The sequence below is a fragment of the Streptomyces sp. NPDC002698 genome, from assembly GCF_042888945.1.
GTDB lineage: Bacteria > Actinomycetota > Actinomycetes > Streptomycetales > Streptomycetaceae > Streptomyces.
In genome coordinates, this window is record NZ_JBIAQM010000001.1 from 112,691 (window position 1) to 170,361 (window position 57,671).

Consider the following 57,671-nt stretch of genomic DNA (forward strand, 5'->3'; position numbering starts at 1 on the left):
TGACCTGACCGGCGAACTTGTGTGCCATACGAGAATGAAGCGGAGCGGATCGACCCATGGGACGAGCTGAAGAGAGACGAGCGCGGCAGGCGCAGGGCCGCCGCGCGGCGCCCCAGCGCTCGTCCGGACACGAGTCCGCGGGCGCCACGCCGGGGGCGAAGGCGGGCGGCAAGCCCCGCCGCACCGGCATACGCCGGTTCGTGAACTGGAAGACGATCCTCGGGACGTTCCTCGGCTTCTGCCTGCTCGGCATGGGCGCCTTCATCGTGCTCTACATGGTCGTGTCGGTGCCCGAGGGCAACGCCGCCGCCAAGCGCCAGAGCAACATCTACAAGTACAGCGACGGCTCGATACTCGGGCGCAGCGGCAAGGTCAACCGCGAGATAGTCGACCTGGCCAAGGTGCCCAAGAGCGTCCAGAAGACGTTCGTCGCCGCCGAGAACAAGAGCTTCTACAGCGACTCGGGCATCGACCTCAAGGGCACCGCCCGAGGCCTGATCAACACCCTCTCCGGCAAGGGCAAGCAGGGTGGTTCGACGATCACCCAGCAGTACGTCAAGAACTACTACCTCAGCCAGGACCAGACCGTCACGCGCAAGCTGAAGGAAATGGTCATCTCGCTGAAGGTGGACCGCAAGAAGTCCAAGGACGACATTCTCGCGGGCTACATCAACACCAGCTACTACGGCCGCAACGCGTACGGCATCCAGGCCGCGGCGCAGGCCTACTACCGTGTCGACGCCGAGGACCTCTCGGTCGCGCAGGGCGCCTACCTCGCCTCGCTGCTCCAGGCTCCGAGCCAGTACGACTGGGCGGTCGCCTCGAAGACCGGCAAGAAGCTCGTCGAGGCCCGCTGGAACTACACCCTCGACAACATGGTCGAGCAGCACTGGCTCGACTCGGGCAAGCGCGCGGGCATGAAGTTCCCGGTCCCCGAGGAACCCAAGGGCGCGCCGGGCATGGAGGGCCAGACCGGCTATCTGGTGGAGGCGGCCGACAACGAGCTGGCCAAGCAGCTCGTCGCCCAGGGCACCGCCGAGGACCTGGACGACGCCAAGGCCCTGATCACCGCGGGCGGCTGGACCGTCACGCTCAACGTGGACAAGAAGAAGCAGGCCCTGCTGGAGAAGACGGTCAAGCAGCAGCTCACCAGCAAGCTGGACCCGAAGAAGCGCAAGGTCGACGCCGACATCCAGGCGGGTGCCGCGTCGGTCGACCCCAAGACCGGCAAGGTCCTCGCGATGTACGGCGGCAAGGACTACTTCAAGCACTACTTCAACAACGCGACGCGCCGTGACTACCAGGCCGCCTCGACGTTCAAGCCGCTGATCTTCGCGGCCGCCCTCGCCGAGGAGGCCAAGACGCAGTCCGGCCGGCCGATCACCGCGAACACGGTCTACGACGGCACCAGCCGCCGTCCCGTGGTGGGCAGCGACATCGGTTTCGCACCGCCGAACGAGGACGAGCACAGCTACGGCCCCGTCACCGTGCAGACCGCGATGAACAAGTCCATCAACTCCGTCTTCGCGCAGATGGGCGTCGACGTCGGCATGGACAAGGTGCTGGACGTCGCGGGCAAGCTCGGCATGAACACCAAGGGCATCCAGGCCGTACCCGCCCAGACCCTCGGCTCCATGGGCGCGAGCCCGCTGGAGATGGCCGGCGTGTACGCCACGCTCGACAACCACGGCAAGAAGGTCACCCCGGCGATCGTCGGCAAGGCCGAGCACAAGGACACCCCGGTCACGATGCCGGACCCGATCGGCGACCAGGTCATCAGCGAGGAGGCCGCCGACACGGTCACCTCGGTGCTGACCGGTGTGGTCGACGACGGTACGGCCCGGGTCTCGGTGCGGAACAACCCGGCCCGTGACGGCCAGCAGGTCGCCGGCAAGACCGGTACGTCCGACAACAACAAGTCGGCCTGGTTCACGGGCTACACGCCGAACCTGGTCACCTCGGTCCTGCTGTTCGGCGAGGACGCGAAGCCCCCGCACAAGCAGGTCTCCATGAAGGGCGCCACGGGCCTCGTCCTGGAGGGCGGCCGTGTCAACGGTGGTGGCTACCCGGCGAAGATCTGGGCGGCCTACACCTTCGCGGCGATGGCGGGGAAGGTCACCGAGTTCGACCTGAACACCACGTCGGGCGCGGCGGTGGCGCCGACCGACCTGCCCACCGCCACCCAGACGCCGTCCAGCACGCCGTCGTCGACCCCGACCACCGAGGAGCCCTCGACGGAGCCGCCCACCACGAGCGCTCCGCCGACCCCCACGGACGAGCCGACGACGACCGAGCCGACGACGACGAGCCCGTCCACACCGACGAGTACACCCACCGACGACATCCCGGAGAACCCGTTCGACCAGACCGGCCAGTAGCGGACGACAGCGGACGCGTGACGGAGGGGGCACCCGGAACTCCGGGTGCCCCCTCCGCCGAAGAGGCCGGCCGGTCCCCCACCCGGGGACCGGCCGGCCTTTCGGCGCTTCAGCCGCCGTCGACGTTCCGCGCGATCCGGTCGCCGGTCTCCTTGTCCACGTTGCGCCAGTACTGGAAGGCGCGCTCCTGCACCGGGCGGGTGACACCGGCCTTGAGATGCCCGCTGACGTTGCCCACCAGCCGGTCCCGGGCCGCGTCGTCCAGCACCTCGCGGACCATCGTGCCCGCCTGGCCCCAGTCGTCGTCCTCGCGGTGCGGCTTGTAGGCCTCGCGCACCAGCTCACCGGCGGTCCGCCAGCTCGCGGGGTCACCGAAGCGGCCCTCGTAGTCGGCCGCGGGGCCGCCGTAGGAGTTCGGCGCGTACGGGCGGGACGTCGTCGACGGCTCGTAGCGCATCGGGCCGTCCTTGGCGTACGAGTTCACCGGGGAGCGCGGCCGGTTGGGCGGCAGCTGGCCGTAGTTGGGGCCGATCCGGTAGCGGTGGGTGTCGGGGTACGAGAACAGCCGGCCCAGCAGCATCTTGTCCGGCGAGGGCCCGATGCCGGGCACCATGTTCGAGGGTTCGAAGGCGGCCTGCTCGATGTGGACGAAGTAGTCCTCGGGATTGCGGTCCAGGACCATACGGCCCACGTCGATCAGCGGGTAGTCCCCGTGCGGCCAGACCTTCGTCAGGTCGAACGGGTTGAACCGGTAGTCCGCCGCGTCCTCGAACGGCATGATCTGGACCTTCAGCGTCCAGCTCGGCGCGTCGCCGGACTCGATCGACTCGAACAGGTCACGGCGGTGTTTGTCCCCGTCCGTACCCGCGAGCTCGTCGGCCTCCGCCTGGGTGAGGAATTCGATGCCCTGGTCGGTCTTGAAGTGGTACTTCACCCAGAACCGTTCACCGCCGCCGTTGATCCACATGTAGGTGTGGGAGCTGTAGCCGTTCATGTGGCGGTACGTCCTCGGGATGCCCCGGTCGCCCATCAGCCAGGTCACCTGATGCGCGGACTCGGGCGAGAGGGTCCAGAAGTCCCACTGCATGTCGTTGTCGCGCAGCCCTGTCACCGGGTGGCGCTTCTGCGAGCGGATGAAGTCCTGGAACTTGATCGTGTCACGGACGAAGAAGACCGGGGTGTTGTTGCCCACCATGTCGTAGTTGCCGTGCTCGGTGTAGAACTTCAGCGCGAAGCCGCGGGGGTCGCGCCACGTGTCGGGCGAGCCCTGCTCACCGGCGACGGTCGAGAACCGCGCCAGCATGTCCGTGCGCCTGCCCGGCTGGAACAGATCCGCCCTGGTGAACTGACTGACGTCGTTGGTCACTTCGAAGAATCCGTACGCGCCACTGCCCTTGGCGTGCACCACCCGCTCGGGCACCCGCTCCCGGTTGAACTGCGCCATCTTCTCGATGAGGTAGTGGTCCTGGAGCAGGATCGGGCCGTCGGGGCCGACGGTGAGCGAGTGTTCGTCGCTCTCCACCGGAATCCCTGCGTTGTTCGTGGTGTACGGAGCCTTCCGGGATGCCTGCGTCACGAGCGTCCTCCCGTCGGAGATGAGGTCGTCAGGTCGCTTCGCCCACCCCAGCAGTCAACGCCGCCGACATCATGTCGGCAACACGGGACCGGTACCGGCACCGGTACGTCCGGACCGGCACCCGTCCCGCCCGCACAGGCGCCTTCAGGCACCGGCAAAGACGCCTTCAGGCACCGGCACAGGCGGCACGGTCCGGCACCGGCGCAGGCCCGTCAGGCAGCCGCGCGGCCGCCGTCCGGCACCCGTACCGGCGCGGTCCGGCGCCGGCCCACCGGGGTGAGACCGGACGGGTACCCGGTCAGTTCCGGTTCAACTCGAACCAGACGACCTTTCCCGTACTCAGCCGGGTCGCCCCCCACCGCCGCGCCAGCCGGTTCACCAGGAACAGACCGCGACCGCCCTCGTCCGTGGCCCGCGCCTGCCGCAGCCGCGGCAGCTGGGGCACGTCGTCGCCGACCTCGCAGCGCAGGACGTCCGTCCGCAGCAGCCGCAGCGTCACCGGCCGCGACGCGTACCGCACCGCGTTCGTCACGACCTCGCTGACCAGCAGCTCCACGGAGTCGGTCATGTCCTCCATGCCCCAGCGGGCCAGGGCCCGCCGGGCCAGACGCCGGGCCCGGCCGGGCGCCGCGTCCTCCGGCTCCAGGAACCAGTAGGCGACATCGCTCGGCGCGATCCCGTCGAACCGCGCGGCGAGCAGCGCGATGTCGTCGTCCCGGTCTCCCGGGCCGAGCATGTCGAGCACCTCGTCGCACAGCGCTTCCAGCGGCGGCGGATGATCCGGTCCGGTCAGCGCCGCGACCGCCGCGAGCTTCTCCCGCAGCTGCTCTATCCCGGTCCAGACGTCACGCAGCCGCGACTCGACCAGACCGTCCGTGTACAGCAGCAGCGTCGCCCCGGCCGGCGCGTCCAGCTCCACCGCCTCGAAGTCGACCCCGCCCACACCGATGGGGGCACCCGGCGGCACCCGCAGCACCTCGGCCCGCCCGCCCAGGTGCAGCAGCACCGGCGGCGGATGGCCCGCGTTGGCGATGGTGATCCGGTGCGACACCGGGTCGTAGACGGCGTACAGACAGGTCGCCATGCGGTCGGTGCCGAGCCGCTGCGCCTGCTCGTCCAGGTGGTGCAGCACCTCCTGCGGCGGCAGATCGAGCCCCGCGAGGGTCTGCGCCGTCGTCCGCAACTGGCCCATGATCGCCGCCGACGTCATGGAGTGGCCCATCACGTCACCGACGACCAGCGCGACCCGGCTGCCCGGCAGCGGGATCGCGTCGTACCAGTCGCCGCCCACCCGGGCCGTCTCCGCCGCCGGCAGATACCGGGACGCGAGCCGGACCCCCGTGGGCCGCGGCAGCGTCTCGGGCAGCATCGTGCGCTGGAGCTCGTCGGCGATGTACGCCTCACGGCCGTACAGCACCGCCTTGTCGATACCGAGCGCGCTGTGCGTGGCGAGCTGCGCCGCGACCAGCAGGTCGTCCGCCTCGAAGGCGAGCCGCTCCGGCCGGCGCAGGAACAGCGCCGCCCCGATCACCCGGCGCCGGCCGCGCAGCGGCGCGAGGATCGCGCGCTGCCCGCTCGGCACCGGCAGATCGTCGCCGAGCAGCTCGGGCAGCGCGGCCCGCGCGGCGGGCGCGTCCGCGAACACCGGCCGCACCCCGCGCAGCACCTCGGCGAGGGCGCCGCCGGGGCGCACCTCGCACAGCTCGGCCGTCATCGCCGACAGCTCGTTGGGCTCCGGCCGCAGCGCGGGCAGGAAACCGCTCTCGGTGTCCCGCTCCTCGGGAATCCGGTCCGTGCGCCGCAGCCGCAGCACCAGGGGACCCGTCGGCCGCTCGTCACCGACCGGCAGCGGGTCACGCAGATAGACGAGGATCGCGTCGGAGAAGGTCGGCACGGTCGCCCGGCACAGCCCCATCACGATCTCGTCGAGGTCGATGCCCCGGGCGATCCGCCGGGTCGCGGCGCCCACGAAGCGCAGCCGGTCCCCGTCCCGCCGCATCGGCATCGGCCCGCCCTGCGGCACGCCCTGCCCGGTACGGCGCTCCTTGCCGGCGGACGCCCGCGAGGCCCGTCCCTGCTCGGCGTCCGGCTGGATCGGGATGCCCTCCGGCGCGGGCCGGGGGCGGTGGGTGTCGGGCTCGGTCGCCGAGGGCTGCGAGTGCTCGGAGCCGGGCCCGGAGGAGACCGGTGAGGACGACGGCACGTCGGTGCCCGAGGACGCGGACGCGCCGACGTCGGCGGACACCTGGCCGCCGGCCTTCCCGCGCTTGCCGCGAGACTTGGGCGCACCCGAACCCCTCGGCGCGTCGCCCGTGCGGGCCTGTACCGGTAACGCGCCGGAACCCGGCAGCGGGGACGGCGGCTCGGAGGTACGCAGGAGCGCCCCGCGAGGGTCCGCGGGGGCGGGCGGCCGGCCGGCGCCGCTCTGCCGGCGCTCGTGCGAGGTGGGATGCTCCGTCACGCGTGTCGAGTCCATCCGTCCGGGGCTGCGCGCCGTGCGCACAGTTCTTCCCGCAGCCCCGATACCCGGAATGTGTGCCCCAGGAACGGATTCTGCGTGTCGTCAGGGCCGGGACCGACGGCGCGAACGGCCGTCGCCCGGCACGGTACGGCTCGCCGACGGCCGGAAACGGTCCGTGCCGACAGCGGGGCGACGGCCGAAGCCCCGGCCCGCACGGCCGTCGTGGCGAGCCCGCGCGGTGCGACCGGTCCCTGGCCGGCCACGCCGCCGTACGCCTCGTACCCCTCGCTCACGTCCTGCCGCCCCTCGGTGACATATGGTCAAGCCCGGCTCATCCTGCGGGAGTTGTCTCTGCCGTTTGCCCTTGCGGAAGACGATCCTACGGTTGTACCACGGGGGCGCATCAAGGGTCTCATGAGGACACGTGCGCGGGCGTACGGTCCCAGTCATCCGGCAGAGCGGGAACCGGCCAGCCCGGATCCGGCCTCCAGTGCTGCCATCCGTCCGAGAACGGCGCGCCCCAGGAACGGATCACCTCCACCGCCGACCACCCCGCTTCCCTTACCTGTGCCGCCAGTTGAGCATCCATCAGACCGGCCCGCTGCGCCATGGCGAATTCGTCCTCGTCGAGCCAGCGCCAGCTGCGGTCGGGGTGGACCGAGATGTCGAGGAAGTGATCCACCGAGTCCACCCCGCCCGCCCAGCGGGTCAGCGGGGCCTCCAGGTTCACGTACCAGTTCTTGAAACGCCAGCCCTGTTCCCAGAACAGCCACACCGACCAGGCCTCGCCCGGCCGCGCCAGCTTCAGCACACCGGTCCCGAACCAGCGGTCGCGCCGCACCGCGCGAGGCTTCGTGTAGCGCGATTCCAGCGGTTCTCCATGCACCGGCGAACCGTCGGCGAGCACCGGCTTCACACATTCGGTACCCGGCGCCATCCACACCGCGAGCAGGTCGGCGTCGTCGCGCGCGACCGTCACGGGGCGGCAGATGTGGACGCTGTCGCCGCCGTTCTCCCGGTACCGCCACAGGATCTGGCTCCCGGGCTCCCAGTGGGCCGCCGGCCCGCCCGCTTCCGCTCGTCTCACCGCTCCACCCTCTGCCATGACCAGATATTAGGTGCCCCAGGCATACGACGCTGCGGCAACCGTCACGGTTCACGCCATCGGGAACCCGCTGTTACGGAGCTGTCATCAGGCGTTTCTCCGCGGGCCCGGGCTGTTACGGGTGCGTCATCCGCAGGACATCCAGGGCCTCGTCCAACTGCTCCTCGGTCAGGTCCCCGCGCTCCACGTACCCCGACTCCAGCACCACCCGGCGAATCGTCTTCCGCTCCGCCAGCGCCTTCTTCGCGACCTTGGCCGCTTCCTCGTACCCGATGTACTTGTTCAGCGGCGTCACCACGGACGGCGAGGACTCCGCGTACTCCCGGGCCCGCTCGCGGTGCGCGACGATCCCGTCGACCGTGCGGTCGGCGAGCAGCCGCGAGACGTTCGCGAGCAGCCGGACCGACTCCAGGACGTTCTTCGCGATCACCGGCAGCATCACGTTCAGCTCGAAGTTCCCGGCCGCGCCCGCGACGGCGACGGTCGCGTCGTTCCCCGTCACCTGCGCGGCGACCATCAGCACCGCCTCGGGAATCACCGGGTTCACCTTGCCCGGCATGATCGAGGACCCGGGCTGGAGATCCGGGAGGCTGATCTCGGCCAGTCCGGTGCGCGGCCCGGAGGCCATCCACCGCAGATCGTTCGCGATCTTCGTCAGTCCGACGGCGATGGTCCGCAGCTGACCGCTCGTCTCCACGATCCCGTCGCGCGCCCCCTGCGCCTCGAAGTGGTCGCGGGCCTCCGTCAGCGGCAGCCCGGTCGCCCGTGCCACCTCCGCGATCACCGCGGCGGAGAACCCGGGCGGCGTGTTGATCCCCGTCCCCACGGCCGTGCCGCCGAGCGGCAGTTCGGCCAGCCGCGGCAGCGAGGCCTCCAGCCGCTCGACCCCGTACCGCACCTGGGCCGCGTAGCCCCCGAACTCCTGGCCGAGCGTCACCGGCGTCGCGTCCATGAGATGGGTGCGCCCCGACTTCACCACATCGGCGAACTCCCGCGCCTTGCGCTCCAGCGAGGCGGCGAGATGCTCCAGCGCGGGGACGAGATCGCGGGTGACGGCGGCGGTCGCGGCGATGTGGATGGAGGACGGGAACACGTCGTTGCTCGACTGCGACGCGTTCACGTGGTCATTGGGGTGGACGTCCCGGCCCAGCCGCTCGCCGGCCAGCGTGGCGATGACCTCGTTGGCGTTCATGTTGGAGGAGGTGCCCGAGCCCGTCTGGAAGACGTCGACCGGGAAGTGCGCGTCCCAGCGCCCCTCGGCGACCTCCGCGGCCGCCTCCTGGACCGCCTCCGCGACGTCCTCGGCGATCACGCCCAGCTCGCCGTTCACCTTCGCGGCGGCCCCCTTGATCCGGGCGAGGGCCTCGATGTGCGCGCGCTCGATGCGCTGCCCCGAGACGGGGAAGTTCTCCACGGCGCGCTGCGTCTGCGCCCGCCACTTCGCCTCCGCGGGCACCCGCACCTCGCCCATGGAGTCGTGCTCGATCCGGTACGCGCCCTCGCCCTGGCCGTCTGCCATCTCTCTCCTTGTGTGGGAATCCCGGCTTCCGGACCGGGCGGGAAACGCCTCCTGAGTACCGGAGTCGCAAAAGCGGCGTAGCGCGCTTTGCGTCTGCCTTCGGCAGCGGTCAGGGCTTGGCCGTCATGAAACTCCTTGGAGTCGAGTGAGAAGCCCCCTCGTTCACGAGGGGGAGGAGTCACTGGTGACACCTCCATGGGACATAGCGTCCCGGGACCCACGGGTGTTCCCACCCGGCGCGCGTGAAGCCGTACGTTCATCCGGACGGCCCAGCGCCGGAACGACGAACGGCGGCCGGTCCGGCCGCCGTTTGCCGCATCTTGCGGCGTGTCGGGCGCGGGATCCCGTACGGCATCACCTCGGACGCCGTACGGGCCCGTACTAGGCCAGTCCCGGGCCCCGGACCGGGATCGTGGTGAAGGTCGGGGCGGGGGCGGGGTCCTGGAAGAAGTCGTTGCCCTTGTCGTCCACGACGACGAAGGCCGGGAAGTCCTCGACCTCGATCTTCCAGACGGCCTCCATGCCGAGCTCCTCGTACTCGACGACCTCGACCTTCTTGATGCAGTCCTGGGCGAGCCGGGCGGCCGGGCCGCCGATGGAGCCGAGGTAGAAGCCGCCGTGCGCGCCGCACGCGTCGGTGACCTGCTTGCTGCGGTTGCCCTTGGCGAGCATCACCTTGGAGCCGCCCGCCGCCTGGAACTGCTCGACGTAGGAGTCCATGCGGCCCGCGGTCGTCGGGCCGAAGGAGCCGGACGCGTAGCCCTCGGGGGTCTTGGCCGGGCCCGCGTAGTACACCGGGTGGTCCTTCAGGTACTGCGGCATCTCCTCGCCCGCGTCCAGCCGCTCCTTGATCTTGGCGTGCGCGATGTCGCGCGCCACGACGAGCGGGCCGGAGAGCGAGAGACGGGTCTTGACCGGGTACTTCGTCAGCTCGGCGAGGATGTCGTCCATCGGCTGGTTGAGGTCGATCTTCACGACGTCACCGGCCTCGTCCAGGTGCTCGTCCGTGGTCTCCGGCAGGAAGCGCGCGGGGTCGGTCTCCAGCTGCTCCAGGAAGACGCCCTCGGCGGTGATCTTCGCGACGGCCTGGCGGTCGGCCGAGCAGGACACGGCGATGGCGACCGGGCAGGACGCGCCGTGGCGGGGCAGGCGCACCACGCGCACGTCGTGGCAGAAGTACTTGCCGCCGAACTGCGCGCCGATGCCGATCCTCTGGGTCAGCTCGAAGACCTTCTCCTCCAGCTCCTTGTCCCGGAAGCCGTGGCCGAGCTCGGAGCCCTCCGAGGGGATCTCGTCCAGGTAGTGCGCGGAGGCGTACTTCGCGGTCTTCAGCGCGTACTCGGCGCTCGTGCCGCCGACGACGATCGCCAGGTGGTACGGCGGGCACGCGGCCGTCCCCAGCGAGCGGATCTTCTCCTCCAGGAACTTCATCATGGAGCCCTCGTTGAGGACCGCCTTCGTCTCCTGGTAGAGGAACGACTTGTTGGCGGAGCCGCCGCCCTTGGCCATGAACAGGAACTTGTAGGCGCCGCCGTCGGTGGCGTACAGCTCGATCTGCGCCGGCAGGTTCGAGCCGGTGTTCTTCTCGTCCCACATGGTCAGCGGGGCCATCTGCGAATAGCGCAGGTTCAGGTTCTTGTACGCGTCGTAGATGCCGCGCGAGAGGGCGGCCTCGTCGCCGCCCTCGGTGAGCACGTTCTGGCCGCGCTTGCCCATGACGATCGCCGTGCCGGTGTCCTGGCACATGGGGAGGACGCCTGCCGCCGCGATGTTCGCGTTCTTCAGCAGGTCCAGGGCGACGAACTTGTCGTTCGCCGAGGCTTCCGGGTCGTCGATGATGCGGCGCAGCTGGGCGAGGTGCGCCGGGCGCAGGTAGTGCTGGATGTCGTGGATGGCCTCCGTGGCGAGCTTGCGCAGCGCCTCCGGCTCCACCTTGAGGAACGTGCGTCCGTCGGCCTCGAAGGTGGAGACACCCTCGGAGGTAACCAGCCGGTACGGCGTGGTGTCCTCTCCCTGGGGGAGCAGATCGGTGTACGCAAACTCAGGCATCTCGCCTATTCCTCACTCGACAGTCAGCTTTTTCGGGGCTCGGTCGCCTCGGGCGCACCCCTTCGGCTCACTCGCCCGAGGCCGGCCGTCATCGGCAGCGTCCACCAGCGTAGAACCTGGCACGGGCGCCGAGGCTGTGAGGTAAGGCTCAGTTCGGACATCGGACCGTCGGTCCCGGGGGAGAGCGGGTTTCCCGCGGGTGGCGCGCCAGGGGTAGTCGCGATCTATCGCGTTTGGGTACGCTGTTGCCGTGGACCTTCAAAAGAGCCCCGACGCGAGTGCCGCCACGGCGGCGAAGCCGGCCGAACTGCGTGCTTCCGACGCCGATCGCGACCGGATCACCGACATCCTGCGCGAGGCCCTCGCCGAGGGGCGCCTGACCGCCGAGGAGCATGCCGAGCGGGTCGAGGGCGTACTGGCCACCAAGACGGTCGGCGAGCTCGACCAGTTCGTCCGTGACCTGCCCGCCGCCCACACGGGCCGCGCGGCCTCCGCCTACGTCTCCGCGCCCAACCGCCCCACCCAGGGCGCGATCCCGGCGGAGGCCGACGACAACGTGGTGGCGGTCTTCAGTTCCGCCGTCCGCAAGGGCCGCTGGCGGGCGGGCCGGCGCATCCACGCGTACTCGGTCTTCGGCAACGTCGAGATCGACCTGAGCGAGGCGATCTTCGAGTACCAGCAGGTCGTGATCAAGGCGGTCTCGGTGTTCGGCAACGTCGAGATCCTCGTGCCGGAGAACGTCTCGCTGCGCGGCAGCGGCGGCGGGGTGCTCGGCAACTTCGAGGTGGACACGCTGGACTCGGGCGACCCCGACGCGCCCGTGGTCTACATCGACGGCCTCGCCGTCCTGGGGAACGTCGAGGCGAGGCCCAAGCGCGGCAAGCTCATCGCGGACATCCTCGACCGGGTCACGAGCCGGGTGAACGACCGGGTGGCGGACCGGCTGGACCGGAGTTTGCGCAAACACCTCGGTCATTGACGCTCGTGAATATGCGGGTGGCGGATGCGGTCGCTCCGCCGCGGACGATCGATCACGCGTGAGAACGGCCGGGCTTCGGCACGCAGTGCATAGGCGCGCGTACAGCGGGTAGGGCTTGCTGCATCGTCTCTTGGAGGGCGCTGCGGAACTTCCGCGGTGCCCAGCACGCTCGCGAAGCCGTCGTCAGGAGTAGACCCGTGCTGCAACCGCCGCATCAGTCCCTGCAGGTAGCTGCCGTTCCGGCCCAGCGGGCGCCCGTGCGGGACAGGGATCAGGAAGCGCCATGGCACACGGAGGCGGTGTGCAGGCGTGACGAAGCCGGCCTGTTCTTCGCCCCCTCCAAGGAGCCGACCGCTTCCCGGCTCTCCCGGGAGGAGGCGGCCAAGCGCGTCTGCGCCCGCTGTCCGGTCATGGTCGAGTGCCGCGAACACGCGTTGCTGCAACCCGAGCCGTACGGCGTCTGGGGCGGCCTGACCGCCGCCGAGCGCCGTGTCGTGCTCGCCCGGCGACGCCGCCGCGACCTGGAGCTCAAGAAGGCCGCCCGCGGCACGATAGCCGCGGCCGGCTGACCCACCCCGCACGCGCGAAGCGGTGGGGAGCCGGGCAGGGCCGTCCCGTGCACACGGCAACGGGGTACACGCGGCAGCCGTGCCGCCCGCCGCCTCGAAGCGGTACTCGTGCGTCCGCCCGGGTGCCGGGCCGGAGTCGGTGCGGGAGGGCCGTCGGCCGGTGCGGGCGCCGGAAGGTGTTGTCCGGTGCCGGCGCGGGCGAGCCGTCGGACGGTGGCCGCACGGGACCGCGTCGGCCGGTGCCGGCACCCGGCCCGAAGACGTCATCCGGTGTCGGCGCGGGACTTCGGCCGTGGTCGGCGCGGGTGGGCTTCAGTCCTGGTCCGCGCAGGAGAAAGGGGCGCCCCTCCGCACAAGGGGCGCCCCTTTCGCGCCGTGTCGGCGCCCGGCCCTCCGGGCCGGTGGTCCTACTTGGCGCGGTCGAAGTCGATCGCGCTGTACGCACGCAGCTTGCTCAGCCGGTGCTCCGACCGGATCTGGCGGACCGTGCCCGACTTGGATCGCATCACGATCGACTCGGTCGTCGCGGTCTCGGAGCGGTAGCGCACCCCGCGCAGCAGCTCGCCGTCGGTGATGCCGGTCGCGACGAAGAAGACGTTCTCGCCGGAGACCAGGTCGTTCGTGGTCAGGACGCGGTCGAGGTCGTGCCCGGCGTCTATGGCCCGCTGCCGCTCCTCGTCGTCCTTCGGCCACAGCTTGCCCTGGATGGTGCCGCCGAGGCACTTGACGGCACAGGCCGAGATGATGCCCTCGGGCGTGCCTCCGATGCCGAGCAGCAGGTCGATGCCGGTGCCCTCGCGCAGCGCGAGGATGGAGCCCGCGACGTCGCCGTCGGAGATCAGCTTGATGCGCGCGCCGGTCTCCCGGATCTCCTTGATGATCCCGTCGTGGCGCGGCCGGTCGAGGATGACGACCGTGACGTCCTCGGGCGTGACCCGCTTGGCCTTGGCGACCCGGCGGATGTTCACCGCCACGGACGCGTTGATGTCGACGAAGTCGGCCGCCTCCGGGCCGGTGACCAGCTTGTCCATGTAGAAGACCGCGGACGGGTCGAACATGGTGCCGCGGTCCGCGGCGGCGAGCACGGCGATCGCGTTCGTCATGCCCTTGGCGGTGAGCGTGGTTCCGTCGATCGGGTCGACGGCGATGTCGCACTCGGGGCCGGTCCCGTCGCCCACGCGCTCCCCGTTGAAGAGCATCGGGGCCTCGTCCTTCTCCCCCTCGCCGATGACGACGACGCCGTTCATCGAGACGGTGGAGACGAGGGTGCGCATGGCCCGGACGGCGGCACCGTCGGCACCGTTCTTGTCGCCGCGGCCGACCCAGCGGCCCGCGGCCATCGCGGCGGCCTCGGTGACGCGGACGAGTTCGAGGGCGAGGTTGCGGTCGGGGGCTTCCGACGGGACTTCGAGTTCGGAGGGCAGATGATGCTCGGTCATCGACACGCACCTTTCTGATACGACGACGGCCGGATGAGGGTGTGGCCCCGACTCTATCGTCAGGCTTGCAAAATGAGCAGGGGGGCCCACGGATGAGCAGGCCAGGGCACCTGCGACGATAGGTGCGTGGCAGGTACGAAAGGCAAGCAGTCGGTCCGGGACATGATTCTTTCCCTGGGCCTCATCTCGCTCATGGCGGGCGTCATCTACATCTTCATTCCGCATGACGACTCCGAGCCGGATCTCAAGCGCGTCGACTACAAGGTCGAGCTGCTGACGGCTCGCCGCGCGGCGAGCTATCCCGTGGCGGCGCCCCAAGGGCTGCCCTCGGCGTGGAAGGCGACCTCGGTGCGCTACGACGGCAGCGAGTTCGACGCCTGGCATCTGGGCTTCCAGGCCCCCGACGGTCAGTACGTGGCGGTCGAGCAGTCCACTCAGCGGCCGGCCGTGTTCATCGACGCGGCGAGCCAGGGCGCCCGGCAGACGAAGGCCACCCAGCGCATCGGCGACCGGACCTGGCAGCGCTACGAGGGCGACCACTACGACGCCCTCGTCCTTCAGGACAAGGGCGCCACGACGGTGGTGACCGGCACCGGGTCGTTCGGCACGCTGGTGAAGATGGCGGAGGCCCTGAAGACCTCGTAGTCCCGCCCGTACGGTCCCGTGGAACCCGTAAGGCATGGAGAAGGGCCCCCGGCGGCAGCGCCGGGGGCCCTTCTTGTCTGGTGCGGGTGCGGGAGTGAACGGCGGTGCCGGCCGCTCCCTCGGTGCCGTCGGTCAGACGGTCGTGATGACCTGGTCGGCGTCCAGGCGCGGGCTGCGCGGGAACCAGGCGTCCTCGCCCGGCCTGCCGATGTTCACGATCATCAGCGGGGTGTGGTCGTCGTCCAGGAACTCCTTCTGGACACCGGCGAGGTCGGCGCCGGTCATCGGGCCCGCGGCGAGGCCGGCGGCCCGGACGCCGATGATGAAGTAGGCGGCCTGGAGCGCGGCGTTCATCGCGGCGGCGCTCTCACGGACCGGGCGCTCGGAGAAGAACATGTCCTTGGCGGCGGGGAAGTGGGGGAGGAGCGCCGGCAGTTCCTCGTGGAACTCGTTGTCCGCGGAGAGGATCGCGACCAGCGGGGCGGCGGCGGTCTTCGCCCGGTTGCCCTCGGCGAGGTGCTGCACCAGGCGCTCGCGGGCCTCGGGGGAGCGGACCAGGGTGATGCGCAGCGGCGACTGGTTGAAGGCGGTCGGGCCGTACTTGACCAGGTCGTAGATCGCCTGCACCTGCTCGTCGGTCACCGGCTCGTCGGTGAACGTGTTCGCCGTGCGGGCTTCGCGGAACAGCAGGTCCTGAGCGGTGGGGTCAAGGACGAGAGACATGGAGAACCTTCTCGGTATGTGCGGTGGATCCGGGGGGATCTGTTGGCGAGTACGACAGTACGTCGAGGAGGTTTAAAGTTCAACCAAAAGCGGGGCGTGGTGATCCGCTTCACAGGCGGAAGGATCGAAAAAGGGATCGAAAAAAGGGGGCCCGCCGTGTCGCGGGCCCCGCTGGAGTCACTCGGAGCAGGACATCACCCGGACACGGAGCCGCTCGTCACGCGGAGCCGCTCGTCACCCGGTGCCGGCACCGCTCGTCACTCGGACCCGGAGCCGGCGTCCTCTTCCTGCTCCTGGGACTCCTCGGCCAGGGCGGCGTCCAGACGGGCCCGAGCGCCCTCCAGCCAGCGTCGGCACACCTTGGCCAGCTCCTCGCCGCGCTCCCAGAGCGCCAGGGACTCCTCCAGGGTCGTACCGCCCGCCTCCAGGCGGCGTACGACCTCGATCAGCTCGTCCCGTGCCTGCTCGTACCCGAGCGCCTCGTCCACCTTGCTGGTCATGTGCCCACCCTATGCATCGACTCGAACCGTGAATTCACCCTCGGCGACCCGCGCCCGCAGGGTCTCGTCCGCCGTCACCTCGGCCGGGTCCCGGACCACATGACCGTCGGCCCTCTGCAGCACCGCGTACCCCCGTCGGAGGGTCGCCGCGGGGGAGAGGGCCACCACGCGCGCGTGGGTGTGCGTCAGCTCCGAGTCCGCGCGGTCCAGCAGATGCCCGAGCGTGCGCCGGCCCCGGTCGAGCAGGGCGGAGACCTGGTCCGCCCGCTCGTCGATCATCCGGTACGGATCCTCCATCGAGGGCCGGGCCAGCGCCTGCGCGAGGCCGCGCTCCTCACGGTCGACGAACGACTGGACGCAGCGCCGCGCGCGGTCCCGCAGGAGCCGCACCCGCTCGTACTCCTCCCCGACGTCCGGCACGACCTTCTTGGCGGCGTCGGTCGGGGTGGAGGCCCGCAGGTCGGCCACGAGGTCGAGCAGCGGACTGTCCGGCTCGTGCCCGATCGCCGACACGACCGGGGTGCGGCAGGCCGCGACCGCGCGGACGAGCTGCTCGTCGGAGAACGGCAGCAGGTCCTCCACGCTGCCGCCGCCGCGCGCCACGACGATCACGTCGACCTCGTCGAGCGCGTCCAGCTCCTTCACCGCCTGCACGACCTGCGGCACGGCGTGCACACCCTGCACGGCGACGTTGCGCACCTCGAAGCGGACGGCGGGCCAGCGGCGCCGCGCGTTCTCCAGGACGTCACGCTCGGCCGCCGACGCCCGCCCGCACACCAGCCCGATGAGCTGCGGCAGGAACGGCAGCGCCTTCTTGCGATCGGCCGCGAACAGCCCCTCGGCCGTCAGCGACTTCTTCAGCTGTTCGAGGCGGGCGAGGAGTTCCCCCACGCCCACCGGCTTGATCTCGGCGGCCCGCAGGGAGAGCTGCCCGCGCGGCGCGTACCACTCCGGCTTGGCGTGGACGACCACCCGGGCGCCCTCGCTCACGACGTCGGCGACCGCGTCGAAGACCTGGCGGTAGCAGGTCACGCTCACCGAGATGTCGTACGACGGGTCGCGCAGTGTCAGGAAGACGACGCCCGCGCCGGGGCGCCGCGACAACTGGGTGATCTGCCCCTCGACCCACACCGCGCCGAGCCGGTCGATCCATCCCCCGATGAGCCGTGACACCTCTCCGACGGGCAGCGGAGCGTCCGCGGACGTGTTGAGAGCCATGCGCCGAGCCTAGTGGCCTGCACCGACAACGCCCCCGCGCCCGGTACGGGTCGGGCACCCCGACCCGTACCCCGACCGCCGGGCCCGTCCCGACCGGATCGCGCCGGACGGCAGCCGCGCGGCACGGCGCGTCACCCGGCCGCGGACCCGGCTCGCCCCCGTTGGGCGAACAGCACCACCAAGCCCGCCGCCAGCCATACGAGACCCGCCGCCTGAGCCGTTCCCGACGCCTCGATGATCACCGCGACGGTGATCGCGGCCCCCAGTACGGGCAGGAGGACGTGCCGCCACCACACCACCGGCCCGCCCCGGCGCCGTACGGCGAACCAGCCCACCACCGACGCGTGCAGCAGCGTGAACGCCGTCAGGGCGCCGATGTCGACCACCGAGACCAGCTTGTCGAGGCCGTCGTCGCGGCGCGCCGCCCAGACCGCGGCGACCAGAGTGATCACCGCGGCGCACGACAGGGCCGCCTGCGGCACCCCGGAGCCGGTCCGCGCCAGCACCCGCGGCAGCCTCCGGTCCCGGGCCATCGCGAAGACGATCCGCCCGGCCGCGGCCTGCCCGGCCAGCGCCGCGAACGCCGCGCCGATCGCCTTGCCGGCCGCCACCAGGTTGTGCAGCCACGAGCCGACGGAGGCGTCCACGGCGTCGTAGAAGGCCGGACCCTGGAGGGCGGGGTCGGCGGCGAGCCGCGCGGACGGCAGCGGCTCCAGCAGGGCCGCCAGATACGTCTGCGCGATGAACAGCACACCCGCCAGCGCCAGACAGAACAGCACCGCCCGAGCCACCTTCTGCGAACCGCCCGTGACCTCCTCGGCGAAGGAGGCGATCGCGTCGAAGCCCAGGAAGGACAGGACGGCGACCGAGACGGCGCCGACGACCGCCGACAGCGCGAACGCGCCCTGGGTGCCGTCACCCGACAGCGGGGACAGCCAGTCGCGCCGCGCGCCGTCGCGCGCGAGCACCACGGCCGCCGCCACGACGAAGACGACGAGGACCACGATCTCCATCGCGAGCACCACAAAGCCGGCGCGCGCCGCCGTGCGGACCCCCGGAGGTTGAGGAACGTCGTGACGACGACGGCGAGCGTGGTCCACACCCACCGGGACACCTCCGGGACCAGCGCGTTCATGGCGATCCCGGAGAACAGGTAGGCCACCGCCGGAATGAGCAGATAGTCCAGCATCACCATCCACCCCGCGACGAACCCCGCCTCCGGGCCGAGCCCCGCGCGCGCGTAGGCGAACACCGAACCCGCCTGGGGGACCACCCGGACCATCTGGGCGTAGCTGAAGGCGGTGAACGCCATGGCCGCCGTCGCGACGACGTAGACCAGCGCCACCGCCCCGTGCGACCTCGCGTCCAGCGCTCCGAAGACCCCGACCGGGGCCATCGGGGCGATGAACAGCAGCCCGTAGACGACCAGGTCCCGGAAGCCGAGGCTGCGCCGCAGCCCCTGCCCCGCCGGGTCCGTGCCGGCGGTGGTCCGCGCGTCGGACATCGTGCCTCCCGGGAATCGCCTGGTCCCGCCCCCAGCGGCTGCCCACAGTCTCTCCGAGGAGGCGATCCCTGACCCGCCGGGCGCGGCCTTACGATGGGGGCATGACCGCTTCGCCTGGCCGCCGTGTCCTGCTCGCCGCCCCCCGTGGCTACTGCGCGGGCGTGGACCGCGCCGTGATCGCCGTGGAGAAGGCCCTCGAGCAGTACGGGGCCCCGATCTACGTCCGTCACGAGATCGTCCACAACAAGTACGTCGTGCAGACCCTGGAGAAGAAGGGCGCGATCTTCGTCGAGCAGACGGCGGAGGTCCCCGAGGGGTCCATCGTCATGTTCTCGGCACACGGCGTCTCCCCCGTCGTCCACGACGAGGCCGCCGCCGGCAAGCTCGCCACCATCGACGCGACGTGCCCGCTGGTCACCAAGGTCCACAAGGAAGCCGTCCGCTTCGCGAACGAGGACTTCGACATCCTCCTCATCGGGCACGAGGGCCACGAGGAGGTCATCGGCACCTCCGGGGAGGCGCCCGACCACATCACCCTGGTCGACGGCCCCGACGACGTCGCCAAGGTCGAGGTCCGCGACCCCTCCAAGGTCGTCTGGCTCTCCCAGACCACCCTCTCCGTCGACGAGACCATGGAGACGGTCGACGCCCTGAAGGAGAAGTTCCCCCTCCTCATCTCCCCGCCGAGCGACGACATCTGCTACGCCACGCAGAACCGTCAGCTCGCCGTGAAGCAGATGGGCGCGGAGGCCGAGCTGGTCATCGTGGTCGGGTCGCGCAACTCCTCCAACTCGGTCCGGCTGGTCGAGGTCGCCAAGCTGGCCGGCGCCCGTGCCGCGTACCTGGTGGACTTCGCCGAGGAGATCGACGAGGCCTGGCTGGAGGGTGTGAGCACGGTCGGCGTCACCTCCGGCGCCTCCGTCCCCGAGATCCTCGTCGAGCAGGTCCTGGAGCTCCTGTCCGGGCACGGCTTCGAGGACGTGGAGCTCGTCAAGGCCGCCGAGGAGTCCATCACCTTCTCGCTCCCCAAGGAGCTGCGCCGCGACCTGCGCGCCGAGGCGGCCGCGCTGGTGGAGGCGCGTACGGGTGGTCCGTCCGGGAAGTGACGATCAGCCGTACGTCGTAACGTAGGGCCATGAAGATCTTCGGTGTGGACATTGGCGGATCCGGGATCAAGGGCGCCCCTGTGGACCTTGATCGCGGGGACCTGGCGGAGGAGCGCCACAAGGTGCTCACCCCGCACCCGGCGACGCCCGACGCGGTGGCCGACGGCGTGAAGGACGTCATCGACCACTTCGGCTGGACGGGCCCGGTGGGCATCACCTTCCCCGGTGTGGTGACCGGTGGTTCCACGATCCGTACGGCGGCCAACGTCGACAAGGCCTGGATCGACACCGACGCGGGCGCGTTGCTCGGCGAGCGGCTGGGCGGCCTGCCGGTGACCGTGCTGAACGACGCGGACGCGGCGGGTGTCGCCGAGATGGAGTTCGGCGCGGGGAAGGGCCGCCGGGGCACGGTCATCCTGCTCACCTTCGGCACCGGCATCGGCAGCGCCGTCTTCACCGAAGGCGAGCTGGTCCCGAACACCGAGCTGGGCCACCTCGAACTGAACGGCCACGACGCCGAGAAGCGGGCCTCCACCAAGGCCAAGGACGACCACGAACTGACCTGGGAACACTGGTCGCGCCGCGTCACCAAGTACCTCGCCCATGTCGAGATGCTCTTCTCCCCGGAGCTCTTCATCATCGGCGGAGGCGTCAGCCGCAAGGCCGACAAGTTCCTGCCGCTGATCCAGGACATCAAGGCGGAGATCGTCCCCGCGCAGCTCCAGAACAACGCCGGGATCGTGGGCGCGGCGATGCGGGCGGCGCAGATCGGCCGGTAGCCGCGAGGCCGCCGGGCCCGACGGCGGCCTCGGGCCCGGCGTCATCGGGCCCGGCGGCATCGGGCGGCGACGGCGACGCGGCCCGCGACGGTACGAGGGCCGCGTCGGTACGAGGCCCGCGACCGTGCGGGGTCCGCGACCGTACGAGGTCCGGCGTGCCGGATCGGCGGGTCCGATCGACGGGTCCGGTCAGCGGGCCTGTCTGCCGGGCGGCACGCCGTGTGCCCGGTCCCGCCGCCGGGCGGCCCGGCGGCGGGACATCAGGCCGACCCGGCGGACGGCCACGACGAGGACCGCGGCCAGCGTTCCCCCGTACAGCCAGCCCGCCTGGAGGGCGAGGGCGGTGACCAGGCCCATGAGGCTGCCGCCGAAGCCGCCTCCGCCGTCGTCGGTGATCGGCGGCAGTCCGAAGGCGAAGGCGATCGGTACGACCACGGGGGCGGTCACCAGGTCGCCGGGCCGCACCCACAGCGCGGTCAGCACGCACACCGGCAGGAACAGCACCCCGTACACCGTCGCCGACCCGTCGAACAGCAGGTGGTCGAGGCAGGCGAGCGCGAACATCGTCGCGCCGCAGAACAGGCCGCCGCCGAGCCCGGTCAGCCGCGGGCGCGACGTCCGGCGCGGCTGCCGGACACCCGCGGGCGCGGGCCGCCGCGCCACCGGGCCCTCCCGTCGGACACCGCCGCCCGCGGCCCGTCCGGACTGTGCCGGAACAGGTGCCCCGCGTCGCGGTCTGTACTGAGGGGGACGCGTCCTGTGTTGCTCCACTGGACCAACTTAGGTCGTTTTATGTGTGGAATGGCTCCTCGGACACGCCGGAGACCGCCGAAGGCGAGGCCGTGGAAAGAGCTTGGCCATGCGTTCGATACCTCGCGGGCGGGAGCCGGGTCACGCCGTAGACTGGTGGATCGGCCCGCTCTTCTGGAGGGCCCTTCGCCCATCCTCTCGTACGGGAAGTCGCAACGTGTCGCTCACGATCGGAATCGTCGGTCTGCCCAATGTCGGCAAGTCGACCCTGTTCAACGCCCTGACCAAGAACGACGTGCTCGCGGCCAACTACCCGTTCGCCACGATCGAGCCGAACGTCGGCGTGGTCGGCGTCCCCGACGCCCGTCTCACCAAGCTGGCCGAGATCTTCTCCTCGCAGAAGATCCTCCCGGCGACCGTCGACTTCGTGGACATCGCCGGCATCGTGCGCGGTGCCAGCGAGGGCGAGGGCCTGGGCAACAAGTTCCTCGCGAACATCCGTGAGTCGGACGCGATCTGCCAGGTCATCCGTGCCTTCAAGGACGAGAACGTCGTGCACGTCGACGGCAAGGTCTCGCCCAAGGACGACATCGAGACGATCAACACCGAGCTGATCCTCGCCGACCTCCAGACCATCGAGAAGGTCCTGCCGCGCCTCCAGAAGGAGTCGCGCATCAAGAAGGACGTCGTGCCCAAGGTCGCGGCGGTCGAGGCTGCCAAGGAGATCCTGGAGAAGGGCGACACCCTCTTCTCCGCGGGCATCGTCCAGGGCTCCGGCAAGGAAGAACTGCTGCACGACCTGCACCTGCTCACCACCAAGCCGTTCCTCTACGTCTTCAACGTGGACGAGGACGAGCTGGTCGACGACGACTTCAAGGCCGAGCAGCGCACCCTGGTCGCCCCCGCCGAGGCGATCTTCCTCAACGCCAAGCTGGAGCAGGACCTCGCCGAGCTCGACGAGGCGGACGCCATGGAGCTCCTGGAGTCGGTGGGCGCCGAGGAGCCCGGCCTCGCCACCCTGGCCCGCGTCGGCTTCAACACCCTCGGCCTGCAGACCTACCTGACGGCCGGTCCCAAGGAATCCCGCGCCTGGACCATCAAGAAGGGCGCCACCGCCCCCGAGGCCGCCGGTGTCATCCACACCGACTTCCAGAAGGGCTTCATCAAGGCCGAGGTCATCTCCTTCGCCGACCTGGTCGAGACCGGCTCGGTCGCCGAGGCCCGCGCCAAGGGCAAGGCCCGCATGGAGGGCAAGGAGTACGTCATGCAGGACGGGGACGTGGTGGAGTTCCGCTTCAACGTGTAGCGGCTGGCCTATCGCCACGTCGCTGATCTGGCCCACATACAGGTCGGAGAGGGCTCGACTCTTCGGAGTCGGGCCCTTGGTTTTTCCCTTGCTGGGATGGTGCTGGGATGGCTGCCGTCGGGCCAGTGGCTTTCAGGTCTCGTGAACGGTGGAGCGGTGCCCCGCTTGAACGACCCAGACCACCAGGTCACCGTTGTCGATCGTGTAGACGACGCGGTGGTCGCCGACCCTTAGCCGGCGACGCTCCGGCCGGGACACGAGCGCGGTGGTGTCGAAGCCGAGGGGGTCGCTCTCCAGCTCGGTCAGCTTGGCCAGGACGCGCAATGCCATGGCGCGAGGGATCTTCCGGAGTTCGGCCTGCGCCTCGGGCCGGAAGACGGTCCGGCAGTCACTCATTGCGCGCCAGCGTCTCCCTCATGACGTCCTCGATCGGGATGCCGGGCGCCGGGTCGGCCATGCGTTCGTCGATGATCCGGTTGATCTCGCGCTCTTCCTATTCCTGGTACTTGCGCAATACCTCGATGGAGACGACGGCGGCGACTTCCTTGCCCCGGCGAGTGATCACCGTGGGCACGTCGTCGCGGTCTGCGCGCTCCACCACCTCCGCCAGGTGTGCACGCACGTCGCGGATGGACTTTACGGGCAGCGGCTGCGTCATGCGCTCAAATGTACCGAGTGTGCCATGTACACAATGTTGCGGGCGGACATCCTGCTCTTGCCGCAGACGCGCGATGGGAGGATGCGGGGAGGCGAGGAGGGGCGGAAGCGTGGGGCGTGGTGAGAGGGACACGGTCGCCGGGGGAGCGCGGCTGTACGAGGCGGCGCAGGCCGTGGTCGGTGACCACGCACGGGCGGTGGAGGCCGTACGGGCGGCGCTGAAGCCGATCCACGACGCGGCGGTCGAGCGGGAGCTCGACGCCATCCCCGTCGCCCGGCTGCAGGACGTCACCGAGGGGCGGCTCCGGCTGGGGAACGTCGAGAAGAACAGGCTGCGCACGGTCGGCAGTGTTCTCCGGGCGGGCCCCTACAGGTTGCGCCAGATTCCCGGTGTGGGGCAGCGGACCGTCGACCAGATGCTCGCGGCCGCCGGCCGGCTCGCCGAGGCCGTGCGCGAGACCGTGGCCGTCCACATCGACGTGGACCGGCCGGAGCCGGGCACCACCGCGCTCGTCATGGCTTTGCACGTACTGGCGGAGGCCGGCCCGGACGCCCGCCGCGCCGTCGACAGGGCCACCGTCCTGTCGGAGCGGCTCGGTCCGTCACTCGCCGAGGCCAGGCCGGCCGCCGGACGGTTCCGGATGCTTCTGGCGGGCCGGGAGAAGAAGACCCGCGCGCTGGCCGCGGTCACCGAGATCCGGTCGCTGGTGGACGAGGCGGAGCGGGCGGGTCTGCCCGGGCTGCTCGCCCAGGCGTCGGTGGACCTGCTCCGGGGGGCCTCGTCCGACCTGGCGGCCTGGGTGGACTTCGAGCTCCGCTCCGCCGAGTACTACAGCCTGCTGGCCGAGATCTCCGACCGGGTGCCGGACTCGGCCGCCGCCGAGGGATTCCTGCCGGACGAGATCGCCGAGCGGGTACGGACCCAGCAACTGGACGACGCGCACCGGCGCGTCTCCCTGCGCGGCTATCAGGCGTTCGGCGCACGGTTCGCGCTCGCGCAGCGCAAGGTGATACTCGGCGACGAGATGGGCCTCGGGAAGACCGTCCAGGCGATCGCCGTGATGGCACACCTGGCCGCCCAGGGGCAGAACCGCTTCATGGTCGTCTGCCCGGCGAGTGTCCTCGTGAACTGGACGCGGGAGATCGAGGCCCGCAGCGCCCTCAGGGTCGCGGTGCTCCACGGCTCCGACCGGCACCACGCGCTCGCCGACTGGAAGGAGCGCGGCGGGGTCGCGGTGACCACGTTCGACGCGCTGCGCGGTTTTCCCGCGCCGGGCGGCGGAGAGGTCGGGCTGCTCGTGGTCGACGAAGCGCACTTCGTGAAGAACCCGAAGGCCAAACGGTCCCAGGCGGTCGCCCTGTGGGCGGAGCGTTGCGGGCGTGCCCTCTTCATGACCGGAACCCCGATGGAGAACCGGGTCGCCGAGTTCCGCGACCTGGTCCGGATGCTCGACGGTGGTGTCGCGGACTCCCTGGGCGAACGGGACACGCTGGCCGGATCGGTCGCCTTCCGCAAGGCCGTGGCCCCGGTCTACCTGCGACGCAACCAGGAGGACGTGCTGACGGAACTCCCCAGTCTTCAGCAGACCGACGAGTGGGAGGAGCTGAGCGCGTCGGACGAGGCGGCCTACCGGGAAGCCGTGCGCGCGGGCAACTTCATGGCGATGCGCAGGGCCGCGTACATGCGCCCCGAGAAGTCGGCCAAGCTGGACCGGCTCCGGCAGATCGTTCAGGAGGCCGGCGAGAACGGGCAGAAGACGGTGGTCTTCTCCAATTTCAAGGACGTACTGAGCGTGGTGAAGGAAGAGCTCGCCGCGGGAGCCGCCGACCGCACTCCGCTGTTCGGTCCGCTCACGGGAAGCGTTCCGGCCGGGCGGCGCCAGCAGATCGTGGACGACTTCGCCGACGTCCAGGGCCCGGCGGTGCTCCTGGCGCAGATCCAGGCGGCGGGCATCGGCCTCAACATGCAGGCGGCCTCCGTCGTCGTCATCTGCGAACCCCAGATCAAGCCGACCATCGAACACCAGGCGGTGGCCCGGGCTCACCGAATGGGCCAGGTCAGGCCGGTTCGTGTGTACCGCCTCCTCGCCACCGGGGGAGTCGACGAACGCATGGTGAAGATACTGGAGAGCAAGACCCGCCTCTTCGACGCCTATGCCCGCCGCAGCGCCGTTGCGGAAGCCACACCGGACGCGGTCGACGTGTCGGACACCGAGCTGGCGCGCCGGATCGTCGAGGAGGAACAGGCCCGTCTGGGCCTCACCGTGTGAGGCCGCGCGGTCCGGATCTCCGGCCGGGTCGTGCGGCCCTGGATCAGGCGCGGGCCATGCCCGTCTTCACGCCGGCACCGCACAGTGGCACCACGGCCTCCCGTCGGCCGAGGGCGCCCTCGCGGATCGCCGCCCAGCAGGCCACGCCCGTCGACTCCACGTACAGCCCGCGCCCGGCGAGGTCCGACTGCGCGTGGCGGATCCGGTCCTCCGTCACGGTCAGGAAGGCGCCCCCGGACGCGCGTACCGCGCCCAGGATCTGGCGGGCCCTCAGCGGGTGCGGGATCGCGATGCCCTCGGCGAACGTGGGCGCCGGCGGAGTGACACCGACGAGATCGTCGGCCCCCTCGGACCACGCCCGGGCCAGCGGGGCGACCGCGGCGGCCTGGACGGCGTACAGGGCGGGTCTCTTGTCGATCAGCCCCGCCGCGTGCAGTTCGGCCACCGCGAGGGCGGCGCCGAGGAGCAGCGTGCCGTTGCCGACCGGCAGCACGAGGACGTCCGGCAGACGTCCGCCGAGGTCCTCCCAGAGTTCGTGGACGTACGTCTTCGTGCCGTGCAGGAAGTACGGGTTGAAGACGTGCGAGGCGTAGAACACGCCGTCCTCGTCGGCCGCCTCGCGTGCCGCGCGTGCCGTCGCCTCGCGGTCGCCCTCGACCACCCGCAGCCGTGCCCCGTGCGCCTCGATCTGCTCCAGCTTCTTGGGCGAGGTGCCCTCGGGGACGTACACCGTGCAGGGCAGCCCGGCCCGCGCGCAGTACGCGGCGACGGCCGTGCCCGCGTTGCCGCTGCTGTCCGCGAGCACCTGGCGGGGCCCGAGCCGCAGCGCCAGTTCGGCCAGCAGGACGGCCCCGCGGTCCTTGAACGACAGCGTCGGCATCAGGAAGTCGAGCTTGGCGAGGACGCCTTCGCCCAGGGGGACCAGGGGAGTGCGGCCCTCGCCGAGGCTGACCGTGGGCGAGGCCAGCGGCAGGCACTCCGCGTACCGCCACAGCGAGTTCACCCGGCCGGTGAGGGACGCGAGGGGGGCCGGCGTGGGCGTGAAGTCCAGGTCGAGCGGGCCGCGGCAGACCGGGCAGCACCAGGAGAGCGAGCCGGCGGGTACACGGGTGCCGTCCGTCGGGCAGAAGCAGTCCGGCAGTGCAGTCATGGGTGCAGGTTAGAGGCGAGGCCGGGGAAGGGACCGTTCCGCGTGTTCCGGAGCGGCCGTGCCCCGGCGGCCGTCCGGGCGGCCCCGTAGGGATCCCGTCCGGGCCGTGCTTACGATGCGCGCAGCCATTCGACAGTCGTACGCGCGTTCCGCAGCGGACGGATGAGGAGCAAGGGAAACCGTGGCCATACCCCCGCCGCCCGGCCCGCAGCAGCCCGAGGGGCCGTACCCGCCGCCGGGGACGCCTCCGTATCCGCAGGCTCCGCACCCCCAAGGACCCTTCCAGCAGGGGCCGTACCCGCAGGGCCCGTACCAGCAGGGGCCGTACCAGCAGGGGCCGTACCAGCAGGGGCCGTACCAGCAGTCCCCGTACGCGGGCCCGTATCAGCCCTGGGGGCAGGGCTACTCCCCGTACAACCGGCCCGTTCCCTTCAACGGGCTCGCGATCGCGGCGCTGGTCCTCGGTGTCCTCTGCTTCCTGCCCGCCGTCGGGCTGGTGCTCGGGATCGCGGCGCTCGTCCAGATCAAGAGGCGCGGCGAACGCGGCAAGGGCATGGCGGTGGCCGGCATCGTGCTGTCGTCGGTCGGTGTCGTGCTGCTCGCGCTCACGGTCGCCACCGGGGGAGCGCGCGACTTCTGGGAGGGCTTCAAGGACGGCGCGGGCGGCTCGGGAGACTCCGCGTTCTCGCTGGAGGTGGGTGAGTGCTTCGACACGCCGAGCGGCTTGCTGGAGGGTCTGGCGGTCGACGTCGACAAGGTGCCGTGTTCGGGCGGGCACGACGCCGAGGTGTTCGCCGACTTCGAGATGGCCGAGGCCGACTACCCCGGGGACGACGCGCTCGCCGACGAGGCCGACCGGCGGTGCTACCTGCTCCGGAACACGTACGCGATGGACTCCTGGGCCGTTCCGGAGAACGTCGGCGTGTACTCCTTCACGCCGACGTCGCAGAGCTGGCGCCGCGGCGACCGCGAGGTGAGCTGCCTGTTCGGGGACGCCGACGAGGCGGGCGGCCTGACGGGCTCCCTGCGCAACGACCGGCTCACGCTGGGCTCCGACCAGTACTCCTATCTGAGTTCGGCGGCGGCCATCGACGACGCGCTGGCCGCGATGCCCGACGCCGAGTACATCGACGACGACCTGCCCGGCTACAAGGAGTGGGCGGACGAGGTCTCGGAGGCCCTGGCGGGGGAGGCGGACGGGCTGTCCGCCCACCGGTTCGCGCCGGGCGCGGCCGAGCCGGTCGCCGCCCTGGCGGAGGACCTGGAGCGCTCGGCGAAGGAGTGGGCGAAGGCCGCGGACGCGCCGGACGCGGACGCCTTCTCCGCGCACTACGAGAAGGCGCTGAAGCTCATCGACCCGAGGAAGGCGGTCACCACCCGCGAGGCTCTGGGGCTCGCCACCACCCCGCCGAAGTACGACGACGGCGGGGGCACCGGTAGCGGTGGCGAAGACGGTGCCGGAATCGAGGTGTGACGGCAGCCACAGTGGGGAGAAAGTGCCTGCGTAATGCCCTCAAGGGGCTTGCGTCATCACATCGAGTGATTCTCTGGCCTTTGCTTGCATGGCACAACCCACGGTTGCCACGCTGTTGCTGTCTGTACAACCTGATGGGAGCGGCCAAGTGACTTTCGGTGAGCAGCCGGCGTACCTGCGTGTCGCGGGTGATCTCCGCAAGAAGATCGTCGACGGCTCGCTGCCCCCGCACACCCGGCTTCCCTCGCAGGCCAGGATCCGCGAGGAGTACGGAGTCTCGGACACGGTCGCCCTGGAGGCGCGCAAGGTGCTCATGGCCGAGGGTCTGGTCGAGGGCCGCTCCGGTTCGGGCACCTACGTCCGCGAGCGGCCGGTGCCGCGCCGCGTCGCCCGCTCCGGGTACCGGCCGGACGACGGCGCCACCCCCTTCCGTCAGGAGCAGGCCGACTTCGCGGTGCGCGGCACCTGGGAGTCCCACAGCCGGCAGGTCGAGGCGAGCGGCGCGATCGCCGAGCGGCTGGCCATCCAGCCCGGCGACCGCGTGATGTGCACGAACTACGTCTACCGCGACGGCGGTGAGGCGATGATGCTCTCCACCTCCTGGGAGCCGCTCGCCGTGACCGGACGCACGCCGGTGATGCTCCCCGAGGAGGGCCCGCTCGGCGGCATGGGTGTCGTCGAGCGCATGGCGGCCATCGACGTGATCGTGGACAACGTCACCGAGGAGGTGGGCGCGCGCCCCGGCCTCGCCGAGGAACTCCTGGCGCTGGGCGGCGTGCCCGGCCATGTGGTCGTCGTCATCCAGCGCACCTTCTTCGCCTCGGGCCGGCCGGTGGAGACGGCGGACGTGGTGGTCCCGGCGGACCGCTACCGGATCGCCTACCACCTGCCGGTGAAGTGACAGCGCGTCACTTCGGCACGCGCTCTCGCCCGTTGTCGCGTACGGCGTTCCGTGGGGCCTGGCGGGCACGCGTGTCGGCGCGGGTGCCCGCGCCTCAACGGGGCCGCCCGCGGACCCGGTTGGAATCTGGCCTTTCTCGAGTGGCGGACCGGGGAACGACTTCGCCCTGTTCGAGGACCCGCGAGGAGTCGTGAGCGGCGCGTTCGGTGGCGTGCGCCCCCCGGGTCGCCGCTCCTTACTGGCCGGTTGCGTACCTCTTTGTGTAAACCCGTGTTCGCTGCGTGAAGGTAAGGCGTACGCTCAGGCATATGCGTATTGCGGTTTCGATGGAATGCGGGGTTCGACGGGGGCCCGGGGCGGGAAGTGGAGGGGCGCTATGAACGACAGCACGATCACGCTTCCCTGGCTCGTCATACGGCAGGACGACAACGGCAATCGCTATCGCGTGGGCAGGTACGCGACGCGCGCCGAGGCCCAGAAGATCGCGGACAGCCTCGACGGCCGCGGGCACAAGCAGCTCTACTGGGTCGAGCGGATCGGGCCGAACGGAACCCGGTGATCCACCGGGAGCCGGTCCCCCTCCCGCTCCCGTAGGCTCCGGCGCATGACGGAACGGATCGTGGTGGTCGCGGGCGCCCTGGTGCGCGGCGGGCGCCTGCTCGCCGCCCGCCGCAGCGCGCCCCCCGACCTCGCCGGGCGCTGGGAGCTGCCGGGCGGCAAGGTCGAGCCCGGCGAGACCCCCGAACGCGCCCTCGTGCGCGAACTGCGCGAGGAACTCGGCGTCGACACCCTGGCGCTGGAGCGCGTCCCCGGCGAGTGGGCGCTGAAGCCGGGATACGTCCTGGTGGTGTGGGCCGCCCGGCTGCTGCCCGGTTCGGCCGAACCGGAGCCCCTCCAGGACCATGACGAGCTGCGCTGGCTGACCCCCGGGCAGATCTGGGACGTGGACTGGCTGGACCAGGACGTGCCGGCGGTCAAGAGCGCACTGCCGTGGCTCGATCCGGGGGTGTGACGACCCGGGCGCCCGCTTGTGCGCCGTTCGCGCCATAGTGTGCTCCCGGCGCGGTAAAGCTCCACCGATACCGGGTATGTGCCCCTTAACCACCCGAAACCGGGCATGGGTGGGTTTCTGGTCTGGGAAGTGATCGGCTTGATCGACACTGACGGCTACTGCGCCGAGTGGACCTTTCCTGCGGAGCCCGGTGCCGTCCGCACCGCCCGTTCCGTCGTCCGGGGACAGCTCCGCGAATGGGATCTCGAATCCCTCGGCGACATCACCGCACTCCTGGTCAGCGAACTGGTGACGAACTCCCTCCGGCACGCCACGGGCCCGATCGGCGTCCGACTCGTACGCCCCGAGGACGTGCCGGGCGCTCTGCGCGTCGAGGTCTCCGACCCGCTGCCCGACCCGCCCCGCGAACGGGCCGCCGACACCTCCGACGAGAGCGGCCGAGGACTCCAGCTCCTGGCCGGCTCCTGCCGACGCTGGGGCACATGGCCCGCGGACACCGGCAAGACGGTCTGGTTCGAGCTGGCCGTGCCGGACTGAGACACGGAGGCCGGGACGCCCGCGCGGCGTACGGCCGGATCATGCTCCCGACCGGTGTCGCGTTGTGTGGTTCGACGGGGTGCCACCTGGTTAGAAGACTGGGAGTATGTCGCGGCCGGTCCAAAAACCATCGGGACCGTGCTGTGATCGTGAACACCGTGTCGTGCGGCACCGTAGTGCTGGATACTGCGGGCAGCCGCCCCCGGTGACCGGTGCCGGACGCGGTGAGCTGGAGGGGACGGTTCGCGTGAGCGAGATACCAGCGAAGGCCACGGAGTCCGAGGACCCGTCGGACGGCGCGAGGGCTGATGCGGCGGGAGAGTTCGCGCGCGCGGTTCCGGGCGAGGCCGCGGACGGCATCACGGACGGCACCACGTCCGACGCGTCGGACGACGCGACGGCCGGTCCGTCCGCGGACGGGGCCGGCGAGACCGGCGAGGCGCCGGCTGACGCGATGTGGCAGAGCAGTCCGCCCGGTTCGATCTACGACTACATCAAGGCCGCTTCCTTCTCCATCGGCGCGGACGGGCTCGTCGACCAGTGGAGTCTGCGGGCCGAGCAGCTCTTCGGCATCCCGGCGGAGCGGGCCGTCGGCATGGACCCCATCGAGGCGTTCGTCAGCGCCGACCGGCGGGAGTTCGGTCAGCGGAAGATGGCGGAGATCCTGGACGGCCGCGAGTGGACCGGGCTGGTGCCCTTCCGCACGCCCCCCTCCGAGGACTCCGGCGACGGCGCCGAGGACTTTGGCGGCAGGGAGGGCCTCGCCGAGGTCTACGTGATGCCGACGACCACCGAACACGGTGAGCGGGCCGCCGTGTGCATCGTGGTGGACGTCCGTACCCTGCGGACGATCGAGACGGACCTCGCCGCCTCGCAGGCTATTTTCGGTCAATCTCCTTTCGGGTTCCTGCTGATCGACACGGACCTTCATGTCCGGCGCGCCAACCAGCGATTCGCCTCGATCTTCGGCGGCAGCGTCGACGACCACTGCGGCAAGGGCGTCCACGACTATCTTCCGCACGCGGAGGCGGAGCGCGTGACGGCGGTGCTGCGCCGGGTGCTGGAGACCGGCGACTCCATCACGGACATGCACGTCACCGGGCAGGTCCCGGGCTCCGACGAACGCCGCCACTGGTCCATCAACCTCTACCGGGTGCACAGCGGCAGCGGCCGTCCCATCGGCATCGCCTGGCTCGGAACCGACATCACCTCCCGTCGTGCCGCCGCCCGTGAGGCGGCCGCCGCCCGCCGCAACCTCGCCCTGCTGAACGAGGCGGGCGCCCGCATAGGCAACTCCCTCGACCTGGAGACCACCGCACGCGAACTCCTCGACGTCGTGGTCCCCGGCTTCTGCGACCTCGCGACGGTCGACCTCTACCAGGGCCTGCTGGCCGGGGACGAGACCCCGCCCGGCCTCGCCGACGGCAGCGCCGAACTCCGCCGGGTGGCCTTCGCCAGCGCCGTCTCCGACGCGCCCTTCGCCGGTGGTCCGGCGCCCGTGGCCGTCGGCGCGGTCCACCACTACCCGTTCAACTCGCCCTGCGCGGACGCCCTGCGCACCGCGCGGCCCCAGCACATCCCCGCCGAAGAGGGCGGCCTCATACAGTCCACGCTCGCGGTCCCGATGGTCGCCCACGACACGGTCGTGGGACTCGCCCAGTTCTCCCGTACGAAGGGCAGCGAGCCGTTCGGGGAACGCGACCGCGCCCTGGCCGTGGAGCTGGCGGCCCGCGCGGCCGTCTGCATCGACAACGCGCGCCTGTACCGCCGCGAGCACGAACGCGCCCTCATCCTGCAGCGGTCCCTGCTGCCCCCGGGCGACCCCGAGGCCTCCGGTCTCGACATCGCGTGCCGCTACCTGCCGGGCAACGCGGCGACGGAGGTCGGCGGCGACTGGTTCGACGTCATCGAACTCCCAGGACACCGCACGGCCCTCGTGGTGGGCGACGTGATGGGCCGCGGACTGCGCGCCGCGGTGGCGATGGGCGAACTGCGCACCGCGGTACGCACCCTGGCCCTGCTCGACCTCGAACCCGCCGAGGTCCTCTCGGCGCTGGACGAGATCGCGCGCGGCCTCGGCACCCCCGGCGGGGTCCGGCAGGCCACCCGTACGGCCCGTCAGCCCCGCGACGCCGACCTCTCCGAGGTGTACCTCGCGACCTGCGTGTACGCCGTCTACGACTCCGTGACCCGCCGGTGCACCTTCGCCAACGCGGGCCATCTGCCGCCCGTGCTCGTCGAGCCCGGCGAGACCGCGCTGATGCTCGACGTGCCGCCCGGGATGCCGCTCGGGGTGGGCGGCGAGCCCTTCGAGGAGGTGGAGGTCGAACTACCCGAAGGCGCTCTGTTGGCGCTCTACACGGATGGACTGGTCGAATCGCGCGACCACCCCCTCGACGAGGGCCTCCAGGCGTTCGTCGGCGCCCTCACCGACCCCTCCAGGCCGCTGGAGGACGTCTGCGACCACGTCCTCAACACCCTCGACACCCACCACGGCGAGGACGACATCGCCCTGCTGATGGCACGTGTCCAGGGGCTGCCCGCCGAGTCCGTCGGCGACTGGACCCTGCCGCGCGAGCCGCGCAGCGTGGGGCGGGCCCGCGAGTACACCCGCGCCCAGCTCGTCGCCTGGGACCTGGAGCCGCTCGTCGACACGACGGAACTGCTGGTCAGCGAGCTGGTGACGAACGCCCTGCGCTACGGCGAGGGCGAGATCAGGCTGCGGCTGCTCCTCGACCGCACCCTCGTCTGCGAGGTCTGGGACGCCGGACTCGTCCAGCCGCGCCGCCGCCGCGCCCGCGACACCGACGAGGGCGGGCGGGGCCTGCAGCTCGTCGGCCTCCTCTCCGCCGGGTGGGGCTCCCGCCGGACCCCGCGCGGGAAGACCGTGTGGTTCGAACTCCCCCTGCCGGACGGCCAGACGCCCCTCACCGACCCGGCGGAAGCGCTCCTGAGCCTGTTCTGAGGGCTGAGGGCTGAGGGCAGGGCTGAGGGCCTGGGAGCCGGGAGCAGGCGGCCAGGAACCAGGAACCAGGAGCCCGGGAGGCCGCACGCGGGGGGCGCCGCTCTCGGCTCAGGTGAAGAAGGCCCCCCGGCGGCCCCGTGTGCGCGGGCCGCCGTAGCTCATCGGGCCGCCCTCGCCGTCGCTCAGGAGGATCCCGCCGAGCACCGCGCCGCCCGCTCCGGCACCCCCGCGGCCGCCCGAGGGATTGCCGTACGCCCGTACGTCCCGCTCGGCGAGCCGCCGCGCCTCCCGGGCCAGTTCGTCGGCCCGCAGTACCTCGGAGAGGGGGACGGAGTCCGGACCGAGCAGCCGCCGCGCCTCGGCCAGCCGGGTCCGCGCCTCGCCGCCCACCGCCCCGCGGTGCGTGCCGATGAAGCACGCGGCCCCGGCGAGCGCGCTGCGGGCGGGGACCAGCGCGCGGCCGCTCCCCTCGGGAACCTCACCGCCCAGCACCCCGGCCAGGCTCTCGGCCGCCTCCGTCACCCGGCGCAGCGCGTCCAGCGGATCGTGGGGCCCGGCCGCCGTCTCGTGACGCACCGCGGAGAGCAGCGCCTCCGCGTGCCCCAGCCGTCCGACGAGCCCGGCTCGGGCGTCCGGCGGGAGACCCCGGGCGGTGTTCCGGTCGGCCTGTGCCGCGGCGACGGCCGCGGGCAACCCGGCCGCGGCCGAGTCCAGTTCCCGGGCCAGCCGGTCCACACCGTCCGTCAGATCGGAGGCCTGCGCCAACGCACCCTCCGCCGCCCGCAGATGGGCCGCCGCCTTCGCGCCGTCGCCCCGGTCCGCGTACTGCCGTGCCTGGTTGAGGTGAGAGGTGGTGAACAGCAGCCGGTCCTTGGCCTGTTCGGCGTCGCCGACGACGGGAAGCGAGGCGGCGGGAGCGTACCGCTCGTGGAGGTCGGCGATCGTCTTCTCCGCGGCACGGATGCGCGCGGCGACGTCCCGGAAGCGGGTCTCCGCGGCTTCCAGGGCGGCCACCGCGTTCCGCTCCAGCGCCCGGATCTGGTCGAACCCCGGGGCCGCCGCGTCCAGTCGCAGCCCGGCGTCCTGGCAGCGGGCGACGATCTCCTCCAGGACGTCCCTGCGGTCGTCCTGGCCCGCGGCCGGGTCCGCGCCGGCCGCGTCCTCCTCGTCGAGGCGCTGCCGCAGCCGGAAGGCCGCGGCGAGTCCGGCTTCCGCGTGCCTGAGCTCGTACACGTACGGTTCCACCGCGTCGCCCGCCGCCCGGTCCGTGGCGAGGGCGAGTTCCTCGGCGGAGACGCGTACGCAGTCATCGGTCGCGACGAGCAACCGCCATGCCTGCCGGTCGAGTTCGGGCAGGGAAGTGAGGTCGGGGTCGCCGCCGGGTGTCGTGCGGGTCGTCGCCCGCCGTCTGCGGCGCCCGTACGTGTAGGCGGCCAGCGCGCCCGCGGCGCCGACCGCGACCAGGGGCGGCACGAGATCGCCGGTCGTCGTCCCGTCCTGCGCGGTCGCGGCCCGGGGAGCGGTGGCACCCGCGTCCCGCGCCGGGGCCGCCGGGGCCTCCGCTCCCGCCCGTGCCAACGGCAGCACCAGCCAGCCCATCGCGACCAGCCCCCCGAGCACGGCATGCGCCACCCGCACGGCCATGGGCGACGGGACCCGGCGCGACCGGCTTCGGCTCAAGGGCGACGTCACATTTGGGAGCGTATGGCCGTTCGAGCGCCTCCGCGACCGGTATACGAGGAGTTGGGGGCGGTCGGGGTACAGGAGGTATCGGGATGGACGGGAGGGGCGCGGGGGCCGTTCCCCCGGGCGCCCGGGGCCGCCCGGGGCCGCACGCGATCGGTTCGCCGTGGGACGCCGCACCATGTGATGACGGCCCGGATCCCGCGTGCGATGATCACGCCGCGTGCCCCTGTACGGCACGCGGGGGAGTGGGGTTCGATGCACTGGTATCTCGTCGGGTTCGCCGCACTGATCGTCATCGCGCAGGCCGGATTCGGGATCGCCGCCATCGCGAGGTACTGGATCCCGCCGTGGGCGCGTCGCAGGGTCGTGCGCCCGAAGCTGTGGGGCTGGGGCGCGCTGACGGGGGCCGTGGGATGGTCCCTCTTCATGTTCCTCGGACCGTTCCGCGGACCCGACGCCGAGTTCACGCCGTACGCCCTGGGCGGGATGGGCCTGTTCGTCGCGAGCCAGGTGATCCAGATGATGGGGCAGCACCCGGGCCGACGCCCCGTGGTCCCGCCGGACACCGAAGGGCGGTGACGGCAGGACGCGAGCGGACCGGGGACGGCGTGCCGCCCCCGCCCCCGCCCGGGCCCTCGCCTACGTCCGCCGTCGGCCGATCTTCGATCCCAGCCACACGAGCGGGTCGTACTTGCGGTCGACCGCCCGTTCCTTCAAGGGGATCAGCGCGTTGTCCGTGATCTTGATGCCCTCCGGGCAGACCTCGGTGCAGCACTTGGTGATGTTGCAGTAGCCGAGACCGTGCTCGTCCTGGGCCGTGCGCTTGCGGTCCAGGCCGGAGTCCGCGGCCGCGTCCAGCGGGTGCATGTCCAGCTCCGCCACCCGCATCAGGAAGCGCGGTCCGGCGAACGCGGGCTTGTTCTCCTCGTGGTCACGGACCACATGGCAGGTGTCCTGGCACAGGAAGCACTCGATGCACTTGCGGAACTCCTGCGACCGGTCGACGTCCTCCTGCATCATCCGGTACTCGCCGGGGCCGACACCGGCGGGCGGAACGAAGGCGGGGACCTCCCGCGCCTTGTCGTAGTTGAAGCCGACGTCGGTCACCAGATCCCGTACGACGGGGAAGGCGCGCAGCGGGGTGACGGTGATCGTCTCCTCCCGGGTGAACACCGACATCCGCGTCATGCACATCAGCCGCGGCCGGCCGTTGACCTCCGCCGAGCACGAACCGCACTTGCCCGCCTTGCAGTTCCAGCGCACGGCGAGGTCGGGAGCCTGGGTCGCCTGGAGCCGGTGGATGATGTCCAGCACCACCTCGCCCTCGTTGACCTCGACCCCGAAGTCCTCCAGGCCGCCGCCCTTCACATCTCCGCGCCACACCTTGAAGCGGGCCTTGTAACTGCTCACGCGTACCGCCCCTCCTCGTACCGCTCCTGCCCGTACCGCTCCTTGCGGCTGCTCATTCGTACAGCTCCTCTTCGGCGAGGTACTTGACCAGCTCCTCCTTCTCGAAGAGGGCGAGCAGGTCGGGGCGGACGGGCTGGGTGGTCTCGTTCACCAGGTCGATCTGTCCGGCCACCGGGTCGGTGGCGGCCAGTCCGCCGGTGGGGTCGGTGAGCCGGCACAGCAGGTTGATCCGGCGCCAGGAACGCTCCATCGCCGGGTGGTCCTCGCGGGTGTGGCCGCCACGCGACTCCGAGCGCTCCAGCGCCGCCCGGGCGACGCACTCGCTGACCAGGAGCATGTTCCGCAGGTCGAGGGAGAGATGCCAGCCCGGGTTGAACTGACGGTGGCCCTCCACCCCGGCCCGGCGCGCCCGTACCCGCAGCTCGCCGAGCTTCTCCAGGGCCTGCTCCATCTCGGCCTCGCGGCGGATGATCCCGACCAGGTCGTTCATGGTCTGCTGGAGCTCCTGGTGCAGGGTGTACGGGTTCTCCGGCGGCTGCGAGGCGACGGCGGGCGCGCCACCGGCCGGCGCGGCGGGGACGGACTCGGGTCCCTCGGCGGAGAAGGGCCGCAGCGCCTCCGCGGCGGCCGCGTCGATCTGGGTGTCGTCCAGCGGCGGGCGGGCTCCGTCCCCGGTGAGACCGGCCGCGTACTCCGCCGCGTGCCACCCGGCCCGCCGCCCGAACACCAGCAGGTCGGAGAGCGAGTTGCCGCCGAGCCGGTTGGAGCCGTGCATACCGCCCGCGACCTCACCGGCCGCGAACAGCCCGGGCACCCCGCGCGCCGCCGCCGTGTCCGAGTCGACCGCGATGCCGCCCATGACGTAGTGGCAGGTGGGCCCGACCTCCATCGCCTCGGCGGTGATGTCGACGTCGGCCAGCTCCTTGAACTGGTGGTACATCGAGGGAAGCCGGCGCTTGATCACCTCGGCGGGCATCCGGGTCGACACGTCGAGGAAGACGCCGCCGTGCGGTGATCCGCGGCCCGCCTTCACCTCGGAGTTGATGGCCCGCGCCACCTCGTCGCGCGGCAGCAGCTCCGGAGGACGCCGGTTGTGGTCCGGGTCCTCGTACCAGCGGTCGCCCTCCTCCTCCGACTGCGCGTACTTCTCCTTGAAGACGTCGGGGATGTAGTCGAACATGAACCGCTTGCCCTCGGAGTTGCGCAGCACCCCGCCGTCACCGCGCACCGACTCGGTGACGAGGATGCCCTTGACCGACGGCGGCCAGACCATGCCCGTGGGATGGAACTGCACGAACTCCATGTTCAGCAGCGGTGCCCCGGCGAGCAGCGCCAGCGCGTGCCCGTCGCCCGTGTACTCCCACGAGTTGGAGGTCACCTTGAAGGACTTGCCGATGCCGCCGGTGGCGATCACGACGGAGGGGGCCTCCAGGACGAAGAAGCGCCCCGACTCCCGTTCGTAGCAGAAGGTCCCGGAGACCCGCTGTCCGTCCTTCAATATCCGTGTGACGGTGCACTCCTGATAGACCTTCAGACGCGACTCGTAGTCACCGGTCTCCCGCTTGTCCTCCTGCTGGAGGGACACGATCTTCTGCTGGAGCGTGCGGATCAGTTCGAGCCCGGTGCGGTCGCCGACGTGGGCGAGGCGCGGATACTCGTGGCCGCCGAAGTTGCGCTGCGAGATCCGCCCGTCCTTCGTCCGGTCGAAGAGCGCGCCCCAGGTCTCCAGCTCCCAGACCCGGTCCGGGGCTTCCCGGGCGTGCAGCTCGGCCATCCGCCACTGGTTGAGGAACTTGCCGCCGCGCATGGTGTCGCGGAAGTGGACCTGCCAGTTGTCGCCGGAGTTCACATTGCCCATGGCGGCGGCGATGCCGCCCTCGGCCATCACCGTGTGGGCCTTGCCGAACAGCGACTTGCAGATCACCGCCGTACGGGCACCGCGCTCGCGTGCCTCGATGGCGGCCCGCAGTCCGGCGCCACCGGCACCGACCACGACGACGTCCCACTCCTGTCGGTCGACCACGGACATCAGGGGGCTCCACCCAATCTAGAAGAAGCGCGGATCGTCGAAGGCGCCGGACGCGACCAGGTACACGTAGAAGTCGGCGAGTGCCACGCTCACCAACGACGCCCAGGCGAGCAGCATGTGACGGGCGTTCAGCTTCCCGACCCACTGCCACATCCGGTACCGCACGGGGTGCTTGGAGAAGTGCTTGAGCTTCCCGCCGACGATGTGCCGGCAGGAGTGGCAGGAGAGGGTGTACGCCCAGATCAGCGTGATGTTGACCAGGAACACCAGGGTGCCGAGGCCCATGTGGCCCCAGGCGTAGTGCTCGTCGCGGAAGGAGAGCACGGTGTCGTACGTCAGGATGCCGGCGACGACGAGGGCCGCGTAGAAGAAGTACCGGTGGATGTTCTGCAGGATCAGCGGGAAGCGGGTCTCACCGGTGTACTTCTTGTGCGGCTCGGCCACCGCGCAGGCCGGCGGGCTCGCCCAGAAGCCCCGGTAGTAGGCCTTGCGGTAGTAGTAGCAGGTCAGCCGGAAGCCGAGCGGGAAGACCAGGATGATGATCGCGGGGGAGACGGCCCACCAGCTCCCGAACAGGTCCGCGTTCGGCCCGGCGCGCATGGTCCCGCACCGCTCGGCCAGACACGGCGAGTAGAACGGTGAGACGTAGGGCGCCGCGTAGTAGTGCGTGTCCGAGAAGGCCCGCCAGGTCGAGTACACGATGAAGGCCAGCAACCCGGCCGCGGTGGCGGCGGGCGCCAGCCACCAGCGGTCGGTCCGCAGATGCGGGGCGGCGATCGCGGCGCGCGTACCGGTTCGTACTCCGCCGCTGTTCAGATGAGGTTCCGTACCAGTGGCCAACTTCGCACTCCGGTCGGGTTCGGGGGTGCGCCGGTGTCGCGGGCGCTAGTGGGAGGGACCGTGGTGCGCGCCGAGACCCTCGTCGTCGGAATCGGTCCACAAGGAGCTGTCGTACGGGGTGTCGGGTATGGGCACCAGGTCGGGCAGCCGTCCGGACACGGCTCCCGCCGGTCCCGGCACGGCCGGGAGCCCGGGGGCGCGGGCCGCGGCGGACTCGCGCAGCAGCGCGAGACTCTCGCGCAGGTGGTCGGCGTCGGCGCGTACGCGGCGCATCTCCAGACCGGTGCCCATCTGCTGTTCCAGGCGCCGCACCGACCGTTGAAGATCGTCGAGGCAGCGCTGGACTGACGTCAGGTCGTCGTGCACGGACATGACTTGCCCTCACTTCCGTGGGCCCAGCGGCCTTCAGGCGGCAACGTTCATGCGCCTGCGAGTGTTGCGCGTCACAAGCACCTGTGTGAAGGCGTGTGCACGGATTGAAGGCCCTCGCGCTCCAGAACGAACCCCGTGCGCCGGGTTTCCGACGCGCGCGCCGGTCGGGTTCCCCGCGCGCCCGGGAGCGAGCCGGAGGGTCGCGCGGCAGGCCGGACGGCGGGTGGGAGCGGGCAGCGGGGCCGCGCCCCCGTGTGCGCCGGGTCCGGGCGGGCGCCCGCGACGTGGCCCCGGGCGGGTTCCGGATTGGGCCGCACGAGTGGGTTCCGGGCGCCCGTCGCCGTGTCGCCGCTCCCCCTCTGCCGATCTGTTCTTCAGTTGGCCTGTAGATCAGATGAGCTCCCTAATGCCGCCGAACGGGATCAGAAGCAGACCTGCCCCCGCGGCGGAGCGTCCCCCGGAGGTTGCAGTGATGTCCCACGAAGGCGTCGGACTGCGCGCGGTGATGCGCTCGGCCGTATTCCTCACCGCGGGTGTGCTCGCGGTACCCGCCCTCGCCGCGTGCAGTGCGGACGACGAGGCGGACAGGCCCGTGGCCGTGCAGGACATCGCGCCCGCGTCCCGTGACCTGATCGCCGACGGCGGCACCCTGCGCTGGGCCGTGGACGCCGTACCGGAGACGCTGAACGCGTTCCAGGCGGACGCCGACGCCGCGACCGCCCGTGTCGCCGGCGCCGTCCTGCCGTCGATGTACCGGCTCGACGCGAACGGGCGGCCGCAGATCAACTCCGACTACCTGGAGTCGGCGAAGGTCGTGGGCACGTCGCCCAAGCAGGTCGTGCTGTACAAGCTCAACCAGCAGGCCGTGTGGAGCGACGGACGCGAGATCGGCGCCGCCGACTTCGCCGCCCAGTGGCGCGCCCTGTCCGGCAAGGACTCCGCGTACTGGACGGCACGCAACGCCGGCTACGACCGTATCGAGAAGATCGAGCGGGGCAAGAACAACCTGGAGGTCCGCGTCACCTTCAGGCGGCCCTACGCCGACTGGAAGGCGCTGTTCTCGCCGCTGTACCCGAAGGACGTCATGGGTACCGCGGACTCCTTCAACGACGGGGCGCGGCGCAAACTCAAGGTCACCGCGGGGCCCTTCGCCCTGAAGACGGTCGACCGCAAGGCCGGGAAGGTGCGCCTCACGCGCAACGCGCGCTGGTGGGGCCGCCCCAGCAAGCTCGACGAGATCGATCTGGTGGCCGTCGCCCGTGACAAGAGGGCCGAGGCGCTCGCCGACGACAGGCTCGACCTGGCCGAGATCGACCCCGCCGAGGCCGAGCGCATCACGCTCGCGGCCCGGCACAAGGACGGCGCGCCGTTGCAGGGGGCCTCCGCGACGAGCGAGAAGGACCCGTCCGCGGAGAAGAGCGAGAAGAGCGACAAGGACACGTCCAGGAAGAAGGGCGAGAAGAGCGAGTCCGAGTCCGAGTCCGAGGAGGAGGACGGCAAGAACCCGGCGGACGAGAAGAGCGACAAGGACGAGAAGAGCGACAAGGACGAGAAGAGCGACAAGCACGAGAAGAGCGACAAGCACGAGAGCGCCGAGCACGAGAAGAGCTCGAAGGACGACGAGGAGAGCGACGAGAGCGACAAGAGCGACAAGGACGAGAACGGCGAGAAGAGCGCCGAGCACGAGAAGGCCGACGGGAGCGAGCGCGACGACGAGAGCGAGAAGGGGGAGCCGGGTACGAAGGGAAGCGGGGCGAAGACGGCCTCGCGGTCGGCGCTGAGCGGCTTCGTGGTCCGCAAGTCCCTCGAACCCGCCTACACACAGCTCGCCCTCAACGGCTCCGAGGGCCCACTCGCCGACGAGCGCGTCCGCCGCGCCGTGGCCCGTGCCCTGGACCGCAAGGAACTCGCCCGGGTCGTCCTCCAGCCGCTCGGCCTGCCCGCCGAGCCGGTCGGCAGCCATCTCGCCCTCGCCGGACAGGCCGCGTACGCCGACAGCAGCGGCGCCCTCGGCAACCAGGACACCGCCGAGGCGCGGGCGCTGCTCGCGGACGCCGGGTGGGTGCCGGGCGGGCCCGTCACGGAGCAGAAGAAGACGGAGAAGGCGGCCGGTTCCAAGGGCAAGAAGGGCGACGGAGGCGAGGAGGGCAGGCCGGGCGCGGGCGGAACGTACGTCCTCGGTGACGACGACAAGCCCTCGGGGGTGGGCCGGGAGCCGGCCCAGGACCCCAAGGACCACGCGAGGAGGCAGGAGCAGCAGACCGGCGTGCTGCAGGGCGTCCGCACGGACGAGCAGGCCGCCCGGCACCTGGACGGGCGGCAGTACGCCGGGCAGGGCGGCCTTCCGGGGGCGTACGCGCCCAAGGGGACGGCCGCTCCGGCGGGCGCCGCGTCCAACGTCCTCGCCAAGGACGGCAAACCGCTCGCGCTGCGCTTCGTCGTTCCCTCCGGGGCGGGCTCGGAGTCCCTGCGCCTCGTGGCCGGCCGGATCGCGCGGATGCTCCAACGCGTCGGTGTCCGTACGGACATCACGAAGGTCTCCGACGACAGCTACTTCAAGGACCACATCGCCTCGGGGGACTACGACCTGGCGCTCTACTCGTGGCCCGCCTCCGCCTTCCCGGCCACCGACGCCCGCCCGATCTACGCCAAGCCCGTTCCGGCGGCGGACGGCTCGCTGAGCGTCGAGCAGAACTACACCCGCGTCGGCACCGACCAGGTCGATCAGCTCTTCGACCAGGCACTCTCCACCCTGAACGAGGACGAGGGACGCTCCCTGGTCCGCAAGGCGGACGCCCGTATCTGGGCCGCCGCCGGCTCCATCCCCCTCTATCAGCGCCCCCAGCTCGCCGCCGCCCGCGCCGGCCTGGCGAACACCGGAGCCTTTGGCTTCCAGACTCCGGTGTACGAGGACATGGGCTTCCTCAAGAAGGGCGCGAAGGGGCCGCAGCAGACCCCGACAGCGGGCCGTACCGGCAAGTAGGGTGTCCTCCCGTGTCCGGTGATCATCGCTGGACACGGGAACACGGGGGACGACCATGAACCGGCGCGCGCTCACGAACCCCGCGGCGGGACTCGCCGCGGGGATCCTGCTCCTCGGCACCGCCGCCTGTACCGGCGGCACCGAGGGGCGGGACGAGAAGGACCGCACGGCCGCCGCGTGCGCGCACGGAACGTACGCCTGGTCCGGCGTCGTGCGCGAGCAGAAGCTGACCGGGCTCGCCGACCCGATCACGCTGAAGCGGAAGACGGACTCCGTCTCAGGAGTGATCAGGCCGCTGAGGGGCGTCAGCTACAAGCCCCACATGACGTCCACGGGCCCGGGGGCCCGTGCCGCGGAGGCCATCAAGGCCCTCGGCCGGCATCTCGGGACGGACGAACCGCTCGCGGGTCCGTCGGAGCCGGCCGAGCCGGACGAGACCCCCAGCGAGTTCACCTATGACCTCGGGGACCTCAAGGGCTCGTACTACGCCTGGAACTCCGTCGCCCTGGTCGAGGCCGACTTCACCTACACCTGCCGGGGCGGCGCCGCCGAGCCGGTCAGGGGGCATGTGGTGACCTGGGAGACGGTCGGCGGCGGGTTCCTCTCCTGTGCGGAGCGCATGATCGACGAAGGCCCCGCGAAGACGGGGGCCGCCGGACGTACGGCCGCCCGCACGCTCTGTCCTGCCGGTTCACCTGCGGCGAAGAGTGCCTGATCACACGGCTGGGACCCGCCCCCGCAGGGGCGCGCACCAGGGCCCGCGGAGGCCGTCTCCGTCCGGGCCCCGTACGATGGGGTAAGGCCGTGGCGTGTTCAGCCCGGCAGGCCCCGCGACGCGGAGGCCGTCCACTCACTCCGGGAGAAGCGCCTCATTATGGCCACGCGCCACGACATCCGCAACGTCGCCATCGTCGCCCACGTCGACCACGGCAAGACCACTCTGGTCGACGCCATGCTCAAGCAGGCCGGTGCCTTCGCCGCGCACGCCGCAGAGTCGCTGGACGACCGCATGATGGACTCGAACGACCTGGAACGTGAGAAGGGCATCACGATCCTGGCGAAGAACACGGCGGTCAAGTACCACCCGAAGGATGGCGGCGACGTCATCACGATCAACATCATCGACACCCCCGGCCACGCCGACTTCGGTGGTGAGGTCGAGCGCGGTCTGTCGATGGTGGACGCGGTCGTCCTGCTGGTCGACGCCTCCGAGGGCCCGCTGCCCCAGACCCGCTTCGTGCTGCGCAAGGCGCTGCAGGCCCGCCTGCCCGTCATCCTGTGCATCAACAAGACGGACCGCCCGGACTCGCGCATCGAAGAGGTCGTGAACGAGGCGTACGACCTCTTCCTCGACCTGGACGCCGACGAGGAGCAGATCGAGTTCCCGATCGTCTACGCGTGTGCGCGTGACGGCGTGGCCTCGCTGACCAAGCCGGAGGACGGCACCGTCCCGGCCGACAGCGACAGCCTGGAGCCGTTCTTCACCACGATCCTGGAGTCCGTCCCGGCCCCGTCCTTCGACGAGTCCGCGCCGCTCCAGGCCCACGTGACCAACCTGGACGCCGACAACTTCCTCGGCCGTATCGCGCTGCTCCGCGTCGAGCAGGGCGAGCTGCGCAAGGGCCAGACCGTCACGTGGATCAAGCGCGACGGCACGATGTCCAACGTGCGCATCACCGAGCTGCTGATGACCGAGGCGCTCACCCGCAAGCCCGCCGAGGTGGCCGGCCCCGGTGACATCTGCGCCGTCGCCGGTATCCCGGACATCATGATCGGCGAGACCCTCGCCGACCCCGAGAACCCGGTCGCGCTGCCGCTCATCACGGTCGACGAGCCGGCGATCTCCATGACCATCGGCACGAACACCTCGCCGCTGGTCGGCCGCGGCGGCACGGGCAAGGGCGCGGACGCCAAGGCCGCGGTCAAGGACAAGGACCGCAAGGTCACCGCCCGCCAGGTCAAGGACCGCCTCGACCGCGAGCTGGTCGGCAACGTCTCGCTGCGCGTGCTCGACACCGAGCGCCCGGACGCCTGGGAGGTCCAGGGCCGCGGTGAGCTCGCGCTCGCCATCCTGGTCGAGCAGATGCGCCGCGAGGGCTTCGAGCTGACCATCGGCAAGCCGCAGGTGGTCACCCAGGTCATCGACGGCAAGGTGTACGAGCCCGTCGAGCGCATGACGATCGACGTTCCCGAGGAGCACATGGGCGCGGTCACGCAGCTCATGGGTGTCCGCAAGGGCCGGATGGACAACATGTCGAACCACGGCTCCGGCTGGGTCCGCCTGGAGTTCGTCGTCCCGTCCCGCGGCCTCATCGGCTTCCGGACCGAGTTCCTGACCGGCACGCGCGGCACGGGCATCGCCCACTCCATCCACGAGGGCCACGAGCCGTGGTTCGGCACCCTGACGACCCGTAACAACGGTTCGCTGGTCGCCGACCGCGCCGGCGCCGTCACCGCGTTCGCGATGACGAACCTCCAGGAGCGCGGTGTGCTGTTCACCGACCCCGGCACCGAGGTGTACGAGGGCATGATCGTCGGCGAGAACTCGCGCGCCGACGACATGGACGTGAACATCACCAAGGAGAAGAAGCTCACCAACATGCGGTCCGCCGCCGCCGACTCGTTCGAGGCGATCGTCCCGCCGCGCAAGCTCTCCCTGGAGCAGTCGCTGGAGTTCTGCCGCGACGACGAGTGCGTCGAGGTTACCCCGGAGGCCGTTCGCATCCGCAAGGTCGTCCTCGACCAGAAGGAGCGCGGTCGCACGGCCAGCCGCGCCAAGCACGGCTGACAAGCCGGTCGCCGGACCCGACGGACGCCGCCGCGAGCGGTGTCCGCCGGGTTCGTGACGTGCCGTCCAGGGGCCTCCTGAAGGCCCGGTGACGTGCCGTCCGGGTGGCCTCTGAAAGGCCCGGTTCACCGCACTGCGGGGAGCCGGGCCTTCCGTGTGTCCGGGGACGAAACCGTGCCAGTTCGGGCAACAGCGTGTGAACGATACAGAGGCGTTCGCATATCGGGCACCGGACAATCAAGTTTCGGACACGTAAACGAAATTTTCCTCACGGATGCCCGTTTTGCGAGATTCCGTTCTCACGTGTCAAGCGCGTGTAGGTGTCGTTCTCTGCAATTTTTGCTCAAAAAATCGACGGTAGGGATTTCCCTATGCCTTCGGCTCTTGACGCGCCTTGACCTACTTGGTGAAAGTTCCCTGAAACCACAGAACCTGCCGGTATCTGTGCTGCGCACGACTCTCAACCCCCCGGGGGAAGAACAAACATGACCAGTCCAGCCAAGGCTGAGGGCACCGGGCCGTCGATCGCCTTGGTCCCCGAGCTCGAGACGCACGAGCCCGCCAAGGGCGGCGAGAAGAAGCTCGAGGGCCGTTCTCCCGGCCAGTTGATGTGGCAGCGCTTCAAGCGTGACCGTACCGGTGTCATCTGCGCCGTGGTAGTGATTTTGTACTTCGCCGTCTCGCTGCTCGCGCCGCTGCTGGTCAAGCTGAGCGGGACCAACCCGTACACGCTCTACGGGCAGGACCCGACCTACGCGGACAAGCCCGTCCTCGACCAGTTCGGACTGCCGCTCGGCTACTTCGGGGGTGTCTCGGGGGACCACTGGTTCGGCGTCGAGCCCCAGTACGGACGTGACCTGTTCGCCATGCTGGTGTACGGCATGCGGACGTCGCTGTTCATGGCGCTCGGTGTGACGGTCCTGCTGATGGTCACGGGCGTGATCATCGGTCTGATCGGCGGGTACTTCGGCGGCCGGACCGACTACTGGATCGGCCGGGTCACCGACTTCTTCCTCTCGTTCCCGCAGCAGCTGTTCTTCATCGCCTTCATGCCCGTGGTCACCGCGTTCTTCGTCGACCCGCGGGAGGAGACCCCCACGTACTTCCGCGCCCTGGCGATGCTGATCGTGCTGTGGGTGCTGGGCTGGATGGGTATGGCCCGACTGGTTCGCTCCACCGTGCTGTCCCTGCGTGAGCGGGAGTTCGTCGAAGCCGCCAAGGTCTCCGGCGCCTCCCCGGCGCGGATCGTCCGCAAGGAGATCCTGCCGAACGTGGTGACGCCGATCCTGGTGCAGTTCACGTACTCGCTGCCCAGCACTATCCTCACCATCGCCTTCCTTTCCTTCGCCGGCGTCGGGTTCGTCGAACCGACCCCGGACTGGGGACGGCTGTTCGCCGCTGCTGCCAACTACACCGAGCAGGATCCGGCGTTCCTCTTCTTCCCCGGACTGGCGCTGGTGATTTTCGTCCTGGCCTTCAATCTCCTCGGAGACTCGGTCCGGGACGCGTTCGACCCCAAGTCCGGGCGCTAAAACGTCCATTGGTGGGGGGTGACTGCCGCCCCCGCGTCGGCCTACCAGCCGCGTCAGGCAGTACTCATGGATAACAACCGACAGGTAGGTATTCGCCAAATGAACCCCAGCAGCTCGCGCAGAGCCCGCGCCATAGTCGTCGCTCTTGCAGCCGGTTCCCTCGTACTGACGGCCTGCTCGAAGAACGACGGCGGCAAGTCCGACGCCGACTCGAAGAAGGACCAGAAGCAGGCTTCGGTCCAGTCGAAGGCGGTCACCTACGCCGACGCCGCGGGTTCGACCGGTCCCGCCGAGGAGGTCGCCGGTGCCAAGTCCGGCGGCACCATCGCCGTGTACCAGGAGGCGGGCCTCTCCCACCTGGACCCGGGTCAGATCTACGTCTCCGACGCCGGCCAGGTCGCCAACCTGCTCTTCCGTCGCCTCACCCAGTTCAAGGAGGACGGCAAGGGCGGCGTCTCGGTCGTGGGTGACCTCGCGACCGACGCGGGCAAGTCCTCGGACGGCGGCAAGACCTGGACCTTCACGCTGAAGGACGGCATCAAGGACGAGAAGGGCGCGGCCATCACGTCCGCCGACGTCCGCCACAGCGTCGAGCGCCTCTACGCGAAGTTCGTCTTCGACGGCCCGACCTACCTGCAGACCTGGCTGAGCGGCGCCGACTACCGCAAGGCGCTGCCGGACGGCGGCTTCGGCAAGAAGCACCTGCCGGCCTCGGTCCTCGACACCCCGGACGACAAGACGGTCGTCTTCCACTTCGACACCGCGCGCCCGGACCTGCCGCAGACGCTGGCCATGGCCGGCTACGCCGTCGTCCCGGCGAAGACGGACACGAAGGAGAAGTACGACAAGGCCCCCGTCGCCACCGGCCCGTACAAGATCGTCTCGAACAAGGTCGGCAAGGAGCTCATCCTCAAGAAGAACACGAACTGGGACCCGAAGACCGACTCCGTGCGCCACCAGTACGCGGACGGCTTCGACTTCCAGTTCGGCGTCACCGAGTCGACCCAGACCAAGCGTCTGATCGCCGACCAGGGCAAGGACAAGAACGCCATCCAGCTCACCGCCGGCGTCGAGGCCACGCAGATCCAGGACGTCATCGGCAACCCGGAGGTCAGCAAGCGCACGGTCAAGGGCTACCAGCCCTACGTCATGCAGCTGACGTTCAACCTCGACCGCGTCAAGAACCTGAAGGTCCGTCAGGCGATCACCTACGCGGTGAACTCCAAGTCGCTCATCGCCGGTGAGGGCGGTGTCTACGGCGGCGACGTGGCCCCGAACTACTTCGCCCCGACCCTGCCGGGCTACGAGGCGTCGTACGACCCCTACGGCCGTCTGAAGGCGCCGCAGGGCAACATCGCGAAGGCCCAGGAGCTCCTCAAGGGCGTCCCGGCCGCCGAGAAGAAGGTCGTCTTCGCGTACTCCAACAGCGAGCCCGGCCAGAAGCGCAAGGTCGCCATCGAGGACGCCCTGAGCAAGGTCGGCTTCGACGTCGTCTCCAAGGAGGTCGACGCGGCGAGCTACTACGAGCAGATCGGCAAGCTCGACAACCCGTACGACATGTACATCTCGGGCTGGGGCCAGGACTGGCCGTCGCCGTCCACGGTCGTCACGCCGGTCTACGACGGTGACCAGGTCGCCGACGGTGCGCCGAACTACTCCCACGTCAAGGACCCGAAGGTCGACGCCCTCATCAAGAAGGCGCTGAGCCAGGACCCGGTCGAGGCCGCCAAGACGTGGAAGGAAGCCCAGCACTACCTGCTGGAGAAGGTCGTCCCGGCCGCTCCGCTGTGGTACACCAAGCAGTTCCAGCTCTCCGGCTCGAACATCGGCGGCGCTCGCTACGGCTCGGTGTCCAGCCTCATCGACATCACCCGCCTGTACGTGAAGTCGTAACTCTCTACGGCTGATCGCGGGGGTGCGCACCAGGCGGAGCGCACCCCCGCACCTCCGTGAAACCTCCCACCGTCTCCGCAGAGAGCAGCCCTCCCGCCATGCTTCAGTTCATTCTTCGGCGCACGGTCGGTGCCGTCGTCACCCTGTTCCTCATCGGCGCCGCCACGTTCTTCCTGTTCGTCGCAGCGCCCTCCGACTACGCCTCGCTGGCCTGTGGCAAGGACTGCTCGCCCTCGAGACTGGAGGACATCCGTCAGGCCCTGGGCCTGAACCTCCCCATACACCAGCAGTTCTGGGACTTCATGTCCGGCATCGTGATGGGCCGTGACTACCCCACCGGACACTGCAGCGCACCCTGCCTCGGCCAGTCGTTCTACTCGGGCGACATGGTCTGGTCGACCATCATGGACCGCTTCCCGACCACCCTCACGCTCACCGCGGGTGGCGCGATCGTGTTCGTCGTCGTCGGTGTCGGCGCGGGCATGATCGCCGCGTACCGGCGCGGGACGATGATCGACAAGATCGCCACCGGCGTTTCCATGGTGCTCAGTTCGTTCCAGATCTACGTGCTCGGTCCGATCGTCCTGCTGATCTTCGTCTACAGCACGGGCTGGATGGACAACCCCGCGTACCACCCGATCACCGACGACCCCTGGACCTGGTTCACGGGCATGCTGCTGCCCGTGCTGGTGATGGCCACCATCTTCACCGCGCAGTACACGCGTATGGCGCGTTCCTCGATGATCGAGCAGCTGGCCGAGGAGCACGTCCGCACCGCCCGCGCCAAGGGCATGTCACAGAAGTACGTGTTCTTCCGCTACGCCTGGCGCGGCTCGCTGATCCCGATCGTCACCGTCCTGGGCATCGACATCAGTTCCATGCTCGGCGGCGCCGTGGTCACCGAGCTGACCTTCTCGCTCCAGGGAATCGGCCGTCTCGCCGTGGACGGCGCGGTCCACAAGGACCTGCCGCTCACCATGGGCGTCATGCTGTTCGGTGCCTTCTTCATCCTGATCGTCAACATCCTCACCGACATCGCGTACGCCTACATCGACCCGCGCGTCCGGCTCTCCTAGGAAGAACGAACCACCGTGACCACACTGACCAAGACCGAGGACGCGCCGGCCCCGACCGGTCCGGAGAGCTTCCTCTCGGTGCGTGATCTGAAGGTGCAGTTCTCCACAGAGGACGGCATCGTCAAGGCGGTCGACGGCCTCTCCTTCGACGTCGAGCGCGGCAAGACCCTGGGCATCGTCGGCGAGTCGGGGTCCGGCAAGTCGGTCACCAACCTGACCGTCCTCGGCCTGCACAACTCGCGGACGACGACCGTCGACGGGGAGATCGTCCTCGACGGCAAGGAACTCGTCACCGCCACCGAGCGGGAGCTGGAACAGCTCCGCGGCAACAAGATGGCGATGATCTTCCAGGACCCGCTGACCGCCCTGTCGCCGTTCTACACGGTGGGCCGGCAGCTGTCCGAGCCCTTCATGAAGCACCGCGGCGCCTCCAAGAAGGAGGCGAAGGACCGTGCCGTCCAGATGCTGGAGAAGGTCGGCATCCCGCAGCCCAGGACGCGCTTCGACGACTACCCGCACCAGTTCTCCGGCGGTATGCGCCAGCGCGCGATGATCGCCATGGCGCTGATGTGCGACCCCGACCTGCTGATCGCCGACGAGCCGACCACCGCGCTCGACGTGACCGTGCAGGCGCAGATCCTCGACCTGCTGAAGGACCTCCAGCAGGAGTTCGGCTCCGCGATCGTCTTCATCACCCACGACCTCGGCGTCATCTCCAACATGGCCGACGACCTGCTGGTGATGTACGCCGGCCGGGCCGTGGAGCGCGGTTCCGTGCGGGAGGTCCTGAGCGAGCCCAAGCACCCCTACACCTGGGGTCTGCTGAGCTCGATGCCCCGCCTCGACGGCGACATCAACGAGGCGCTGGAGCCCATCCCCGGCTCCCCGCCCTCGCTGCTCAACCCGCCTTCCGGCTGCCCGTTCCACCCGCGGTGCGTCTACAAGGACCAGGTGTCGGGCACACTGTGCACCGACGTCCGTCCGCCGCTGGGCGAGGGGCGCGCAGCCGCGTGCCACCTGACGCCCGAGCAGAAGCAGACCATATTCATCGACAAGATCCAGCCCCGGCTGCGCTAGGGAGATCCGAGACATGAGCAACAACCTCACCCTCCCCGCCCAGCAGGGTTCCACCGGTACGTCCGCCGAGACGCTCCTCAAGGTGGAGGGGCTGACCAAGCACTTCCCGATCTACGGCGGCTTCCCGATCAAACGCAAGGTCGGTGCCGTGCAGGCCGTCGACGGGGTCGACCTGACGGTCGGCGTCGCCGAGAGCGTCGGCCTGGTCGGCGAGTCCGGCTGCGGCAAGTCGACCACGGGCCGGCTCATCACCCGCCTGCTGGAGCCGACCGGCGGCACCATCACGTACGCGGGCCAGGACATCACCCGCGCCTCGCGACGGCAGCTCGCGCCGGTGCGGTCCGAGATCCAGATGATCTTCCAGGACCCGTACTCCTCGCTGAACCCGCGGCAAACCGTCGGCACGATCATCAAGTCGCCGATGGAGGTCAACGGCATCCAGCCGGCGGGCGGCCGGGAGAACCGGGTCCGGGAGCTGCTGGAGCTCGTCGGCCTGAACCCCGAGCACTACAACCGCTTCCCGCACGAGTTCTCCGGCGGCCAGCGCCAGCGCATCGGCGTGGCCCGTGCCCTGGCGCTCCAGCCGAAGCTGATCGTGGCCGACGAGCCGGTCTCCGCCCTCGACGTGTCGATCCAGGCGCAGGTCGTCAACCTGCTGCAGAAGGTGCAGCAGGAACTGGGCATCGCGTTCCTCTTCATCGCCCACGACCTGGCCGTCGTACGGCACTTCTCGCAGCGCGTCGCGGTGATGTACCTCGGCAAGGTGGTGGAGGTCGGCGACCGGGACTCCATCTACAACCGTCCCCGCCACCCGTACACCCACGCCCTGCTCTCGGCGGTTCCCGAGGTCGACATCGACGGTGACGGCCAGGACCGCGAGCGGATCCGCCTGTCGGGCGACGTCCCGTCGCCGATCTTCCCGCCGTCCGGCTGCCGCTTCCGCACCCGGTGCTGGAAGGCGCAGGACAAGTGCGCGACCGAGGAGCCCCCGCTGATCCAGCTCTCGGGCAACCGTGCGGGCCACCTGTCGGCCTGCCACTTCCCCGAGGACCCCACGACCGAGTCCCGCGGCGAGGACATCGTTCTGGACCCGGCGCTGGCGGCGCTGGAGACGGCCGACGACGCCACGGAGAAGGGCACGGACTAGGGCCTGTCGTTTGGATCAGGTGGCGCTGAGGTGCGGTGCCTTGTCGGCTGGGCCGAGCGGGGCAGGGTGCGTGCGGCTGCAAGGCGGAGGAGGGAGGCGACGCGGAGCGTCGTGGACCGACGACAACGCCGCAGACGTGCGTGCCCTGCCCCGCGTCCCGCCGCATGATCCAAACGACAGGCCCTAGACGCGGACGCGGCGCCCTCCGCGGGGGAGCGGGGGTCGCGTCGAGGCCGATCGCGGCGCGCGAAGCGCGGCTTCGGCGGCCGGGCCGGGGAGCACTCCGGCGACGGCGGGACCGGGGCGGAAGCACGTTGCTTCCGCCACGGTCCTTTGTCGTTCCGGTGCGGGTGCGGTGCGTCCGTTCCTGGTTCCGTCCCTCGTCCTTACGGGAGCGCACGCGGCCGGGCCTGTTCGCGCGGCCGGCCGCGTGCGCCGCGTGTGGCCGTCCGGCCGTCTGGTCCGTGCGGCCGTCCGGTCCGTGCGGACGGCCCGACCGTGTGCCGAACGCCCGCCCGGGGAAAGGGAGTCGGCCCGAGGGGGGCTGTCCGGAATCCCCGCCGTCCGCCATGCTGCCTGCGGCGGTGCCGACCCGCCGTGCCACCCGCGGCCGCACTCCCGCGGCCGCACCCGTGCGGTCACGCACGCCGCCGCATCCGGCGGGCCGCCCTCCCGGCCCTCGTACGGACATCGGGCACCCCGCCCGCCCGGGGTGCCCCGGGCGGGCGGCGGAGCGTGCCGCCGACGGGTCGCGCGCACCGCCCGAAGACCGTCGCCGCACCCGCGGCGGACGTACGGCGTCCGGCCGTGACGCCGTGAAGATCCCTGGAGGAGCCTGTTGAACCCCACCATCCACAACATCACCATCGACTGCACCGCGGACCCCTACGACCTGGGGCTGTTCTGGAGCGAGTTGCTCGGGCGGCCCCTGGCCGAGGACGACAAGCCCGGCGACCCGGAGGCCGTGCTGCGCGATCCCGACGGCGGCCCGACGCTGCTCTTCGTCCGGGTCCCCGAGGGCAAGACCGTCAAGAACCGCCTCCACCTCGACCTGAGGCCGAGCGGGCGCACCCGTGCGGAGGAGGTCGAGCGGGCGCTCGCCCTCGGAGCCCGGCTCGTCGCGGACCGGACCCGTCCCGACGGACGAGGCTGGGTCACCCTGACCGATCCCGAGGGCAACGAGTTCTGTGTGGAGCGCGGTGACGCGGACCCCGTGACCGAGGCCCCGGCCGAGTAGGGGCCCGGCCCCGTTCGGCCGGAGTCCCTCCACCCGGGATCGCGTGGCCCCGAACCGTCCTGACTCCGCCTCGGATTCCGCCGCACGGGTGAGACGGGCGGCGGCCGGGCCGCGGAGGAGCCCGCCTCGGGCCCCTGGACGGAGCGAGCGCGCCGGGCGGCCCCCTCGTGACCCCTTCCCCTCCGCACGGACGGGAAGGGGTCACGAGGGGCCACCTGGACCCGTGGGGGGCACGAGCCCGCGCGGCGGACGCGTGCCTTCGGGTGCCGGGCCACTCGGAAGGGTGGGGTAAATGTGCGATGTGCACCATATGGGCAGATATTGGGCCCTAAAGCCACACCGCACCGGAGCCGTACGTCCGACCCCGGCGCCGGCGGCACAGCGCACTCTTGAGGAGGCACACCATGCGTGGAGCCACGCACGCCAAATGGGCCGCATGCGCGGTGGCGGTAGCCCTCGCGGCGTCCGCCTGCGGGGGCGGAGGGGACGGAAGCAGCAGCGGCTCCGGCACGGTCAGCGCCTCCTGGGGGGACCCGCAGAACCCGCTGGAACCGGCCAACACCAATGAGGTGCAGGGCGGCAAGGTCCTCGACATGATCTTCCGCGGGCTGAAGCGGTACAACGCCGAGACCGGCGCCGCCGAGGACATGCTCGCCGAGAAGATCGAGACCTCGGATTCGCAGAACTTCACGATCACGGTCAAGGACGGCTGGAAGTTCAGCAACGGCGAAGCCGTCACCGCGCAGTCCTTCGTCGACGCCTGGAACTACGGCGCCAGCCTGAAGAACAACCAGAAGAACGCGTACTTCTTCGGGTACATCGAGGGCTACGACAAGACGCACCCCGACACGGGCACCCAGAGCGCCGACACCCTGTCCGGGCTCAAGGTGACCGGCACGAACACGTTCACCGTCAAGCTCACCCAGAAGTTCTCGACGTTCCCGGACACCCTCGGCTACGCGGCCTTCTCGCCGCTGCCCAAGTCGTTCTTCAGCGACCACGCCGCCTGGGTCTCGAAGCCCGTCGGCAACGGCCCGTACACCATCGACTCCTACGCCAAGGGCTCACAGATGGCCCTGGTGAAGTGGGACGACTACCCGGGCGACGACAAGGCGAAGAACGGTGGTGTGACCCTCAAGGTCTACACGGACAACAACACCGCCTACAACGATCTCCTGGCCGGAAACCTCGACCTCGTCGACGACGTGCCCGCCGCCCAGCTCAAGAACGCCAAGAGCGACCTGAACGGCCGGTACATCAACACCCCGGCCGGCATCATCCAGACGATCGCCTTCCCGTTCTACGACCCGAAGTGGAACACCAGCGGCGCCACCAAGGTCCGTCAGGGACTGTCCATGGCGATCAACCGCCAGCAGATCACCGACACCATCTTCCAGAAGACGCGGACGCCCGCGAGCGACTGGACCTCACCGGTGCTCGGCGAGAAGGGCGGCTTCCAGGAAGGCCTGTGCGGCAAGTCCTGCGACTACAACCCGTCCGAGGCCAAGAAGCTGGTCCAGGAGGGCGGCGGCCTGCCCGGCGGCCAGGTCAAGATCTCGTACAACGCGGACACCGGCTCCCACAAGGAGTGGGTCGACGCCGTCTGCAACTCGATCAACAACGCCCTCGGCAACGACAAGGCCTGCGTCGGCAACCCGATCGGAACGTTCGCCGACTTCCGCAACCAGATCGGGCAGCACAAGATGCCCGGTCCGTTCCGGGCCGGCTGGCAGATGGACTACCCGCTGATCCAGAACTTCCTCCAGCCGCTGTACTACACCAACGCCTCCTCCAACGACGGCCAGTGGTCCAACAAGCAGTTCGACAGCCTCGTCAACCAGGCGAACGCGGAGACCGACACCACCAAGGCCATCAAGCTCTTCCAGCAGGCCGAAGGGGTCGTGCGGGACAACATGGCCGCCATCCCGCTCTGGTACCAGAACGGCAGCGCCGGCTACTCGGACAAGGTCTCGAACGTGGCGCTGAACCAGTTCAGCGTGCCCGTCTACAACGAGATCACCGTCAACTGAGCCGCCCGGGGCGGGCCGCTCGCACCGGTCCGCCCCTCTATCCCCGGAGCACTCATGGGACGGTACGTCGTCCGGCGTCTGCTGCAGATGATCCCGGTCTTCATCGGCGCCACGCTGTTGATCTTCCTGATGGTCTACGTCATGGGTGACCCCATCGCGGGCCTGTGCGGCGACCGGCAGTGCGACCCCGCCACGGCCGCCCAGCTGCGCAAGGAGTTCAACCTCGACAAGAATGTCCTCCTCCAGTACTGGCTGTACCTGAAGAACATCTTCACCGGCGACTTCGGCACCGCGTTCAACGGGCAGCCGGTCACCGAGCTGATGGCCTCGGCGTTCCCGGTCACCATCCGGCTGACGGTCGTCGCGATCTTCTTCGAGATCGTCATCGGCATCACGCTCGGCGTCATCACCGGTCTGCGCCGCGGCCGGCCCGTCGACACCGGCGTCCTGCTGCTCACCCTCGTGGTCATCTCCGTGCCGACCTTCGTCACCGGTCTGCTGGCCCAGCTCGTGCTCGGCGTCAAATGGGGCTGGATCAAACCGTCGGTCTCCGCGGAGGCCACCTTCGGCGAGCTGATCGTGCCCGGCCTGGTGCTGGCCTCGGTGTCCCTCGCCTACGTGACCCGGCTGACCCGGACCTCCATCGCGGAGAACAAGCGGTCCGACTACGTCCGCACGGCCGTCGCCAAGGGCCTGCCGCGGCGCCGGGTGACCATGCGGCACCTGCTGCGCAACTCGCTGATCCCCGTGGTCACCTTCATCGGCACCGACATCGGGGCGCTGATGGGCGGCGCGATCGTCACCGAGCGGATCTTCAACATCCACGGGGTCGGCTACCAGATCTACCAGGGGGTCGTGCGCCAGAACGCCCAGACGGTCGTCGGCTTCGTGACCATCCTCGTCCTCATCTTCATGGTCGCCAACCTGCTCGTCGACCTGCTGTACGCCGTACTCGACCCGAGGATCCGCTATGCCTGAGCAGCCGCCGTACGAGGAAGAGGAATTCCACCACGGTCCCGAGGGTCCGCCGCCGGAGGACCTCGCCATCGCCCCGACCGGCTTCGGAGGCACGATGGACCTCGGGACGAGCGAGGCGGAGACCCTGGAGAAGACGCCGGGAGGACCGGAGGGCACCGGGCCGAAGGAGAAGCCGCGCTCCCTGTGGTCCGACGCCTGGCGGGACCTGCGCCGCAACCCCGTCTTCATCATCTCCGGACTCGTCATCCTCTTCCTGGTCGTGATCTCGATCTGGCCCTCCCTGATCACCTCCCAGAGCCCGCTCCAGTGCGACCTCTCCAAGGCGCAGCAGGGCTCGCAGTCCGGACACCCCTTCGGCTACGACGGCCAGGGCTGCGACGTCTACACACGGACCGTGTACGGGACCCGCGTCTCGATCAGCGTCGGCGTGCTCGCCACGCTCGGGGTCGCGCTCCTCGGCTCGTTCCTGGGCGGGCTGGCCGGCTTCTACGGCGGGATGGGCGACTCGATCCTGTCCCGGATCACCGACATCTTCTTCGCGATCCCCGTCGTGCTCGGCGGTCTGGTCCTTCTCTCCGTGGTGACCAGCAACACGATCTGGCCGGTCGTCGGGTTCATGGTGCTGCTCGGCTGGCCCCAGGTCTCGCGTATCGCGCGCGGCTCGGTGATCACCACCAAGGAGAACGACTACGTCCACGCGGCCCGCGCGCTCGGCGCCTCCAACTCCCGGATGATGCTGCGCCACATCACCCCGAACGCGGTCGCGCCGGTGATCGTCGTCGCGACCATCGCGCTCGGCACGTACATCTCGCTGGAGGCGACGCTGTCGTACCTGGGGGTCGGTCTCAAGCCCCCGACGGTCAGCTGGGGCATCGACATCTCCTCGGCCTCCGCGTACATCCGCCAGGCCCCGCACATGCTGCTGTGGCCGGCCGGCGCGCTCGCGATCACCGTGCTCGCGTTCATCATGCTCGGCGACGCGGTGCGCGACGCCCTCGACCCGAAGCTGAGGTGAGAGCCG

45 protein-coding genes and 2 pseudogenes (1 of these 47 cut by a window edge) are annotated in these 57,671 nt (G+C 70.5%); 28 read left to right on the forward strand and 19 right to left on the reverse strand.

What is annotated here, in order from left to right; all coding sequences use genetic code 11:
• Positions 1–56 precede the first annotated feature (56 nt).
• Positions 57–2,378 (forward strand): transglycosylase domain-containing protein, encoded by a 2,322-nt coding sequence (locus ACFYW9_RS00510; RefSeq protein ID WP_389142771.1) that lies wholly within the window; start codon positions 57–59, stop codon positions 2,376–2,378.
• Positions 2,379–2,487: 109 nt separating this feature from the next.
• Here the strand turns inward: ACFYW9_RS00510 and ACFYW9_RS00515 are convergent, their stop codons facing one another.
• The 5 genes from ACFYW9_RS00515 to ACFYW9_RS00535 all read right to left on the reverse strand — a co-directional run bounded on the left by ACFYW9_RS00515 (position 2,488) and on the right by ACFYW9_RS00535 (position 11,088).
• Positions 2,488–3,954: a catalase gene (locus tag ACFYW9_RS00515; protein ID WP_389142774.1), complete on the reverse strand. Its 1,467-nt coding sequence runs from the start codon at positions 3,952–3,954 to the stop codon at positions 2,488–2,490.
• A 298-nt stretch (positions 3,955–4,252) separates the two neighbouring features.
• On the reverse strand, positions 4,253–6,430 hold the full coding sequence (locus tag ACFYW9_RS00520; protein WP_389142777.1) for a SpoIIE family protein phosphatase: 2,178 nt from the start codon (positions 6,428–6,430) through the stop codon (positions 4,253–4,255).
• A gap of 397 nt (positions 6,431–6,827) precedes the next feature.
• On the reverse strand, positions 6,828–7,520 hold the full coding sequence (locus ACFYW9_RS00525; RefSeq protein WP_329301472.1) for a DUF402 domain-containing protein: 693 nt from the start codon (positions 7,518–7,520) through the stop codon (positions 6,828–6,830).
• A 115-nt stretch (positions 7,521–7,635) separates the two neighbouring features.
• Positions 7,636–9,039, reverse strand: coding sequence for a class II fumarate hydratase (locus ACFYW9_RS00530; protein ID WP_389142781.1), 1,404 nt, complete (start codon positions 9,037–9,039; stop codon positions 7,636–7,638).
• A gap of 381 nt (positions 9,040–9,420) precedes the next feature.
• Complete coding sequence (locus ACFYW9_RS00535; protein ID WP_389142785.1) at positions 9,421–11,088, reverse strand: fumarate hydratase; 1,668 nt, start codon at positions 11,086–11,088, stop codon at positions 9,421–9,423.
• A gap of 250 nt (positions 11,089–11,338) precedes the next feature.
• Between ACFYW9_RS00535 and ACFYW9_RS00540 the strand changes: the two genes are divergently transcribed.
• On the forward strand, positions 11,339–12,067 hold the full coding sequence (locus tag ACFYW9_RS00540; RefSeq protein ID WP_389142788.1) for a DUF1707 domain-containing protein: 729 nt from the start codon (positions 11,339–11,341) through the stop codon (positions 12,065–12,067).
• 197 nt (positions 12,068–12,264) lie between these two features.
• Positions 12,265–12,636: a WhiB family transcriptional regulator gene (locus ACFYW9_RS00545; protein WP_328671196.1), complete on the forward strand. Its 372-nt coding sequence runs from the start codon at positions 12,265–12,267 to the stop codon at positions 12,634–12,636.
• Between the two features lie 407 nt (positions 12,637–13,043).
• Here ACFYW9_RS00545 and glpX read toward each other — a convergent pair whose 3' ends face one another.
• On the reverse strand, positions 13,044–14,075 hold the full coding sequence (glpX, locus tag ACFYW9_RS00550) for a class II fructose-bisphosphatase (protein ID WP_326785733.1): 1,032 nt from the start codon (positions 14,073–14,075) through the stop codon (positions 13,044–13,046).
• Positions 14,076–14,201: 126 nt separating this feature from the next.
• Between glpX and ACFYW9_RS00555 the strand changes: the two genes are divergently transcribed.
• On the forward strand, positions 14,202–14,720 hold the full coding sequence (locus ACFYW9_RS00555) for a DUF4245 domain-containing protein (RefSeq protein WP_389142794.1): 519 nt from the start codon (positions 14,202–14,204) through the stop codon (positions 14,718–14,720).
• A gap of 132 nt (positions 14,721–14,852) precedes the next feature.
• Here ACFYW9_RS00555 and ACFYW9_RS00560 read toward each other — a convergent pair whose 3' ends face one another.
• The 4 genes and pseudogenes from ACFYW9_RS00560 to ACFYW9_RS00575 form a co-directional block, all read right to left on the reverse strand.
• Positions 14,853–15,443 carry a malonic semialdehyde reductase gene (locus ACFYW9_RS00560; RefSeq protein ID WP_351858988.1) on the reverse strand — a complete coding sequence of 197 codons (591 nt, stop codon included), beginning with the start codon at positions 15,441–15,443 and terminating at the stop codon, positions 14,853–14,855.
• A gap of 257 nt (positions 15,444–15,700) precedes the next feature.
• Positions 15,701–15,943, reverse strand: coding sequence for an exodeoxyribonuclease VII small subunit (locus ACFYW9_RS00565; RefSeq protein WP_351858990.1), 243 nt, complete (start codon positions 15,941–15,943; stop codon positions 15,701–15,703).
• Positions 15,944–15,952: 9 nt separating this feature from the next.
• A complete protein-coding gene (gene xseA, locus ACFYW9_RS00570; RefSeq protein ID WP_389142799.1) occupies positions 15,953–17,161 on the reverse strand; it encodes an exodeoxyribonuclease VII large subunit in 1,209 nt (402 codons plus the stop codon).
• A gap of 131 nt (positions 17,162–17,292) precedes the next feature.
• A pseudogene (locus ACFYW9_RS00575) lies at positions 17,293–18,665 on the reverse strand (APC family permease).
• A 101-nt stretch (positions 18,666–18,766) separates the two neighbouring features.
• Between ACFYW9_RS00575 and ACFYW9_RS00580 the strand changes: the two are divergent.
• Together ACFYW9_RS00580 and ppgK are read left to right on the forward strand one after the other, a co-directional pair.
• Complete coding sequence (locus tag ACFYW9_RS00580) at positions 18,767–19,771, forward strand: 4-hydroxy-3-methylbut-2-enyl diphosphate reductase (protein WP_389142802.1); 1,005 nt, start codon at positions 18,767–18,769, stop codon at positions 19,769–19,771.
• A gap of 29 nt (positions 19,772–19,800) precedes the next feature.
• On the forward strand, positions 19,801–20,550 hold the full coding sequence (gene ppgK, locus ACFYW9_RS00585; protein WP_389142805.1) for a polyphosphate--glucose phosphotransferase: 750 nt from the start codon (positions 19,801–19,803) through the stop codon (positions 20,548–20,550).
• A 189-nt stretch (positions 20,551–20,739) separates the two neighbouring features.
• On the opposite strand, the gene ACFYW9_RS00590 is transcribed toward ppgK, so the two are convergent.
• Entirely contained in the window at positions 20,740–21,213 is a 474-nt protein-coding gene (locus ACFYW9_RS00590) for a DUF6542 domain-containing protein (RefSeq protein WP_389142808.1), read from the reverse strand.
• Between the two features lie 304 nt (positions 21,214–21,517).
• On the opposite strand from ACFYW9_RS00590, the gene ychF reads away from it, so the two are divergent.
• Complete coding sequence (gene ychF / locus ACFYW9_RS00595; protein ID WP_389142812.1) at positions 21,518–22,606, forward strand: redox-regulated ATPase YchF; 1,089 nt, start codon at positions 21,518–21,520, stop codon at positions 22,604–22,606.
• 132 nt (positions 22,607–22,738) lie between these two features.
• On the opposite strand, the gene ACFYW9_RS00600 is transcribed toward ychF, so the two are convergent.
• Together ACFYW9_RS00600 and ACFYW9_RS00605 are read right to left on the reverse strand one after the other, a co-directional pair.
• Positions 22,739–23,002: a type II toxin-antitoxin system RelE/ParE family toxin gene (locus tag ACFYW9_RS00600; protein ID WP_389142816.1), complete on the reverse strand. Its 264-nt coding sequence runs from the start codon at positions 23,000–23,002 to the stop codon at positions 22,739–22,741.
• A pseudogene (locus ACFYW9_RS00605) lies at positions 22,995–23,264 on the reverse strand (type II toxin-antitoxin system Phd/YefM family antitoxin). Before ACFYW9_RS00605 ends, ACFYW9_RS00600 begins: the two are co-directional and overlap by 8 nt.
• Before the next feature lie 73 nt (positions 23,265–23,337).
• Between ACFYW9_RS00605 and ACFYW9_RS00610 the strand changes: the two are divergent.
• Positions 23,338–25,533 (forward strand): DEAD/DEAH box helicase, encoded by a 2,196-nt coding sequence (locus tag ACFYW9_RS00610; RefSeq protein ID WP_389142819.1) that lies wholly within the window; start codon positions 23,338–23,340, stop codon positions 25,531–25,533.
• A 43-nt stretch (positions 25,534–25,576) separates the two neighbouring features.
• Here ACFYW9_RS00610 and ACFYW9_RS00615 read toward each other — a convergent pair whose 3' ends face one another.
• Complete coding sequence (locus tag ACFYW9_RS00615; protein WP_389142822.1) at positions 25,577–26,683, reverse strand: threonine synthase; 1,107 nt, start codon at positions 26,681–26,683, stop codon at positions 25,577–25,579.
• 181 nt (positions 26,684–26,864) lie between these two features.
• On the opposite strand from ACFYW9_RS00615, the gene ACFYW9_RS00620 reads away from it, so the two are divergent.
• From ACFYW9_RS00620 to ACFYW9_RS00645, 6 genes are all read left to right on the forward strand, one after another.
• A complete protein-coding gene (locus ACFYW9_RS00620) occupies positions 26,865–28,157 on the forward strand; it encodes a DUF4190 domain-containing protein (RefSeq protein WP_389142825.1) in 1,293 nt (430 codons plus the stop codon).
• Between the two features lie 148 nt (positions 28,158–28,305).
• Positions 28,306–29,058 (forward strand): GntR family transcriptional regulator, encoded by a 753-nt coding sequence (locus ACFYW9_RS00625; protein WP_351859012.1) that lies wholly within the window; start codon positions 28,306–28,308, stop codon positions 29,056–29,058.
• A 376-nt stretch (positions 29,059–29,434) separates the two neighbouring features.
• Complete coding sequence (locus ACFYW9_RS00630) at positions 29,435–29,617, forward strand: SPOR domain-containing protein (RefSeq protein ID WP_326785718.1); 183 nt, start codon at positions 29,435–29,437, stop codon at positions 29,615–29,617.
• 45 nt (positions 29,618–29,662) lie between these two features.
• The gene (locus ACFYW9_RS00635) at positions 29,663–30,070 is read left to right on the forward strand and encodes a (deoxy)nucleoside triphosphate pyrophosphohydrolase (protein ID WP_389142830.1); all 408 of its coding nucleotides are present in this window, start codon (positions 29,663–29,665) and stop codon (positions 30,068–30,070) included.
• Between the two features lie 105 nt (positions 30,071–30,175).
• Positions 30,176–30,607 carry an ATP-binding protein gene (locus ACFYW9_RS00640; RefSeq protein ID WP_389142834.1) on the forward strand — a complete coding sequence of 144 codons (432 nt, stop codon included), beginning with the start codon at positions 30,176–30,178 and terminating at the stop codon, positions 30,605–30,607.
• Between the two features lie 247 nt (positions 30,608–30,854).
• A complete protein-coding gene (locus tag ACFYW9_RS00645) occupies positions 30,855–33,572 on the forward strand; it encodes a SpoIIE family protein phosphatase (RefSeq protein ID WP_389142837.1) in 2,718 nt (905 codons plus the stop codon).
• Between the two features lie 108 nt (positions 33,573–33,680).
• On the opposite strand, the gene ACFYW9_RS00650 is transcribed toward ACFYW9_RS00645, so the two are convergent.
• Positions 33,681–35,264, reverse strand: coding sequence for a hypothetical protein (locus tag ACFYW9_RS00650; RefSeq protein ID WP_389142840.1), 1,584 nt, complete (start codon positions 35,262–35,264; stop codon positions 33,681–33,683).
• Positions 35,265–35,513: 249 nt separating this feature from the next.
• On the opposite strand from ACFYW9_RS00650, the gene ACFYW9_RS00655 reads away from it, so the two are divergent.
• Entirely contained in the window at positions 35,514–35,837 is a 324-nt protein-coding gene (locus ACFYW9_RS00655; protein ID WP_389142843.1) for a hypothetical protein, read from the forward strand.
• A 60-nt stretch (positions 35,838–35,897) separates the two neighbouring features.
• On the opposite strand, the gene ACFYW9_RS00660 is transcribed toward ACFYW9_RS00655, so the two are convergent.
• Genes ACFYW9_RS00660 through ACFYW9_RS00675 form a run of 4 tightly spaced genes read right to left on the reverse strand, consistent with a single transcriptional unit; the run spans position 35,898 to position 39,909 of the window.
• Positions 35,898–36,668: a succinate dehydrogenase/fumarate reductase iron-sulfur subunit gene (locus tag ACFYW9_RS00660; RefSeq protein ID WP_351859024.1), complete on the reverse strand. Its 771-nt coding sequence runs from the start codon at positions 36,666–36,668 to the stop codon at positions 35,898–35,900.
• A gap of 52 nt (positions 36,669–36,720) precedes the next feature.
• Positions 36,721–38,697: a fumarate reductase/succinate dehydrogenase flavoprotein subunit gene (locus ACFYW9_RS00665; RefSeq protein ID WP_389142847.1), complete on the reverse strand. Its 1,977-nt coding sequence runs from the start codon at positions 38,695–38,697 to the stop codon at positions 36,721–36,723.
• Between the two features lie 18 nt (positions 38,698–38,715).
• Entirely contained in the window at positions 38,716–39,537 is an 822-nt protein-coding gene (locus ACFYW9_RS00670; RefSeq protein ID WP_389142850.1) for a hypothetical protein, read from the reverse strand.
• A gap of 45 nt (positions 39,538–39,582) precedes the next feature.
• Positions 39,583–39,909 (reverse strand): hypothetical protein, encoded by a 327-nt coding sequence (locus ACFYW9_RS00675; RefSeq protein WP_351859030.1) that lies wholly within the window; start codon positions 39,907–39,909, stop codon positions 39,583–39,585.
• 472 nt (positions 39,910–40,381) lie between these two features.
• Here ACFYW9_RS00675 and ACFYW9_RS00680 point away from each other — a divergent pair, with 472 nt between their 5' ends.
• The 13 genes from ACFYW9_RS00680 to ACFYW9_RS00740 all read left to right on the forward strand — a co-directional run.
• Positions 40,382–42,892 (forward strand): ABC transporter substrate-binding protein, encoded by a 2,511-nt coding sequence (locus ACFYW9_RS00680; RefSeq protein ID WP_389142853.1) that lies wholly within the window; start codon positions 40,382–40,384, stop codon positions 42,890–42,892.
• A gap of 55 nt (positions 42,893–42,947) precedes the next feature.
• Positions 42,948–43,607 carry a hypothetical protein gene (locus tag ACFYW9_RS00685; RefSeq protein ID WP_389142856.1) on the forward strand — a complete coding sequence of 220 codons (660 nt, stop codon included), beginning with the start codon at positions 42,948–42,950 and terminating at the stop codon, positions 43,605–43,607.
• Positions 43,608–43,766: 159 nt separating this feature from the next.
• A complete protein-coding gene (typA, locus tag ACFYW9_RS00690; RefSeq protein ID WP_389142859.1) occupies positions 43,767–45,680 on the forward strand; it encodes a translational GTPase TypA in 1,914 nt (637 codons plus the stop codon).
• A 485-nt stretch (positions 45,681–46,165) separates the two neighbouring features.
• A complete protein-coding gene (locus tag ACFYW9_RS00695; RefSeq protein ID WP_351859037.1) occupies positions 46,166–47,212 on the forward strand; it encodes an ABC transporter permease in 1,047 nt (348 codons plus the stop codon).
• Positions 47,213–47,311: 99 nt separating this feature from the next.
• Positions 47,312–49,105 (forward strand): ABC transporter substrate-binding protein, encoded by a 1,794-nt coding sequence (locus ACFYW9_RS00700; RefSeq protein WP_389142863.1) that lies wholly within the window; start codon positions 47,312–47,314, stop codon positions 49,103–49,105.
• A gap of 98 nt (positions 49,106–49,203) precedes the next feature.
• The gene (locus ACFYW9_RS00705; protein ID WP_351859041.1) at positions 49,204–50,181 is read left to right on the forward strand and encodes an ABC transporter permease; all 978 of its coding nucleotides are present in this window, start codon (positions 49,204–49,206) and stop codon (positions 50,179–50,181) included.
• Between the two features lie 15 nt (positions 50,182–50,196).
• Positions 50,197–51,258 carry an ABC transporter ATP-binding protein gene (locus ACFYW9_RS00710; RefSeq protein WP_351859043.1) on the forward strand — a complete coding sequence of 354 codons (1,062 nt, stop codon included), beginning with the start codon at positions 50,197–50,199 and terminating at the stop codon, positions 51,256–51,258.
• Between the two features lie 13 nt (positions 51,259–51,271).
• On the forward strand, positions 51,272–52,405 hold the full coding sequence (locus ACFYW9_RS00715; protein ID WP_389142868.1) for an ABC transporter ATP-binding protein: 1,134 nt from the start codon (positions 51,272–51,274) through the stop codon (positions 52,403–52,405).
• 835 nt (positions 52,406–53,240) lie between these two features.
• Complete coding sequence (locus ACFYW9_RS00720) at positions 53,241–53,642, forward strand: VOC family protein (RefSeq protein ID WP_389143549.1); 402 nt, start codon at positions 53,241–53,243, stop codon at positions 53,640–53,642.
• A 404-nt stretch (positions 53,643–54,046) separates the two neighbouring features.
• The gene (locus tag ACFYW9_RS00725) at positions 54,047–55,672 is read left to right on the forward strand and encodes an ABC transporter substrate-binding protein (RefSeq protein WP_389142871.1); all 1,626 of its coding nucleotides are present in this window, start codon (positions 54,047–54,049) and stop codon (positions 55,670–55,672) included.
• A 54-nt stretch (positions 55,673–55,726) separates the two neighbouring features.
• Complete coding sequence (locus ACFYW9_RS00730; protein ID WP_389142874.1) at positions 55,727–56,650, forward strand: ABC transporter permease; 924 nt, start codon at positions 55,727–55,729, stop codon at positions 56,648–56,650.
• Entirely contained in the window at positions 56,643–57,665 is a 1,023-nt protein-coding gene (locus ACFYW9_RS00735; protein WP_389142877.1) for an ABC transporter permease, read from the forward strand. The genes ACFYW9_RS00730 and ACFYW9_RS00735 overlap by 8 nt, the downstream gene beginning before the upstream one ends.
• A gap of 5 nt (positions 57,666–57,670) precedes the next feature.
• Position 57,671, forward strand: partial view of an ABC transporter ATP-binding protein gene (locus ACFYW9_RS00740; RefSeq protein WP_389142880.1) — a 1-nt sliver only. 986 nt of this gene lie beyond the right edge of the window; only 1 of the gene's 987 nt is visible here; only part of the start codon is in view: it crosses the right edge, with 1 base visible at position 57,671; its stop codon lies off the right edge, out of view.

Excerpts from the sequence above, each read along its gene's own strand:
- ACFYW9_RS00675 (WP_351859030.1), bottom strand. The coding sequence starts at position 39,909 with ATGTCCGTGCACGACGACCTGACGTCAGTCCAGCGCTGCCTCGACGAT.
- ACFYW9_RS00530 (WP_389142781.1), bottom strand. The coding sequence starts at position 9,039 with ATGGCAGACGGCCAGGGCGAGGGCGCGTACCGGATCGAGCACGACTCC.
- ACFYW9_RS00695 (WP_351859037.1), top strand. The coding sequence starts at position 46,166 with ATGACCAGTCCAGCCAAGGCTGAGGGCACCGGGCCGTCGATCGCCTTG.
- ACFYW9_RS00730 (WP_389142874.1), top strand. The coding sequence starts at position 55,727 with ATGGGACGGTACGTCGTCCGGCGTCTGCTGCAGATGATCCCGGTCTTC.
- ACFYW9_RS00700 (WP_389142863.1), top strand. The coding sequence starts at position 47,312 with ATGAACCCCAGCAGCTCGCGCAGAGCCCGCGCCATAGTCGTCGCTCTT.
- ACFYW9_RS00640 (WP_389142834.1), top strand. The coding sequence starts at position 30,176 with ATGGGTGGGTTTCTGGTCTGGGAAGTGATCGGCTTGATCGACACTGAC.
- ACFYW9_RS00725 (WP_389142871.1), top strand. The coding sequence starts at position 54,047 with ATGCGTGGAGCCACGCACGCCAAATGGGCCGCATGCGCGGTGGCGGTA.
- ACFYW9_RS00630 (WP_326785718.1), top strand. The coding sequence starts at position 29,435 with ATGAACGACAGCACGATCACGCTTCCCTGGCTCGTCATACGGCAGGAC.
- ACFYW9_RS00615 (WP_389142822.1), bottom strand. The coding sequence starts at position 26,683 with ATGACTGCACTGCCGGACTGCTTCTGCCCGACGGACGGCACCCGTGTA.
- ACFYW9_RS00560 (WP_351858988.1), bottom strand. The coding sequence starts at position 15,443 with ATGTCTCTCGTCCTTGACCCCACCGCTCAGGACCTGCTGTTCCGCGAA.
- ACFYW9_RS00600 (WP_389142816.1), bottom strand. The coding sequence starts at position 23,002 with ATGAGTGACTGCCGGACCGTCTTCCGGCCCGAGGCGCAGGCCGAACTC.
- ACFYW9_RS00635 (WP_389142830.1), top strand. The coding sequence starts at position 29,663 with ATGACGGAACGGATCGTGGTGGTCGCGGGCGCCCTGGTGCGCGGCGGG.
- glpX (WP_326785733.1), bottom strand. The coding sequence starts at position 14,075 with ATGACCGAGCATCATCTGCCCTCCGAACTCGAAGTCCCGTCGGAAGCC.
- ACFYW9_RS00685 (WP_389142856.1), top strand. The coding sequence starts at position 42,948 with ATGAACCGGCGCGCGCTCACGAACCCCGCGGCGGGACTCGCCGCGGGG.
- ACFYW9_RS00680 (WP_389142853.1), top strand. The coding sequence starts at position 40,382 with ATGTCCCACGAAGGCGTCGGACTGCGCGCGGTGATGCGCTCGGCCGTA.
- ACFYW9_RS00735 (WP_389142877.1), top strand. The coding sequence starts at position 56,643 with ATGCCTGAGCAGCCGCCGTACGAGGAAGAGGAATTCCACCACGGTCCC.
- ACFYW9_RS00655 (WP_389142843.1), top strand. The coding sequence starts at position 35,514 with ATGCACTGGTATCTCGTCGGGTTCGCCGCACTGATCGTCATCGCGCAG.
- ACFYW9_RS00535 (WP_389142785.1), bottom strand. The coding sequence starts at position 11,088 with ATGCCTGAGTTTGCGTACACCGATCTGCTCCCCCAGGGAGAGGACACC.
- typA (WP_389142859.1), top strand. The coding sequence starts at position 43,767 with ATGGCCACGCGCCACGACATCCGCAACGTCGCCATCGTCGCCCACGTC.
- ACFYW9_RS00520 (WP_389142777.1), bottom strand. The coding sequence starts at position 6,430 with ATGGACTCGACACGCGTGACGGAGCATCCCACCTCGCACGAGCGCCGG.
- ACFYW9_RS00510 (WP_389142771.1), top strand. The coding sequence starts at position 57 with ATGGGACGAGCTGAAGAGAGACGAGCGCGGCAGGCGCAGGGCCGCCGC.
- ACFYW9_RS00705 (WP_351859041.1), top strand. The coding sequence starts at position 49,204 with ATGCTTCAGTTCATTCTTCGGCGCACGGTCGGTGCCGTCGTCACCCTG.
- ACFYW9_RS00565 (WP_351858990.1), bottom strand. The coding sequence starts at position 15,943 with ATGACCAGCAAGGTGGACGAGGCGCTCGGGTACGAGCAGGCACGGGAC.
- ACFYW9_RS00715 (WP_389142868.1), top strand. The coding sequence starts at position 51,272 with ATGAGCAACAACCTCACCCTCCCCGCCCAGCAGGGTTCCACCGGTACG.
- ACFYW9_RS00665 (WP_389142847.1), bottom strand. The coding sequence starts at position 38,697 with ATGTCCGTGGTCGACCGACAGGAGTGGGACGTCGTCGTGGTCGGTGCC.
- ACFYW9_RS00525 (WP_329301472.1), bottom strand. The coding sequence starts at position 7,520 with ATGGCAGAGGGTGGAGCGGTGAGACGAGCGGAAGCGGGCGGGCCGGCG.
- ACFYW9_RS00610 (WP_389142819.1), top strand. The coding sequence starts at position 23,338 with ATGGGAGGATGCGGGGAGGCGAGGAGGGGCGGAAGCGTGGGGCGTGGT.
- ACFYW9_RS00580 (WP_389142802.1), top strand. The coding sequence starts at position 18,767 with ATGACCGCTTCGCCTGGCCGCCGTGTCCTGCTCGCCGCCCCCCGTGGC.
- xseA (WP_389142799.1), bottom strand. The coding sequence starts at position 17,161 with ATGGCTCTCAACACGTCCGCGGACGCTCCGCTGCCCGTCGGAGAGGTG.
- ppgK (WP_389142805.1), top strand. The coding sequence starts at position 19,801 with ATGAAGATCTTCGGTGTGGACATTGGCGGATCCGGGATCAAGGGCGCC.